The 57671-nt window shown below is 55.3% G+C and carries 53 protein-coding genes (1 of these 53 running past the window's edge); 33 read left to right on the forward strand and 20 right to left on the reverse strand.

Features of this window, described 5'->3' with window-relative positions:
- The 3 genes from ACRBB0_RS13200 to ACRBB0_RS13210 all read left to right on the forward strand — a co-directional run.
- Positions 1-1784: Hint domain-containing protein (locus tag ACRBB0_RS13200; protein ID WP_431374907.1), on the forward strand; the 1784-nt coding region annotated here is incomplete at its 5' end.
- 224 nt (positions 1785-2008) lie between these two features.
- A complete protein-coding gene (locus ACRBB0_RS13205) occupies positions 2009-6073 on the forward strand; it encodes a Hint domain-containing protein (protein ID WP_431374908.1) in 4065 nt (1354 codons plus the stop codon).
- Between the two features lie 242 nt (positions 6074-6315).
- Entirely contained in the window at positions 6316-6666 is a 351-nt protein-coding gene (locus ACRBB0_RS13210) for a hypothetical protein (RefSeq protein WP_431374909.1), read from the forward strand.
- Between the two features lie 47 nt (positions 6667-6713).
- On the opposite strand, the gene ACRBB0_RS13215 is transcribed toward ACRBB0_RS13210, so the two are convergent.
- The 3 genes from ACRBB0_RS13215 to ACRBB0_RS13225 all read right to left on the reverse strand — a co-directional run bounded on the left by ACRBB0_RS13215 (position 6714) and on the right by ACRBB0_RS13225 (position 11531).
- Complete coding sequence (locus ACRBB0_RS13215; protein ID WP_431374910.1) at positions 6714-7322, reverse strand: nucleotidyltransferase family protein; 609 nt, start codon at positions 7320-7322, stop codon at positions 6714-6716.
- A gap of 69 nt (positions 7323-7391) precedes the next feature.
- A complete protein-coding gene (locus ACRBB0_RS13220) occupies positions 7392-9800 on the reverse strand; it encodes a GcvT family protein (RefSeq protein WP_431374911.1) in 2409 nt (802 codons plus the stop codon).
- A 399-nt stretch (positions 9801-10199) separates the two neighbouring features.
- Positions 10200-11531 (reverse strand): HlyC/CorC family transporter, encoded by a 1332-nt coding sequence (locus ACRBB0_RS13225; protein WP_431374912.1) that lies wholly within the window; start codon positions 11529-11531, stop codon positions 10200-10202.
- A 70-nt stretch (positions 11532-11601) separates the two neighbouring features.
- Between ACRBB0_RS13225 and ACRBB0_RS13230 the strand changes: the two genes are divergently transcribed.
- A complete protein-coding gene (locus ACRBB0_RS13230; RefSeq protein WP_431374913.1) occupies positions 11602-12450 on the forward strand; it encodes a metallophosphoesterase family protein in 849 nt (282 codons plus the stop codon).
- A gap of 30 nt (positions 12451-12480) precedes the next feature.
- Here the strand turns inward: ACRBB0_RS13230 and ACRBB0_RS13235 are convergent, their stop codons facing one another.
- The 3 genes from ACRBB0_RS13235 to ACRBB0_RS13245 are packed head-to-tail and all read right to left on the reverse strand — an operon-like array spanning position 12481 to position 15036.
- Positions 12481-13407: a site-specific tyrosine recombinase XerD gene (locus ACRBB0_RS13235; RefSeq protein ID WP_431374914.1), complete on the reverse strand. Its 927-nt coding sequence runs from the start codon at positions 13405-13407 to the stop codon at positions 12481-12483.
- Complete coding sequence (locus ACRBB0_RS13240) at positions 13404-14897, reverse strand: hypothetical protein (protein WP_431374915.1); 1494 nt, start codon at positions 14895-14897, stop codon at positions 13404-13406. Before ACRBB0_RS13240 ends, ACRBB0_RS13235 begins: the two co-directional genes overlap by 4 nt.
- Positions 14887-15036, reverse strand: a complete 150-nt coding sequence (locus tag ACRBB0_RS13245) for a hypothetical protein (protein ID WP_431374916.1) — start codon at positions 15034-15036, stop codon at positions 14887-14889. The genes ACRBB0_RS13240 and ACRBB0_RS13245 overlap by 11 nt, the downstream gene beginning before the upstream one ends.
- A 98-nt stretch (positions 15037-15134) precedes the next feature.
- Here ACRBB0_RS13245 and ACRBB0_RS13250 point away from each other — a divergent pair, with 98 nt between their 5' ends.
- On the forward strand, positions 15135-15707 hold the full coding sequence (locus tag ACRBB0_RS13250; RefSeq protein ID WP_431374917.1) for a shikimate kinase: 573 nt from the start codon (positions 15135-15137) through the stop codon (positions 15705-15707).
- On the forward strand, positions 15704-16810 hold the full coding sequence (aroB, locus tag ACRBB0_RS13255; protein WP_431374918.1) for a 3-dehydroquinate synthase: 1107 nt from the start codon (positions 15704-15706) through the stop codon (positions 16808-16810). Before ACRBB0_RS13250 ends, aroB begins: the two co-directional genes overlap by 4 nt.
- A gap of 68 nt (positions 16811-16878) precedes the next feature.
- Here aroB and ssb read toward each other — a convergent pair whose 3' ends face one another.
- A complete protein-coding gene (gene ssb / locus ACRBB0_RS13260) occupies positions 16879-17412 on the reverse strand; it encodes a single-stranded DNA-binding protein (RefSeq protein WP_431374919.1) in 534 nt (177 codons plus the stop codon).
- Positions 17413-17570: 158 nt separating this feature from the next.
- Between ssb and ACRBB0_RS13265 the strand changes: the two genes are divergently transcribed.
- From ACRBB0_RS13265 to ACRBB0_RS13275, 3 genes are all read left to right on the forward strand, one after another.
- Complete coding sequence (locus ACRBB0_RS13265; protein WP_431374920.1) at positions 17571-18212, forward strand: lytic transglycosylase domain-containing protein; 642 nt, start codon at positions 17571-17573, stop codon at positions 18210-18212.
- A 66-nt stretch (positions 18213-18278) separates the two neighbouring features.
- Positions 18279-19241, forward strand: a complete 963-nt coding sequence (locus tag ACRBB0_RS13270) for a hypothetical protein (protein ID WP_431374921.1) — start codon at positions 18279-18281, stop codon at positions 19239-19241.
- Between the two features lie 156 nt (positions 19242-19397).
- Positions 19398-20489, forward strand: a complete 1092-nt coding sequence (locus ACRBB0_RS13275; protein ID WP_431375281.1) for a cytochrome-c peroxidase — start codon at positions 19398-19400, stop codon at positions 20487-20489.
- 7 nt (positions 20490-20496) lie between these two features.
- Here ACRBB0_RS13275 and ACRBB0_RS13280 read toward each other — a convergent pair whose 3' ends face one another.
- From ACRBB0_RS13280 to miaA, 6 genes are all read right to left on the reverse strand, one after another.
- On the reverse strand, positions 20497-22578 hold the full coding sequence (locus tag ACRBB0_RS13280; RefSeq protein ID WP_431374922.1) for a dipeptide ABC transporter ATP-binding protein: 2082 nt from the start codon (positions 22576-22578) through the stop codon (positions 20497-20499).
- A gap of 89 nt (positions 22579-22667) precedes the next feature.
- Positions 22668-23858 (reverse strand): ABC transporter permease, encoded by a 1191-nt coding sequence (locus ACRBB0_RS13285; RefSeq protein WP_431374923.1) that lies wholly within the window; start codon positions 23856-23858, stop codon positions 22668-22670.
- 10 nt (positions 23859-23868) lie between these two features.
- The gene (locus ACRBB0_RS13290) at positions 23869-24954 is read right to left on the reverse strand and encodes an ABC transporter permease (protein ID WP_431374924.1); all 1086 of its coding nucleotides are present in this window, start codon (positions 24952-24954) and stop codon (positions 23869-23871) included.
- 114 nt (positions 24955-25068) lie between these two features.
- On the reverse strand, positions 25069-26739 hold the full coding sequence (locus ACRBB0_RS13295; RefSeq protein WP_431374925.1) for an ABC transporter substrate-binding protein: 1671 nt from the start codon (positions 26737-26739) through the stop codon (positions 25069-25071).
- A 238-nt stretch (positions 26740-26977) separates the two neighbouring features.
- Positions 26978-27871, reverse strand: a complete 894-nt coding sequence (locus ACRBB0_RS13300; protein WP_431374926.1) for a helix-turn-helix domain-containing protein — start codon at positions 27869-27871, stop codon at positions 26978-26980.
- Positions 27868-28761: a tRNA (adenosine(37)-N6)-dimethylallyltransferase MiaA gene (miaA, locus tag ACRBB0_RS13305; protein ID WP_431375282.1), complete on the reverse strand. Its 894-nt coding sequence runs from the start codon at positions 28759-28761 to the stop codon at positions 27868-27870. Before miaA ends, ACRBB0_RS13300 begins: the two co-directional genes overlap by 4 nt.
- A 127-nt stretch (positions 28762-28888) precedes the next feature.
- Between miaA and pyrH the strand changes: the two genes are divergently transcribed.
- Positions 28889-29623, forward strand: a complete 735-nt coding sequence (gene pyrH, locus ACRBB0_RS13310; protein WP_431374927.1) for a UMP kinase — start codon at positions 28889-28891, stop codon at positions 29621-29623.
- Here pyrH and ACRBB0_RS13315 read toward each other — a convergent pair.
- Positions 29620-30543, reverse strand: a complete 924-nt coding sequence (locus tag ACRBB0_RS13315) for a GlxA family transcriptional regulator (RefSeq protein ID WP_431374928.1) — start codon at positions 30541-30543, stop codon at positions 29620-29622. The genes pyrH and ACRBB0_RS13315 overlap by 4 nt on opposite strands.
- 202 nt (positions 30544-30745) lie before the next feature.
- Between ACRBB0_RS13315 and frr the strand changes: the two genes are divergently transcribed.
- The 12 genes from frr to lpxB all read left to right on the forward strand — a co-directional run bounded on the left by frr (position 30746) and on the right by lpxB (position 42038).
- Positions 30746-31309: a ribosome recycling factor gene (gene frr, locus ACRBB0_RS13320; protein WP_431374929.1), complete on the forward strand. Its 564-nt coding sequence runs from the start codon at positions 30746-30748 to the stop codon at positions 31307-31309.
- A 120-nt stretch (positions 31310-31429) separates the two neighbouring features.
- The gene (locus ACRBB0_RS13325; protein WP_431374930.1) at positions 31430-32155 is read left to right on the forward strand and encodes an isoprenyl transferase; all 726 of its coding nucleotides are present in this window, start codon (positions 31430-31432) and stop codon (positions 32153-32155) included.
- Positions 32152-32922 (forward strand): phosphatidate cytidylyltransferase, encoded by a 771-nt coding sequence (locus tag ACRBB0_RS13330; RefSeq protein ID WP_431374931.1) that lies wholly within the window; start codon positions 32152-32154, stop codon positions 32920-32922. Before ACRBB0_RS13325 ends, ACRBB0_RS13330 begins: the two co-directional genes overlap by 4 nt.
- A gap of 5 nt (positions 32923-32927) precedes the next feature.
- On the forward strand, positions 32928-34094 hold the full coding sequence (gene dxr, locus ACRBB0_RS13335) for a 1-deoxy-D-xylulose-5-phosphate reductoisomerase (protein ID WP_431374932.1): 1167 nt from the start codon (positions 32928-32930) through the stop codon (positions 34092-34094).
- Positions 34095-34122: 28 nt separating this feature from the next.
- Positions 34123-35463 carry an RIP metalloprotease RseP gene (gene rseP, locus ACRBB0_RS13340; protein ID WP_431374933.1) on the forward strand — a complete coding sequence of 447 codons (1341 nt, stop codon included), beginning with the start codon at positions 34123-34125 and terminating at the stop codon, positions 35461-35463.
- An 82-nt stretch (positions 35464-35545) separates the two neighbouring features.
- Positions 35546-35677, forward strand: coding sequence for a hypothetical protein (locus ACRBB0_RS13345; protein ID WP_431374934.1), 132 nt, complete (start codon positions 35546-35548; stop codon positions 35675-35677).
- A gap of 118 nt (positions 35678-35795) precedes the next feature.
- Positions 35796-38198 (forward strand): outer membrane protein assembly factor BamA, encoded by a 2403-nt coding sequence (gene bamA / locus ACRBB0_RS13350; RefSeq protein WP_431374935.1) that lies wholly within the window; start codon positions 35796-35798, stop codon positions 38196-38198.
- Between the two features lie 4 nt (positions 38199-38202).
- A complete protein-coding gene (locus ACRBB0_RS13355; RefSeq protein WP_431374936.1) occupies positions 38203-38775 on the forward strand; it encodes an OmpH family outer membrane protein in 573 nt (190 codons plus the stop codon).
- Between the two features lie 75 nt (positions 38776-38850).
- Positions 38851-39312, forward strand: a complete 462-nt coding sequence (gene fabZ, locus ACRBB0_RS13360) for a 3-hydroxyacyl-ACP dehydratase FabZ (protein WP_431374937.1) — start codon at positions 38851-38853, stop codon at positions 39310-39312.
- Positions 39309-40094, forward strand: coding sequence for an acyl-ACP--UDP-N-acetylglucosamine O-acyltransferase (gene lpxA / locus ACRBB0_RS13365; protein ID WP_431374938.1), 786 nt, complete (start codon positions 39309-39311; stop codon positions 40092-40094). The genes fabZ and lpxA overlap by 4 nt, the downstream gene beginning before the upstream one ends.
- Positions 40095-40100: 6 nt before the next feature.
- Positions 40101-40889 carry an LpxI family protein gene (locus ACRBB0_RS13370; protein ID WP_431374939.1) on the forward strand — a complete coding sequence of 263 codons (789 nt, stop codon included), beginning with the start codon at positions 40101-40103 and terminating at the stop codon, positions 40887-40889.
- Entirely contained in the window at positions 40890-42038 is a 1149-nt protein-coding gene (gene lpxB, locus ACRBB0_RS13375; RefSeq protein ID WP_431374940.1) for a lipid-A-disaccharide synthase, read from the forward strand.
- Between the two features lie 83 nt (positions 42039-42121).
- Here the strand turns inward: lpxB and tkt are convergent, their stop codons facing one another.
- Positions 42122-44140 carry a transketolase gene (gene tkt, locus ACRBB0_RS13380; protein ID WP_431374941.1) on the reverse strand — a complete coding sequence of 673 codons (2019 nt, stop codon included), beginning with the start codon at positions 44138-44140 and terminating at the stop codon, positions 42122-42124.
- Positions 44141-44367: 227 nt separating this feature from the next.
- Between tkt and ACRBB0_RS13385 the strand changes: the two genes are divergently transcribed.
- Both ACRBB0_RS13385 and ACRBB0_RS13390 read left to right on the forward strand, forming a co-directional pair.
- On the forward strand, positions 44368-45171 hold the full coding sequence (locus ACRBB0_RS13385) for a hypothetical protein (RefSeq protein WP_431374942.1): 804 nt from the start codon (positions 44368-44370) through the stop codon (positions 45169-45171).
- Complete coding sequence (locus ACRBB0_RS13390; RefSeq protein WP_431374943.1) at positions 45171-45569, forward strand: cell division protein ZapA; 399 nt, start codon at positions 45171-45173, stop codon at positions 45567-45569. Before ACRBB0_RS13385 ends, ACRBB0_RS13390 begins: the two co-directional genes overlap by 1 nt.
- A gap of 73 nt (positions 45570-45642) precedes the next feature.
- Here the strand turns inward: ACRBB0_RS13390 and grxD are convergent, their stop codons facing one another.
- The 4 genes from grxD to xth form a co-directional block, all read right to left on the reverse strand.
- Positions 45643-46005 carry a Grx4 family monothiol glutaredoxin gene (gene grxD / locus ACRBB0_RS13395; RefSeq protein ID WP_431374944.1) on the reverse strand — a complete coding sequence of 121 codons (363 nt, stop codon included), beginning with the start codon at positions 46003-46005 and terminating at the stop codon, positions 45643-45645.
- Positions 45998-46144, reverse strand: coding sequence for a hypothetical protein (locus tag ACRBB0_RS13400; RefSeq protein WP_431374945.1), 147 nt, complete (start codon positions 46142-46144; stop codon positions 45998-46000). Before ACRBB0_RS13400 ends, grxD begins: the two co-directional genes overlap by 8 nt.
- A 4-nt stretch (positions 46145-46148) precedes the next feature.
- Positions 46149-46385: a BolA/IbaG family iron-sulfur metabolism protein gene (locus ACRBB0_RS13405; protein WP_431374946.1), complete on the reverse strand. Its 237-nt coding sequence runs from the start codon at positions 46383-46385 to the stop codon at positions 46149-46151.
- Positions 46386-46494: 109 nt separating this feature from the next.
- Positions 46495-47289, reverse strand: coding sequence for an exodeoxyribonuclease III (xth, locus tag ACRBB0_RS13410; protein ID WP_431374947.1), 795 nt, complete (start codon positions 47287-47289; stop codon positions 46495-46497).
- Positions 47290-47590: 301 nt separating this feature from the next.
- Between xth and ACRBB0_RS13415 the strand changes: the two genes are divergently transcribed.
- The 3 genes from ACRBB0_RS13415 to ACRBB0_RS13425 all read left to right on the forward strand — a co-directional run bounded on the left by ACRBB0_RS13415 (position 47591) and on the right by ACRBB0_RS13425 (position 50193).
- A complete protein-coding gene (locus tag ACRBB0_RS13415; RefSeq protein WP_431374948.1) occupies positions 47591-48130 on the forward strand; it encodes a hypothetical protein in 540 nt (179 codons plus the stop codon).
- A gap of 72 nt (positions 48131-48202) precedes the next feature.
- A complete protein-coding gene (locus ACRBB0_RS13420; RefSeq protein ID WP_431374949.1) occupies positions 48203-49261 on the forward strand; it encodes a DUF6902 family protein in 1059 nt (352 codons plus the stop codon).
- Positions 49258-50193, forward strand: a complete 936-nt coding sequence (locus ACRBB0_RS13425; RefSeq protein WP_431374950.1) for a DMT family transporter — start codon at positions 49258-49260, stop codon at positions 50191-50193. Before ACRBB0_RS13420 ends, ACRBB0_RS13425 begins: the two co-directional genes overlap by 4 nt.
- 24 nt (positions 50194-50217) lie before the next feature.
- Here ACRBB0_RS13425 and ACRBB0_RS13430 read toward each other — a convergent pair whose 3' ends face one another.
- Positions 50218-50541: a HesB/IscA family protein gene (locus ACRBB0_RS13430; protein ID WP_431374951.1), complete on the reverse strand. Its 324-nt coding sequence runs from the start codon at positions 50539-50541 to the stop codon at positions 50218-50220.
- 76 nt (positions 50542-50617) lie between these two features.
- Between ACRBB0_RS13430 and ACRBB0_RS13435 the strand changes: the two genes are divergently transcribed.
- The 6 genes from ACRBB0_RS13435 to ACRBB0_RS13460 form a co-directional block, all read left to right on the forward strand.
- The gene (locus ACRBB0_RS13435) at positions 50618-51799 is read left to right on the forward strand and encodes a deoxyguanosinetriphosphate triphosphohydrolase (protein ID WP_431374952.1); all 1182 of its coding nucleotides are present in this window, start codon (positions 50618-50620) and stop codon (positions 51797-51799) included.
- 51 nt (positions 51800-51850) lie between these two features.
- A complete protein-coding gene (locus ACRBB0_RS13440; RefSeq protein ID WP_431374953.1) occupies positions 51851-52471 on the forward strand; it encodes a hypothetical protein in 621 nt (206 codons plus the stop codon).
- Positions 52472-52501: 30 nt separating this feature from the next.
- Positions 52502-54325: a cation:proton antiporter gene (locus ACRBB0_RS13445; protein ID WP_431374954.1), complete on the forward strand. Its 1824-nt coding sequence runs from the start codon at positions 52502-52504 to the stop codon at positions 54323-54325.
- Between the two features lie 68 nt (positions 54326-54393).
- Positions 54394-56133: an arginine--tRNA ligase gene (argS, locus tag ACRBB0_RS13450; protein WP_431374955.1), complete on the forward strand. Its 1740-nt coding sequence runs from the start codon at positions 54394-54396 to the stop codon at positions 56131-56133.
- A 118-nt stretch (positions 56134-56251) separates the two neighbouring features.
- Positions 56252-57280, forward strand: coding sequence for an SPOR domain-containing protein (locus ACRBB0_RS13455; RefSeq protein WP_431374956.1), 1029 nt, complete (start codon positions 56252-56254; stop codon positions 57278-57280).
- Positions 57277-57671: the 5' end (the start) of a glycoside hydrolase family 3 N-terminal domain-containing protein gene (locus ACRBB0_RS13460; protein WP_431374957.1), read on the forward strand. It continues 598 nt past the right edge of the window; 395 of the gene's 993 nt are visible here — the first part of the coding sequence; it begins with the start codon at positions 57277-57279; the stop codon falls past the right edge of the window. Before ACRBB0_RS13455 ends, ACRBB0_RS13460 begins: the two co-directional genes overlap by 4 nt.

A 57671-nucleotide genomic window follows, 5' to 3' on the forward strand; every position in this document is an offset into this window, starting at 1 on the left:
CCTATACCGTTGATGACGGTAACGGTGGTACGGACACCGGCGAGATCGTTGTTTCTGTGACGCCTGATGAAGGTCTGATTGATACCGATGTCTTCCCAGTTGCTCCAGAAGATCAGCTTCTTGATCCGCTGAACGGCTTTGACCAAGACCCGGATCCGTCGGATGACCTTGATAGCGTTGTTGGTACAGCGGGCAATGACACCATCGAAACCGGTGACGACGCGGATACCATCAGTGCCGGTGGCGGTGATGACAGCATTGCGCCTGGCATTGACAATGACCTTGTCGATCTTGGTGCTGGCGATGACTACGTCAACGATATTCAAGGTGCTGACACTATTCTGGGTGGTCAGGGTGATGATACTATCCTTGCGGGTATCGACACCTTCTCGGATTACGAGAACGATGATCCTTCCTTTGCGGATGGCACGCCTCTGAATGGTCTTGGTTTTGATCGTGATCCAAACACAGAAGACGGTCGCGACAGCATTCAGGGCAACCTGGGCAACGACCTGATCTTTACCGGTGACGACGCCGATACAATTGACGGCGGTGGTGACAACGACACCATCGACGCCGGTATCGACGACGATGAGGTCATGGGTGGTCAGGGCGATGACTCGATCATTGGTGGTCACGGTTCCGATACGCTGGATGGCGGTCAGGGCGATGACTATATCAACGGTTCAAACACACCTGGTTTGACGCAGACCGATGACATTGACGTCAACACCGAGAACGACCGTGACTATATCGACGGCGCGCTGGGCAATGACTCACTCTATGGTGGGGATGACGACGATACGCTGGTTGGTGGATCGGGCGATGACCGTCTCTTGGGTGGTATCGACGAAGACATCCTCTTGGGTGGCGGCGACGATGACACGCTCTTGGGAGGTCAGGGCGCTGATACTCTGGACGGTGGCGACGGAGATGACCTCATTCGCGGTGAAGCGGATCGTGATGTTATCGAAGTCAACAGCCCAACGGCGGGTATCAATGATACCGTAGACGGTGGTTCCGAAGGCGACGACTGGGACATCCTTGATATGGGTGGCGCAGGTGAACGTGATGTCGATTGGCGCATCACGGAAACATCGCCAGACAGCAATGGCAACGGTATCGACGGGACCATTGAATATCTCAACGGCGACGGTGAAGTCACCGGCACCATGGAATTCTTTGAGATCGAAGAAATCGTCTGCTTCACACCGGGGACGCTGATTGCAACCCCATCGGGTGAGCGTCTGGTCGAAGATCTGGTCGAAGGTGATCGTGTTATCACACGGGACAACGGCATTCAGGAAATCAAATGGCTGGGTCGCAAAGACCTGACCGGGCATGATTTGGCGCGCAAGCCTCACTTCAAGCCGATCCTGATCCAGAAGGGTGCGCTGGGCAACAACCTGCCTGAGCATGATCTGCTGGTCTCGCCAAACCACCGTGTGTTGGTCGCCAATGACAAGACCGCTCTGTACTTTGAAGAGCGCGAAGTTCTGGTCGCAGCCAAGCATCTGACCGGTCTGGACGGTGTGGACGAAGTTGAAAGCCTCGGCGTCAGCTACATCCACGTCATGTTCGAGAACCACGAGGTGATCTTGTCGAACGGTGCCTGGACCGAAAGCTTCCAGCCTGGCGATTATAGCCTCAAAGGCATCGGCAACGCCCAGCGTCAGGAAATCTTTGAATTGTTCCCAGAATTGGAACATGCCGAAGGGATCAAGGCTTATGGCTCTGCCCGTCGCTCGCTCAAGAAGCACGAAGCTGCGCTTCTGACTAAGTAACTCGCTGAATATGCAGCTCGATCCGGCTTTATAGCTGGATCGGACCGGGGCGGCCCTTTGGGCTGCCCCGTTTTTGTATGAACGGGACGTTAATGGTGGCACTCAAATCCCGGCTAAATGCCTCTGTTCTGCCGCATTTCGTTATCTGAATGCAAAACCCCCACCAGATAGGATCAATCCGGGTGCCATCTTTCCCAAGGTGGTGAAGATCTCGGGTGGGTTCCATGGCTGTCTACACTGTCACAACGTCGAACTGGAATTCTGCGGCTTTTTGGTCGGGGATCCACGAAACTGCGTCTGGTCATACCTTGGACCTGAATGCATTGACGGCCAGTTATACGGTGACCTTGGATAAAGCGTCTGGTGTGCTCACGATCTCCGATGGCGGCAGCAGTTTTACAATTGGTGAGAGCGGACATTCAGGCCCTGCGGATGCCACATTGGGCGGGGCGACCGATTGGAGCCTGTTCACCAGTCTTGATCTTGAGCACAGCGTCAACTCCGTAACAGGCGACGGTCAGGCTGAAACCATAGACGTCGGTGATGCTGATAACGTCATTGATGCGGGGGCGGGCAACGATACGATCACCACCGGATCGGGCAATAATACGGTCCATTCAGGGGATGGGGAAGATTTGATCACGTCGCAAGGCGGCGATGATTACCTCTCTGGGGACGGCGGCTCTGATACGATTTATGCCAATGATGGCGCTGACATTGTCGATGGTGGTCTGGGGGCAGATTCACTGTTTGGCGGCGCTGGCGCAGACACCCTTGCCGGAGGTTGGAGCGACGCGGGAGCCGATACGATCTTTGGCGGAACGGGTGATGATCTGGTCCTTGCCGGGGATGGTCTTGATGATCTGTATGGTGACGAAGGCGATGATTGGCTCGATGGTGGTGCAGGGGCCGATTCCATAGTGGGAGGTATCGGCTATGACCGAATGGTCGGTGCCGATGGAGATGACACCATTTTTGGCGGTGATGAGGGCGATACCCTCACCGGCGGCGCTGGTTCTGACAGCCTTTCAGGCGGCGGCGGAGAAGACCACATTTGGGGCTATGCCGGTGACACTGTTGATGGGGGCGAAGCCGGGTCCGACAACGATTTTCTCTATGTGGGAGATGTCAGTCACGTAGACTATACAACACCCGAAAGCGGAACGGTCCACTTCCTGTCTACGGGCGACACACTGAGTTTCACAAATATTGAAAACGTTGTTTTCCTAGCGAGCGATGGCATTGTCACGGGTACGTCTGGCAACGATGACATTGGCCAGTTCTATTTTGATGCGGGCGGCGACTGGGTCGATAACAATGATGCGTCGGGTGCCTTTGGCATGACCGGACAGCAAGACAGCATCAACGCAGGGGCCGGCAACGACAATGTCTGGGCGATGGAGGGGGCCGACAGCGTCGATGGTGGCACCGGCAACGACATGCTTGACGGTGGGAGTGGTGCAGACACCTTGCTTGGGGGAGAGGGCGCTGACACCCTTTATGGGGATGGCGATAACGACAGTCTTGATGGCGGCACAGGCGCAGACAGCCTGCTTGGCCAATGGGGGGAAGATACGGTCTTTGGCGGGGGCGGGGATGACACCATTATCGGCGGAACCGAGGCCGATGTGTTATACGGCGGCGATGGATCAGATGTGTTTTCCTTCAGCTATGGGTTTGGCAATGACCTGATCCAAGGCGGGGAAGGAGGCGTTGACAACGATACGCTTGATTTCTCGTCCATGTCGCAAGGTTTGGCCGTTTGGATCACGACCAATGAAACGGGTACGGTGACCAATGGAGACAATGGCGATCTGATCAACTTTTCAGAGATCGAGAGCTTTGCGCTCACCAGTGGGAATGACACGGTCTGGGGGGCCGGAGCTGACGACAACATGATTGTCGATGGTGGTGCCGGTAACGATGACATCAATGCCGGCTCAGGGGATGATACGCTCTATACCGGCGACGGGAACGACAGCATCAGCGGTGGTGCGGGTGACGATAGTCTCGTTGGTAACTCCGCCGGTGGGTCTACGTATTCCTTGCTGGAAGGGGGGGGAGGGGCCGACACGATTGATGGCACATTGGGCAATTGGGATGTGGCGGCCTATTGGAGCTCTGGTTCCGGTATCAATATTGACCTGACCGATGGATCCCCCGAAAGCGGTGGCGAAGCGGCGGGTGACGTTCTTATCGGGATCGAGCAAATAGATGCCTCGGCTTTTGATGATACGATCAAAGCTGACGACAGTATCAGAGAGGTCAAAGGCAACGCGGGCAATGACTGGATCGAAACCGGGGATACGGGCGCGCGGGTCTTTGGCGGCGACGGGGCGGATACAGTCCTTGGTGGCGATGGCGACGATTACCTAGACGCTGAAGATGCTGTTGCAGGCAATGACTTTATTCAGGCCGGGGATGGTCACGATACATTGTTGGCCGATGCCGGTGACGATACGCTCTATGATCAGGGCGGCGACGATGTGGTATATGCCGGGTCCGGGGACGATGTCATTAGTCTCGGTACTGGGGATGACACCGTCTATGGGCAAGACGGCTCCGATTTCTTTAGCCTGTGGGCCGGAACCGGCAATGATGTGATTGTCGGGGGAGAAGGTGGCACCGACGAAGACCTGGTCCAAGTGTATACCGCCACCACGGGTATCGAAGTCACCTATGCTGGGACCGAAACCGGTACGATGTCCTTTGGGGCTGACACCGTTGGTTTCTCTGAGATTGAACAGTTTAACCTCACCGACTCCGACGACACGCTGGATGCGTCTGCATCGACCGTTGGCGTATACGTAAAAGCCGGTGAGGGTGCAGATAGCATGCTTGGTGGCAGCGGTTCAGATACGCTTGTAGGAGAGGAGGGAGATGACACTCTTGCGGGAGGGGGCGGCGATGACAGCCTAAGCGGTGGTGCGGGCTCTGACACCTTTGTTCTATCTGACGGGTTTGGTTCGGACACCGTCACCGGGGGCGAAACCATTACGCTTGTGTCCGACAACGATGCGCTTGATCTTCAGAACCTGACGGCCGGTGTGAACATTGATCTCAGCCAGAACGGGGCCGCTGATACTGAATCCGGTGTCATCATCCAGGGAGCCGACACTCTTAGCTTTACTGAGATCGAAGAGACCTCGGGGACAGACCATGCCGATACAGTGACCGGGTCAAGCGGAGGTGATCATCTCCACGTCAACGGGGGGGCTGATAGTGTCGATGCCGGGGATGGTGCTGACACCATTCATGGCGATGCGGGGGCAGACACGATCCACGGTGGTGACGGCGAGGATTCGCTTTTGGGTGACGCTGATGCGGATTCCCTGACCGGGGGTGCCGGGGCCGATACGCTGTTGGGTGGCACCGGTGACGATACTCTTGAGGGGGGCGCTGGTGCCGACTCCCTCGAAGGGGGCGCTGGGGAGGATTTCTTTTCCATTGGCGTTGGCGATACAGCCCAAGGCGACGATGGAGACGACACCTTCACAACAACCGCCGCGTCGATGGCAACAGGGAACGCCACGATCACCGGTGGCGAAGGTGGGGAAACGGGGGGCGATACGCTCAATATCACCGGGCCAGCCACGATTGATATGCTTGGGACTGAGTCTGGCACAGTTACATGGCTTGACGGATCGGTGCTGACGTTTTCGGAAATCGAACAAATCAATTACACGCCCTGTTTTACACCTGGCACCCGGATCAAGATGGACAAAGGACAAAAACGTGCCGAACATGTTCGGGTTGGTGATCTGGTTCAGACCCGCGACAGTGGAGTGAAGCCGGTGCGCTGGATTGGGTCGAAAATCTTGACCAAAGATGAGCTTTTGGCCGAGCGCAATCTGCAACCTATCCGTATCAAGCAGGGTGCGCTGGGCGCTGGGGTTCCAAAGCGCGACATGATGGTGTCTCCTCAGCACCGGATCGCGCTGGGCAATGCTCAAGTGCAGCTGTGGACAGGCGAAGACGACGTGCTGGTCGCGGCTCAGGATCTGCTTCATCTGCCGGGGGTAAGGCGCGCTGTGCCACAGCAGGGGGTGCGTTATATTCATCTGATGTTTGACCGGCACGAATTGGTCAAATCAGATGGGTGTTGGACCGAAAGCTTTCAGCCCGGCGATTTGTTCTTAGCGGGATTGGACGGCGCACAGCGTCGCGAACTGTTGTCACTGTTCCCCGATCTGGCGCAACCCGACTGTCGCAATCTTAGGTTTGCAGCCGCCCGGCCAGCTTTGAAATCCTATCAGGCGCAGGTTGTGTTGTCTCACCTCTGCGCGTGAAACGTTGCATGTGATGCTCCTACGGGCTTGCATGGATATCTCAAGCAGAGGTTGGTGACAAAGCACGCAACGGTGCAGGCCACTGCCACGCATTTTCTATTTATTAACATTCGAACAATCGGTTGTTGTCGGTGGCGTCGGCAACAGGGATGCTGGATTGGCAATGTCTTGATGTGGATCGAGAGAGATCTTTCGAACCAAGATCTCAGCGCAAGGCCTTTCGCATCAGACGAAAAAACGCTGTGTCAGTTTTGGCTGGCGGGCTGCGTTTGATCTGTCTTGGGGATTTTACCCATTCAGTGTCTGAAGGCATGACCCATGTGACCTTGCAACACGTGCGGCAAGTCGCCTTGGTCCAGACCCTAAGCCTTTGCATCCGCACGGGGCAATATGCGCCTCTTGTGGCGGGGGTTGAGGTCATAGCAATCCATTTGGTGCCCTTATCAACCCGCCGCAATGTGCCGCCGAAGTCGCTGTTTCGACCCGACAGCTTGAACGTGTGTTCGGCGAAGGTTTTGCTCAGAGCCAAAAACGCGATGACATGCTTTTGCGACTTAGCCGCGCTTATTGCCTGCTTGGCCAGACCAAAATGACGGTGATAGACGCCCCCATCGCGCCGGAATGAACCGCCTAGCCGCGCCTATACCAAAGCGGCCTGCCGGGCATACCAGCTGTCCCAAGCCTCAGGCGTGTCCAAGTCAGTCAGCGCGCGATCGCCCGGTAAGGCGACATGGCGCAACCGATGTTTGTTGTCACGCAGCACCTGCCGCGCGCCTTGATCGCCAGACACAGACATCAACGCCATAAAACAATCAGACGGGAACAAGACCGGATGTCCGGGCTTGCCATCTGCACTGGTAGCTTGTTGCAAGGTTGGATGGGCCTCGTTGCAAAACCCCTGATACACAGCCAGCAGATCTTCTGTTTCGAGGTCCGGCATGTCGGCGGGTAGAATGATCACTGCGCGGAGATTGCGCGGCAGCAGGCCGACGCCGCGCCGCAGGGAGGCAGACATGCCAAGCGCAGCATCCGGCACGGCAACGATTTGAACCGGCAAGCCCTGAAGCGCCGCCGCGCGCGGGTGGTCATGATCGGGCAGGGTGACGCAAACATGCGCCCCTGTCGCCAAAGCGATCTGAACCTGGCGGCGCAACAAGGGCACGCCGTCGATTTCCTGCAGCAATTTGTCTTGGCCCCGCATCCGTCGGCTTGCCCCGGCGGCGGGAATCACAATAGCAATATCTAGCATGGCCGCACCATAGACCAGAATGGCGCAAACGCGCAGAGGTTTCTTTGCGAAAGTACCGCTTAGGTTGTGCTATCCGCGCATCCTCGCGCCATCTGCGTCAAATGGTATTTCTTGAATAAGAGTGGAATTGCGCATCTTTCCAAGGAGTTCTATCTGCACCTTCAAGTTGTCCTTGTAGAGCTTTCGTGGAATCAGAGCCAGCGCAATTGATTTGTTTAAGTGGTGCGAATACCCGCCCGAAGTGCAAAAACCCTGTACTTTCCCATCAATCCAAACAGGCTCATAGGCGTTGACGTCGGTATCTTCGGCGTCGACTTCAAAGGCGACAAGCATGCGATCAGGCGGTGTGTCACGTTCCGCCTCGGCTGCGGTCCGACCAATGAACTCCGCCGGTTTCTTCCACGCGATAAAGCGATCAAGGCCGGTTTCTGCTGGCGTATAATCGGGTGAATAGTCACGTCCCCATGAACCGAAATGCTTGTCCAACCGCAGGCTCATCATCGCGCGCATGCCAAAAGGTTTCATCCCAAAGGCGCTACCTGCATCCCAGAGCGTCTGCCACAGCTGACGCTGTGCCATGGGATCGCAGAATATTTCATAGCCCAAGTCGCCAGTGTAGCTTACACGCTGGACAAGACACTCAGTCATTCCCACGACCATTTTTCGCAGGTCCATAAACCGGATCTCGGCGAGGTCATCATGTGTACAGGCGGCCAGAACATCGCGTGCGTGCGGGCCAGCAATCTGGAATCCGGTGACGCGGTCGCTGATATTTTCTATCTGAACGTCACCGTCCAAATGCTGTAAGAACCAGCGCATGTGATAGGACTGTGCCCCGTAAGAGGCTGTCAATCGAAACTCAGTTTCAGACAGGCACGATACGGTAAAATCGCCAATGATGCGCCCCGACGGAGCAAGCATCGGCGATAGTGACAAACGGCCGGGATTGGGAATCCGACCGGCCATGATCCGATCAAGCCAATTGCGCGCATCTGCACCGGTGACCACATACTTGCCGAAATTATGGGTTTCATTGATGCCGACGGCGTTGCGGACGGCGTGAACTTCGCGCGCGGTGGCCGCAAACGCGTTGGACCGGCGGAAACTTGGAGTTTCAAATCGTGGTTCGTCGCCCGTTGCGAAATAATTCACCACTTCAAGCCCGTTTTGCTGGCCCCAGACGGCCCCCATCTTGTCGTAGATGTCATACATGGGAGTGGTGCGGTTGGGCCGGGCAGCGGGCAGCTCTTCGTTTGGATAGGAGACTGAGAAGCGGGTTTGATAGTTTTCGATCACCTTGGGCAGAGTGTAACCGGGGGACACCCAGTCGCCAAACCGCGCCACATCCATGGCACTTGTATCGCGTTCGCATTCGCCGTGGACCATCCACTGCGCCAGCATCAAACCGACGCCGCCGCCCTGACTAAATCCCGCCATCACGCCACAGGCGCTCCAATATCCGCGCAGACCGGGAATGGGGCCGACCAGTGGGTTGCCGTCAGGGGCGAAGGTAAACGGCCCATGAATGACCGATTTGACGCCTGCGGTTTCCAAAACCGGAAACCGTTTGTAAGCAAAGGCGATACTGTCTTCGATCTTGTCAAAATCATCTGGCAAAAGCTCGTGCCCAAAGCTCCAGGGCGTGCCTTTCACGGCCCATGGACGGCAGGGTTGTTCGTAAAACCCGATACAAAGACCGCGCCCTTCTTGGCGCAGATAACTCTCACCGGCGGGGTCCATCACATGGGGATGTTCGGTGTCGCGGCTGTAAATGTCAGCGATGTCATCGGTGACAATATACTGATGCTCCATCGGATGAAGGGGAAGATACACCCCCGCCATCGCGCCAACTTCACGCGCCCAAAGCCCCGCAGCGTTGACCACATGTTCTGTGTGAATCGTGCCTTTATCTGTCACAACGTCCCAGGTTCCATCCAGGCGTTGGGTGGTTTCCTTGACCATCGTATGGGTTACAATGTCAGCCCCGCCCAGACGCGCGGCTTTGGCATAAGCGTGGGTGGTGCCGGAGGGGTCCAAATGCCCATCCAACGGATCATAAAGCGCACCAATAAGCCCATCAGTATTGATGATCGGCGCAAATGTCTTGATCTCTTCAGGTCCGAAAATCTCGGTCTCGAGCCCCATGTAGCGGTGCTTGGCGCGTTCTGCCAACAGCATGTCAAAGCGGTCTTGATTGTCGGCAAGCGTGAGCCCCCCAACATGATGCAATCCGCAAGACATGCCGGTGATCTCTTCGAGCTCTTTGTACAGGCCGATTGTGTAGCCCTGCAGCGCCGCCATATTGGTGTCGCCGTTCAACGTATGAAACCCACCAGCCGCGTGCCAGGTTGACCCGGATGTGAGCTCTGATCGCTCTAGCAACATGACATCTGACCATCCTAATTTGGTCAAATGGTACAAAACCGAGGCCCCGACAACGCCCCCTCCGATCACGACAACACGGGTGCTGGTCTTCATGGCAGTCTCCTCGGGCGAAATGCGGTGGGCGAAATTTATCGGGTGATGCCCAAGTGTAGGAAGCGAATGTCGCAACCGCTTTTCCCAAACGCGACACATCTTGTCGGTTTTGCTCTCCAAGTTGGGGAAATTCGGCGCTTGGCTGTTTTACAATAAACCGCTGAGGACACCATTACCGTTAAGCCCTCGGCAAAACGAAGTGTCCCAAAGGTCGGCCAACATGAGTAACAGGCAGCCAAAACAAACCCAATATGCAGGCGGTGATGATGCACCTGTCAAGTGCGTGGAAGTGATGCACAAACTGCGGGTTAGAAACGGTGGTCTAAGTGCAAAGAGCGGGAGAGCGGCTCAGATAGATACGGCGAAATGCGGCTCACGCCTTAACCCGCCTCAGGCCGCCTAGTCGGCCTGAGTGGATTTGCTGATCAAAGGGCGCATTTTGAGCAAAGTGATCCGGTTGTTTTCCCGTTCAACGACCTGGAAACGGAAGTTGTGAAAGGAAAACACCTGTCCAACGACCGGAATCATCTGGGCCTCGTGGATGACAAGACCAGCCACGGTGTTAGCCTCGTCGTCGGGCAAGGTCCAATCGGTGGCTCTGACGAAATCCCGGATCGTCATTGCGCCTTCAATCAGGTAATCGCCATCGTCGGCCTTGCGGATTTCTTGTTCGGCATCTGGATCGAACTCATCGGTGATCTCACCGACGATCTCTTCAAGGATGTCTTCCAGTGTTATGAGACCTTGCAACGATCCATATTCATCGACCACCAGCGCAAAATGTGTACGCCGGCGTAAAAACTGTCGCATTTGGTCATCCAAGGACGAGGTGTCCGGAACAAAATAGGGGCGCATGGCGACGTCCGTTACCTTGAACCCTTTCAAGGCATCAGCCGCAGTTTCGGCCCCGTCCAAAAGGCTATACATCGCCCGAAGAAGGTCTTTGGCATGGATGACACCGATGATGTTTTCCGGGTCATCGCGGAAAACAGGCAGGCGGGTGTGACTGCTTTGAAGACATTGCTCCAGAATGTCTTGTGGGGCGTCATCGGCGTTGATCATTTCAATGCCGGACCTGTGCAACATGATTTCTTCGACGGTGCGTTCCGCCAAATCCAAGGCACCCAAAATACGATCGCGGTCTTCCTTTTCGACAACACCTTCGGAATGCCCCAACTGAAGAGCTCCGGCGATTTCCTCACGCACAGCGAGAATGTGGCTGTCAGGATCGGTTTTAACCCCGAATAATCGCAAAACTCCGCGAACCAATAGCCGTACAGCAGACACCATTGGGGCGAACATCCGCACGACAATGCTGATCGGCCCGGCAACATTTGCAGCGGCCGTTTCGGGGTTGGTGATCGCGTAGGTTTTCGGCAGCACCTCGGCAAAGATCAGGACCAACAAGGTCATCACCAAAGTCGCCAGCGCGACGCCGCTTTCGCCAAAGGCCCGCGTGAACAATGCCGTCGCCAGTGACGTGGCGAGAATATTCACCAGGTTATTGCCCAAAAGAACGGACCCGATGAGACGCTCATTGTCTTCGGTGATTTCAAGGGCCTTGGACGCCCCGAGCGACCCTTTGTCATGGGCAGCCCGCAGCTTGCCACGCGATGCAGCCGTCAGCGCCGTTTCGGAGCCGGAGAAAAAGGCGGACAGGGTCAAAAGTGCCAAAATTGACAAGGATGTGATCCAAAACGCGGAGTCAATTAGGCTGGTCTCGGCTTCCATATGTATGGCTTTCCTCTAGAGTTACGCAGGTTATGGGGCCGGGGCGGCGCGCAATCAAGAGGAGCTAGCCATGGATATGTTCTGCATTGAGCATCTTTTTGTTCATGACGGGCCAGTTTTGATTTTTGGCGGCCCATATTCCAATTTACAGGCGACACAGGCGATGCGCTCTGAGGCTGAGCGATTGGGCATTCCGCCACAGCGCTGCATTTGTACGGGGGATGTTGTGGCCTATTGCGGTCATCCTGCCGAAACTGTCGCAGAAATCCGGGATTGGGGCTGTGCTGTTGTCGCGGGAAATTGTGAGAAACAACTCGCGGCGCAGGCGCTTGACTGCGGATGCGGCTTTGAAGAGGGCACAGCCTGTGATCGATTGTCAGCAGCCTGGTTTACCTTTGCCGGCAGCCGGTTAGACCAAGACGCGCGGGATTGGATGGCGTCTCTTCCGGATGCCGTGAGCTTTGGGCCCGACAACCGGGAGCGTTCCAGTTTGTGCATCCATGGCGGTTTTACCGATGTCAGTCGGTTTCTCTGGTCGACGTCTCCTCAAGCGGATTTTGACGAGGAGCTGAATGCGCTGATCGGCCTGGACCAAGGCACAAGCTGTGGAACGCGATTTGTGTTTTCCGGCCATAGTGGCATTCCTTTCGAACGCCAAATAGGAGATGTTCGCTGGGTCAACGCCGGTGTTATTGGCATGCCGCCAAATGACGGGGGGCGTGCAACGCGCTATGCGGTGTTTGACGCGGGAACAATCACATTTCACCGACTAAGCTATGATGCACAGGCCGCTCGGGCACAGATGGAGAGGGTTGGTTTGATCCAAGGCTATCACCAAGGCCTCACATCAGGGTTTTGGCCATCTGAGGATGTGCTCCCCTTGGAGCTGCGCAAACAACGTGCGGGATCCGAGGTTTAGCTATTGGTCAAAAGTCGTCCGAGGTCGGCGTTAGTCATCCGCCAGCGGGTGATGTTCCAAAACCAGCTCTTTGAGCCGCTCTTCCAGCACATGGGTATAAATCTCAGTGGTCGCCACATCTGCATGGCCCAAAAGCGTTTGAATGGCCCGTAAATCCGCGCCATTGGCGAGAAGATGGGTCGCAAAGGCATGGCGTAATGTATGCGGCGTGACCTTTTCAGGTGATACACCAGCTTCGAGCGCGAACTCTTTGATAAGCATGTAAAAAGCGTGACGCGTTAGATAGCCTGACTTGCCACGAGATGGGAAGAGAAAGGTCGAGGCAGCCTTGCCTTTTTCTTGCGCCAGAGCGTCTTGCGCATCCCGCGCCTGCAACCAGTCGGCCAAAGACTGCCGGGCGGGCGGCGAGAGCGGGACCATCCGTTCTTTGCCGCCTTTGCCGCGCACCAAAAGCATTCTGGGATCGCCCCGCGCTGCCGATACTGGCAAGGACACCAATTCTGTTACACGCATGCCTGTGGCATAGAGCACTTGCATCAAACAGGTGTTTCGAAGCCGATCTTGTTGCGTGCGGCCATGGTTGCTGGCAGCGTCCAAAAGCCTGTCAACTTCTTCGGTCGACAGTGTCTTGGGAAGACGTTTGTCGCGGCCCGGTCCGGTGATTTGCACAGCTGGGTTGTCTTTGCGCAGCCCTTCTTCAAAAGCGAACCGATACAGTTGTTTGATCGCCGAGAGGCGTCGGGCCCGCGTTGCACGCGACAGCCCCACAACATCGCAATGTACCAAATACCCTTCGATGTCAGAGCGCTCCGCCCCGGCAAAATCCTGGTCCTGCTCCGACAGCCAGGCGGCGACATGATCGAGATCGCGCTCATAGGCTGACAAAGTATTCGCCGCCGCCCCGCGTTCTGCCGCGATTGCTTCAAGGAAAACACTGATCCACCGGTTCGACGTCATCTGCGTGCTCTTTCCGCATCTAAAATAACCAATTGCAATGCGGATCGACGAGCGGTGCTTTCAAGCCCCAGAGCCCTGAATGTGGCCAAGGCATCGGTCAAATCCTGACCGTTCCCCTGTGCGCCGCTGGTAAAAAGAGACATAGCGCGCAAGATGACTTCGCCCAAACGGCCCTGTTCGACCTGTTCTTGCAGGGCGCGTGGAATCTGTGCCGCGCCGAACCCCAAAGCCACCGCTGCGACATGATCCAGATCTGGTAGATTGTCGGATTCCGGTGCCTCGCCGCGTGCAATCGCGGTCAAGAAACGGGTTTCGACATCGTTTTGGGCCAATTGCACTGACAATTCTTCGAATTGGGGGGATAAAAAGACCGCACGTGTGGTGATGTCAGTGGCGCGGCCCGTCAGTTTGTATTTTGCAAGTTCAGCGGCAAATAATTCCGCAAAGGGGTCTAGTAATCGGGCGCTCCGCATTTGGGGCCAGACTTTTTCTAAGGCGCGCCCGATGGCGTCAGGTCTGCCGTTTGAGAGCTCTTGCTCAAAGTCCTGAAGGGCGCTGACGCGATCCCAGACACCTCCAGAAGCTGCGGCCCGACGTTGGGTATACAAGCCAAGCAATTGATTTGCCGGGAGACTGCCTATGCGCGCCAGCCGTTCAGCGGCTTCGAGCTGAGCGCGCCAGCCATTGTCGCCCCCCAAGTCCAAAACCGAAAATTGTAATGGCAGCGGGGCTGTTGGCAAGGGTTCGCCCAAGGCCTCAAAGAGACGGAATTCCAACGGTGTTGGCCGGACAGGGGGCAGCAATGTCTGGCTGTCTTCGTGCAGTTCATGGTCCAAGAAACGGGCCAGCAAATCTGCGTTTCGGCTATCCAGTTCCCCCAGGGTTTCGGCGCTGCGCAGGATCAGGGCTGCGCGGTTCCAATCGCCGCCGCGGGCCGTGCAATAGATTCGCAGAGCAAAGTCGTTCGACAGACGGGGGCGCACCATCAAGGTTCGGCAGACCGGTTCAGGACGTCCGACCAATAGGTTTAAGTCGGCCCACCGCGAAAAGAGCTGTGGATCATCAACGCCGACAATATCAAGCATCGCCAAAGCTTCATCCACAGCACCATGATCCAGCAGCCAATCCAGACGAAGCCCCAAATGGGCAACTGAATTCGCGCCGGTTTGGGGCGGGTCTGCCTCGGCCAGCATCAGCGTTCGCATCAGCCCGCGCAGTGCCGGAACAGGTTGCTCAACGGCACGGATCAGGTTTGACAGTGTTTTGGGATCAGACCCCAGCCACAAAGTGCCGGGAAGCCCGGTCTTGGAACTGGGAAGCAAACCAACCGCGCCTGGGCCTTGGGCCTGCAGCGGTGTCGATTCGATTTTTGGCGGCAGGGCGCTTTGCGCAACGGGTGCGTTTTGGGCCGCCGGGCTGGATTGGCCTGCGGCAAATGTTGGCAGGACTGCCAGGGCCAGTTGCGCCCAAAGAATCGGTTTAATTTGCATCCAGCTCAACAGGTAAATGAATTTCTGTTTGTGGAGGGCTGAAATCTGCCCCAAAAAACGGGCCGATATAGGCATATGCCACCAGCGCCAAAGCGCCAAGCAGAGCCAATATAAACAGCCATTTCAAAATGCGCCCCATGCGGATGTTTTCCCTGCCACGTCGATTTTTCGAACTTATACCTAGCCTTTTTGGCGCGATCACGTCATTCACGCAACGAAATAACGAATGAGCGAGAGATGGCCGAGGAGCAACCCCACAAAAGGGTGAAATTGCACAAGACTGTGGTTCTTGTTGGCATGATGGGGGCCGGCAAGACGGCGGTGGGTCGCACATTGGCGGCTCAGCTGGGTGTTGAGTTCCTCGATTCTGATCATGAAATCGAGGAAGCCGCGAATATGAGCATCGCTGAAATATTCGCCCGCGACGGTGAGGCGTTTTTTCGGGACAAGGAAAGCCAGGTCATTGAACGTCTTTTGGCTGGAACACCTTGTGTGTTGTCGACAGGTGGCGGGGCGTTTCTTGCGCAACGCAATCGTGAGGTTATAACCGAAAAAGGCGTTTCGATCTGGCTGGATGCTGATCTTGAGGTGTTGTGGGAACGTGTGCGCCACAGAAACACCCGTCCGCTTTTGCAGACCGAAGATCCAAAGGCGACATTGGCAGAGATTTTTAAAGCGCGGGTGCCGATCTATGCGACCGCAGATTTGTCGGTTCGCTCCGTTGGGAGTGCCTCGCTTGAGGATATGGGGCGGAGTGTTCAGCAAGCGCTTTTGGACAAGCGCCCAGATGTTTTGGAGTCAGTGACATGATTGAGGTTGTGGACGTCCCCCTTGAGGGCCGCGAATACGAAGTGCGGATCGGGCAGGGGCTTGTCACCCAAGCGGGCGCGCATATTGCGCCACTGCTGAAACGGCCGCGCGTGGCTATTGTCAGCGACGAAAACGTGGCGGCGCTTCACCTCAAAACGTTGACGGATGCCTTGGAGGCGCAAGGGATCGAGCATGTGTCGATGAGCCTGCCAGCTGGCGAGGCCACCAAAAGCTGGACGCATTTTACCCGTACGGTTGAGTGGCTCTTGGAACAAAAAGTTGAGCGGCGCGATGTGGTTATCGCTTTTGGCGGTGGTGTGATCGGAGACTTGGTCGGCTTTGCAGCGGCCGTCCTGCGTCGCGGTGTGCGGTTTGTGCAAATTCCAACATCGCTGTTGGCTCAGGTCGACAGCTCGGTTGGGGGCAAAACCGGCATAAACGCCCCGCAAGGCAAGAACCTGATAGGGGCGTTTCATCAACCGTCTTTGGTTTTGGCCGATATTGATGTGCTTGGAACCTTGACCAAGCGCGACTATCTGGCTGGCTATGGCGAGGTTGCCAAATATGGTTTGCTTGGGGACGCCGGTTTTTTCGAATGGCTCGAAGAAAACGGTCAACGGGCTGCTGATGGCGACGTCGCGGCGCGTATTCATGCGGTCAAACGATCTGTGGAAATGAAGGCTGAAATTGTTCTGCGCGATGAGACCGAGCAGGGCGACCGCGCTTTGCTCAATTTGGGCCACACATTTTGCCATGCCTTAGAAGCCGCTACGGGGTTTTCGGATCGGCTTTTGCATGGTGAAGGTGTCGCGATCGGCTGCGCTTTGGCGTTTGAGCTCTCGTCGCGGCTGGGGCTGTGCAGCCAAGAGGACCCGAGCCGGGTGCGTATGCATCTCAAAGCGATGGGTATGAAATGTGACCTGTCTGATATTCCGGGCGACTTGCCATCGGCTGATGTCTTGCTCGACCTGATGGGGCAGGACAAAAAAGTTGTTGATGGTCAGTTGCGGTTTATCTTGGCCCGCGGCATCGGAGACAGTTTTGTGACTTCAGATGTGCCATCGGACAAGGTTCTGACCCTACTCAAAGACCAGCTTATTTAACTGTCTTTTGGCTCCGTTTTAGGGACTGTCGAAAGAGCAAAGGCCGGCGATTACGCCGGCCTTTGTTTTTAGAATGGAATTTCGTCGTCGATGTCGCGGGCTGGTGGGCGCGATTGGCCTTGTCCACCGCCGCCTCCGCCGCCGCTTGGGCCACCGCCGTAACCGGGATCGTCATAGCCGCCATCGCTTGGGCCGCCATAGCCGCCGCCACCTTGACCGCCACCACCGTATCCGCCGCCGCCATCGCCACCGCGCGGATCAAGCATCACGAGCGTGCCGCCAAACCCTTGAAGGACAACTTCGGTTGAATAGCGATCTTGACCGGACTGGTCTTGCCATTTGCGCGTCTGCAACTGGCCTTCGATATACACCTTGGAGCCTTTGCGCAGGTATTGTTCGGCGACCCGTACCAGACCTTCTTGGAAAATCGCCACCGAATGCCATTCGGTTTTCTCGCGGCGTTCGCCAGTGCTGCGGTCTTTCCAATTCTCAGAGGTGGCAATGCGCAGGTTACAGACCTTGCCGCCGTTTTGAAAACTGCGGACCTCGGGATCACGTCCCAGATTTCCCACCAGGATCACCTTGTTCACGGAACCGGCCATACTCTCTCCTTGCGCTTTTGTGCGAATCTTTCGGCAAATGTTTGCCGAACCTATACCAGCGGTGGGGCGGAAACAAAGGGGGGGAAGACGAGACCCTAGCGGAAACTCAAAATTCACGTATATTGCCCGCAATGAAAATGGTGGACGGGTGGCCTATCATGTTGCGATTACAGGCTAGCGTTAGAACAACGCGGCAATTTGGTATTGGGTTTGGCTTGGTTTTGGGCCTTGCCGGGCAGGCGGCGTTGGCCGATGTTTTGTCAACCAAGAGTCGGGCGCGTCTTTTCTCGAGCCAGACAAGCGTTCTCGATGACCGGGCCTCGCAGCAATATAATAACTCGGTTCGGCTCAAGCCGAAATCTGTCGTGACGCCCACCAAATACGGCGCTCTACCGGCTGGCCCCGAAGGCGCGGTTCCAAAATATCGTGGCGGATACAACGGCCCCTACGCGGTTATGGCGCGCGAAGCCGCGCGGCGTCATGGCATTCCAGAAGACCTGTTCTTGCGTTTGGTAAAACAAGAATCAAATTTTAACCCCAATGCGCTCTCGCATGCGGGTGCCATTGGGTTGGCGCAATTGATGCCTGGGACCGCAAAATCGCTGGGTGTTGATCCCAAAGACCCCAAACAAAACCTTGACGGTGGCGCCCGCTATCTCAAGACGCAGTATAAGAAATTTAAGTCCTGGCGATTGGCCTTGGCCGCCTATAACGCCGGACCTGGTGCTGTGATCAAACATGGCGGTGTTCCGCCGTACCGGGAAACCAAAAACTACGTCAAAAAGATCTGGGGCAGTTGAGCCTTTAGGCGATATTATCTGTTTTGTGTAACCGTGTGACCTGTTGTGTAACACGCGGATTTGGCCATGCCACGTCAGATAGAAAATTCTGTTTTGTTTTTGCGGGCTATGGGTTTTGCAATCCTCGCGGTCTGTGGCCTTGCTACCACCGTCTCGGCGCAAAGCTGTCAAATTCCCCCTAAACTGGCCCAGCTTTCCGATACTTTGTTGGGCTTCCCAGAGCAGGATGGCCCAATTTCGGTCCGGCGGGCCTCACATTTAAGTGCACTGCTGAGTGAGATAGATGACCAATATCTCGTCGTTCAATTGCGTCAAAACGGTCTTCAAAGCTTGTCTATGATTGTGGCCGATCTCGTCAACGAAGCGGATCGCGTGGCATCCGATGCAGAGATCAGTGACGCGCGCCGAATGAAAAGGTTGCTGTATGATTTCAACCAACAAGCGTTAATTGCCTGTGCGGATTCAGACGGAACAATCTTCCAGAACATCCAAGATGAGCGAGAGGGCGGAATTTTTTCCAAGGGTGAGATTGATTGGCGGGCTGTCGACCGGATTTTGTCTGAAAACCGTGCCGTCAGCATGGGGGTGCTGTTGGGTCTGATTGGCCTTTTTGTCGGTGTTCTGGTTCTAGTCGATTCCACTTATCGTTTGCTTATGGCAATGCTGTACAACCGAAAGGCATGCCGTATTCCTGTGGTTCTTAGACTAGGAACAGACAGTGTTTCTGCAGTCGCAACAACACTTGGACGGGGCGGGTGCCGCATCATGCCGGATGAGCCTGTCATGTTCGACACCCATTTGACCAAACTTCGCCAATCGGTTGTGGTGTTGGATTTTGGTGAGCAAATGATTGAAGCGCGCATCAGTGCGATTTACGAAGATGTTTCGGACTTCCGTTTCGTTCACAATATCACACTAGGAATGCAAAAAGACCTGTTGAGGCAGTCAACGATTTCACCTTTTTACGTCAAAAAGGCGCGTCGCGGACGCGTGACGCCATCTGCATCACAGCCAGAAGACGCGGTTTAATGTCGCTCGACCTTGCGTCTTTGTGTTGAAGGCTGTTGAAAGGGCACGACATAGGTTTGGACTTTTGTTTCCAAAAAATTGGAAACACCATAGGAGACAGCTGTGAAATCTCTCAATGCAATCGGGTTCTTGGCAGGTCTTTTTGTCTGCACAAGCTTGGCGAATGAAGGTGTTTCTGAACAGGCTTTTGACAAGATCAACAGCTTGGAAACTCTCGGAGAGGCTCTGTTTTTCGATGTAAATCTGTCCAAGAATCGTACTCAAAGCTGTGCGAGTTGCCACAATCCTGATGTTGGCTTCTCAGATCCAAGCGGGCCAGCTTCACTTGGGGATGATGGCGTGTCCATCGGTGATCGCAACGCTCCTACGGCTGGTTACGCTAGTTTTTCACCGGCGTTTCATCAGCGCGATGATGGGCTTTGGGTCGGTGGTCAGTTCTTGGATGGGCGCGCCGCTGATTTGATGGCTCAGGCAGGTGGCCCCCCCCTTAATCCGATGGAAATGGGGCTTAAAGATGCTGCCGAAGTTGTTGAACGTTTGTCCGAAAACCCGGCCTACCAACAGGCTTTTGACACGCTGTTTGACCCCGGAATTCTAAAACGTCCAGACGAAGCTTTTTCAGCGATGACGCAGGCCATTGCCATGTTCGAGCGCACAGATCAGTTCGCGCCGTTCGACAGCAAATATGATCGTTTTCTGAAAGGCGAAGCCGAGCTGTCGAAAGAGGAAGAGCTGGGCAGGATATTGTTCTTTTCCGAACAGTTCACCAATTGCAATCAATGCCATCAGCTGCAGCGTAGCCAGATCCACCCACAAGAGACCTTTAGCAACTACGAGTTCCACAATATTGGCGTGCCGGTGAATGAAAGCCTGAGGGCAGAAAACGGTGTTGTGACTAAGGATTTGGGACTGCTGGCAAATCCGCAGGTTACAAACAAAGCTGAAGCCGGAAAGTTCAAGGTTTCAACCCTACGCAACGTCGCCGTCACGGGGCCGTATATGCATAACGGTGTCTTTGACGATCTGCGAACAGTTGTCCTATTCTACAATCGTTATAACACGATCGCAAAGGCGCGTCAGATCAACCCGGAAACCGGTAAAGTCTTCGGAATGCCGGAAGTGCCGCAAACGATTGCCGTCAAAGAGTTGACACATGGGCCCGCTCTCAAAGACCGTGAGATTGATGCGCTTGTGGCGTTTATGAAAACCCTGACCGACGCCCGATATGAACATCTGCTTGAGAAATGATCACTTCTTATTCGGCGGCGATCTTGATGACCGGTTCCATGCTCTGCAACTTGGCATCGCTGAGATGACATTTGACCTGATGGCCGTGGGCCAACGTTTTGATCGGCGGTAGCTCCTGTTCGCAAAGCCCCCCCGGGACTTGTGATTTCCAGCGGCAGCGGGTTTGGAACGGGCAACCGGACGGCGGATTCATTGCCGAAGGTATGTCGCCTTCAAGGACGATATGCTGTTTTTCGATACTGGTGTCGGCGATTGGCACCGCGGACAAAAGAGCTTCTGTATATGGGTGATAGGGCGGGGCAAAGACCTGATCCGTGGTTCCAAGTTCAACCACATGCCCCAGATACATCACCATAACCCGGTCGCTCAGATAGCGCACAATCGACAGGTCATGGCTGATAAATAGCAGGGTGGTTTTATGCTCGCGTTGGATCTCCATTAGCAAATCGGTCACAGCCGCCTGCACCGAGACGTCGAGCGCCGAAACGGGTTCATCCGCAACGACAATGCGCGCATCTCCTGCAAAGGCCCGAGCAATGCCGACCCGTTGTTTTTGCCCACCTGACAATTGCCGCGGCATTCGGTCAGCAAATGCGCGCGGGAGTTTGACCAAGTCCAAAAGCTTGAGCATCCGTTCACGGCGATCCCCATCGCTGTCGCCGATACCAAAGACTTCAAGCGCACGAATGATTTGGCGGCCAACGCTCATGGAGGGGTTGAGCGTATCAAACGGGTTTTGAAAGACCATCTGCACATCGGCAATTGTACCGGTGTCGCGCGCGTCGATCGGGATGTCTTGAATTTCTCGATTGTCGAGCAAAATCTGACCATCTGTGGCTGTTTCAAGCCCCATCAGAACCTTGGCGAAAGTGGATTTCCCGCAGCCGGATTCCCCAACAATCGCCAAAGTTTCACTTTCGCGGGCTTCAAAACTTAGGCTCTCATTTGCTTTGACAACTTTCGTTTCACCGGTACTTCCAAACAAGGCGTTGGCCGCGACTTCGTAATACTTGCGTAAATTCTCCATCTTGAGAACAACGCGGCCGGGCTGCGGTTTTTCGGTCACCCCACCATGCGCAATCGGGGCATTCCAATCGATCTCAGTGAATTTCAAACAGCGGGAAGCGTGGCGATCCCCGATGGCTTCGGCCATTGGAATGGCAGCAGCATCACAGCGACCCTCTTCGAAATAATCGCAACGCGGACCAAAGTTACACCCTTGGGGACGTTCATGGGGCAGCGGGAAATTCCCGGGGATCGCAACCAAGGGACGGGCGTTTTTATCTGCCCCCGGCAAAGGAATGGAGCGAAACAATGCCTGAGTATAGGGGTGTTGCATCTGATCAAACACGGCGTCGATTGATCCGGTTTCAACCGCTTCCCCGCTATACATCACGCAAAGCCTGTCGCAGGTTTCGAGCACAAGGCCAAGATTGTGCGAGATGAACAGCATCGATGTGCCGTATTTTTCGCCCAACTCTTTGACCAATTCGACGACCGCGGCCTCGACCGTCACATCAAGCGCGGTTGTCGGCTCATCCAAAATCAACAGGGACGGCTCTGCCATCAGTGCCATGGCAATGACGATCCGCTGTTGCTGACCGCCAGAAAGCTGATGTGGATAGCTGTCTAACATGCGTTTGGGATCGGGCAGTTTCACATCCGTGACCACCTGCAGCGCGCGGGCATAGGCCTCGTCTTTGGAAACCCCTTTGTGGACAATCGGAACTTCCATGAGCTGTTTGCCAATTTTCATCGCGGGGTTAAGACTTGCCATTGGTTCTTGGTAGATCATCGCGATTTCGGAACCGCGAATGTCACGCAGTTCTTCGGCGCTCATGGTTCCTAAATCGCGACCTTTGAACTTGATATTCCCGCCGACGATGCGGCCGTTTTTGCCCAAATCCTGCATGACACCAAGGGCAACCGTCGATTTCCCGCAACCGGATTCGCCCACGAGACCGACCGCTTCTCCCGGCATCACTGTGACAGAAAAATCCATCACTGCAGGGATTTCACGCAACCGTGTGAAAAAGGAAATCGAGAGGTTTTCGATCTCCAGAATGGGCCCGTCGTAATCGTTGTTCATGTCTTTCTCCTGTTCGGAGGACCAAGTTGATATTGTGTCTTGGTCAAAATATCTGGGGGCCGGGGGCACGCCCCCGATCCGACATCTCATCAATCGCGCAAAGATTCTTCGCGCAGACCATCAGCCAAAAGGTTCAGTCCTAAGACCAAGCTTAGCAACGCCATCGCCGGTGGTAGGGCAGGGTGCAGATAAACCGCCAGCAGTTTACGACCTTCGTTGATCGTCGAGCCCCAATCGGGGCTTTCGGGTGGAAGACCCAGCCCAAAGAACCCCAGGGTTCCAAGCAAGATCGTTGTATAGCCAATGCGCAGGCAAAAATCGACGATCAGTGGGCCACGGGCATTGGGTAAGATTTCCCAAAGCATTATATACCAAGCCCTTTCGCCACGGGTTTGGGCGGCAGCGACGTAATCGCGGGTTTTGATGTCCAAGGTCAGGCCGCGCACGATCCGAAATACGGTGGGGGAATTCACAAAGACAACCGAAACAAAGACAACCAGCGTGCCACCGGGCACGTCAAACAGATCAAGTGGCCAGAAATCAATCTTGGAACCGCTTTCATTTATTAATGAAAGATAGAGCAACACCAGGGGCACCAGAACAACGCTCAGCCACAGGGCGTTTTTGTTTGGCTGGGTCTGGAAACGTGAGTGGATCAAGACCGCAAAAAACACGACCGGGCAGATGAACAAGACCACAGCCATAAATTGCGGCAGGCCGGTCGCGACGATTTCGGGCGTGACCAGCAAGTAAAACAGCAGGATTACCGGAAAAGCTAAGATCAGGTTCGCCAAGAAGCTCAGTCCTGTATCGAGTTTGCCACCGTAATAGCCCGCCGGCAATCCAAGGGTGATCCCCACCATAAAGGCGAACAGCGTGGCCAATGGCGCAATTGCGATCACCACGGTGCTGCCCATAACCATGCGGGTGAAGACATCGCGTGCGAGCTTGTCTCCCCCAAAAAGGTAATGGGCAAACTCGCCCTCTTCGGCCCCACGCACCGGTGTTCCGGGCACTTTGTTCTTCATTCCTGAGATCTGTGCAAGCGGATCATGGGTGCTGATCAGGTCAAAAATGCCGGCGAATATCGCGGTAAAGACCCAGAACATCACCAGCGCAAAGCCAATCATGCCAACCAGGCTGTCAAACAGTTTGCCATAAAGCCCAAGCCGCCGTTTGTAGCGGATCGAGACTGTGAAAAGAACGATCAAAGCCACCCAGACTGGGGTGAATTGGATCAAGATTTGCGTGACAATGGCGCCCCAGCTTAACGGATCCATGAGCGCCTCCCTATGTTACGCTGATGCGCGGATTGAGATAGACATAGCCGATGTCGGAAATCAGCTGGGTGAGAAGCACCACAACAACCGACACGACCGAAATGCCGAGCAGCATTTCGATGTCATTGTTGCCAGCGGCGCGCACAAGTTCCCATCCCAAGCCTTTGTATTGGAACAGAGTTTCTACGATTACGACACCATTCAATAGCCACGGTATTTGCAACATAATCACCGTGAACGGTGCGATCAGCGCGTTGCGCAAGGCGTGTTTGATCACCACATTGGCAAAGCTAACCCCTTTAAGGCGCGCGGTTCGAATATATTGCGCGGTCATCACTTCGGCCATCGATGCGCGTGTCATTCGGGCGATATAGCCCATGCCATAAAGTGCAATTGTGAAAACGGGCAGCGCAAAGTTCTCAAAACTCGGGCTTTCCATCGCCTTGGCGGCAGAGCCCTTGAACAAGGATTTGCCATCTATCCAATCGTTGGCGACAAGCCATTTGTTCAATGGTGATTTCGTCGATGCTAAAAGGGCGATGAAGATAACACCGGATACATATTCCGGCGTTGCGGTTGATAAAATTGAGACGCTCGACAGGCTGCGATCGGTGACAGATCCTTCGCGCATGCCCGCCAAGACACCGATGATCAACGCGCTTGGCACCATGACGATCATCACCCACAGCATCAGGTAACCGGTATTGATAAGCCGAGGGGTGAGCACTTTTACAACCGGCTCTTTGGAGACCGCGGACCAGCCCCATTCTCCCTGCAAAATCCCGCAATAATTCGGCGCCTCTTCGGCAGACATGCCGGGTTTTATACAGCGTCCGATGACGCTGCCATCCTCGGTGGTATGGCGAAATGATGGTACGACGCCGATCCATTCGGCGTATTTCTTGGGGGTGGATTGCAGATACCCGCGATCTGTAAGCCAACTGGCGACGGCCTCATCTGACATCCGAAAGTTGCCTTGGGTTTTGGCAAGCTTTTCGAGGTTCGGATACAGGTTGGTCAAAAAGAAGACGATGTAGGTTAGACATAAGGCTGTCAGGATCATGACCCCAACCCGCCTAAGGATAAATAGTCCCATGGGTGCCCCTGTTGGTGGCTGGACATCAACCACCCGTGGCAAGGCGGTTATGTCTCTTGTTCTGGCTCAGGACGAAAAAGGGCGCACCGAGTGGCGCGCCCTTTTGATTTTAAATCAGGCTTCTAGCGCCCATTTGTAAAGCTGCGGAAGATCGGAAATGTGCTTGTCCACTCCGATAATCCCTTCGCGCGTATGGCGAATTGCCGTGCGCCAGTATGGCTGCAGTGTCACACCTTCGTCGATCATGATGGCTTGGATTTTGGCCATCACCTCGCGGCGGGCATCTGCATCGGCGATCGAATTGGCCTCAGCCAAAAGCGCGTCAAACTCAGCATTGGCAAAACCGGCTTCGTTCCAAGCTTCACCTGAGCGGTAAGCAAGCGCCAAAACCTGCGTGCCCAAAGGACGGTGGTTCCAATTGGTTGAGCTGAAGGGGTATTTTACCCAGTCGTTCCAGAAGGTTGAGCCGGGAAGAACAGTCCGTTTTACGCTTATGCCAGCATCGCGCAACTGTGCCGCCACCGCATCGGTTGTGTTTTTGCGCCAGTCGTCGTCGATTGAATGCAGCTCGTGCTCGTAGTCGCCCATACCGGCCTCGTCCATCAGGGCTTTGGCCTTGGCCGGGTCATGCGGCAAGCGGGTGACATCAGCGGCGTGTTCGGGGTGCATCGGCCCAACGTGGCAGTTGTCGGCAACAATCCCATAGCCGGACATGCCAAGTTCAAGACAGATCGCATTGTCGACCGCCATGGCCAATGCCTGACGCACACGTTTATCGCCATAGATTTTGTTGCCATCGGCATCTTCGGCCAATTGGTTGGGGCGGATCACGATGGTAAAGCCAGAGGCCACTTCGGAGCGTGTCAGGCCAAGACCGTCAAACACGTCGACGAATTCACCAACAGATTCCCAGTTCAGATCAATCTCTTCGGCGTCAAATGCAGCAACAAAAGCCGCCGGATCAGTGCCATAATCAATGAATTCGATCCGGTCGATATGCCCGCCTTTTCCAGCGGCATATCCCCACCATTCGTGGTCTTCGTTGCGCACCAAGACACCTTTGACCCCAACTTCGAGGCTCTCTGGTTTCATAAAGCCGGTGCCAATTGGGTTTGCCAGCATAGTGGCCGGGTCATGACTTGCGTGTACAATTGCGGCTGGGTAATCGGCCATGCCTGGGATGATTGTGATGTCTGGGGCGTTGGTTTTCAAAACGACCGTGTGGCTGTCGACAATTGCAATTGCGCCTTCGCTGGCTTTGTTGGTTGAGGCGTCGATCAGGCTCGACATCCGGCCGGCCATCGAATTGCCTTCAACGTCTTTGTCACACCACATGGCGACATTGCGTGCCACGTCTTCGGCGGTAAAATCGTCGCCATTGTTCCATTTCACACCTTTGCGGACGTTCAAAGTGTACTCGGTGGCGTCATCATTGACGGACCAGCTTTCCAGCAGCATGCCGTTGAAGGATCCGTCATTGTTGTATTCGATCAGATACTCGAGCCAACCCGAGGTGAAGGTCGCAATCTGGGTCCAGTCAAATGTACGTGGGTCTTTTAACGCCCGGACTTCCATTTGCATGCGCACAGTCCCGCCCTTTTGGGCATGACCGTCGGCCGCGACGGGGCTGGTTAAACCGCCCAAAGTATACGCTGCCGTTGCCGTCACCCCCAAAGCCGTGCTTCGTGCCAGAAATTCACGTCGGTCCATGTCGCCGTTTTTGAATTCACGGGCGTACATTTCGGCGACCGGGTGGACCCGGTTGGCTTTCGAGTGGAACGTCATCGTCTTCTCCCTGAGACATAGTGTTCATTTAGGGCACCGCTTATTTTTGGTCACGAGTTTGCACGGTGTTCCCGTATCTGTCGCAGCTTTCGGATAGCCCTTGCCCCCATAGCGCCCGAGATACCGCCGAAGGTCAATGACAGATTTCGACACTTAGGGTCGCAAAAGCGACATCTCGGACGGTCGAACGCGACATTTTCGGTGTTTGAAAGTCACCAATTTCACAACCAGATCCCGATTACCGGCGATGAGATTGCACAGATACCCGGCGAAGTTCGGATGGTGACATGCCCGATTGCGTTTGAATAAATCGGGTGAAATAGGCCGCAGACGTAAATCCCAATCCCGCAGCGATGTCCTTGATTGGCTGTTTGGTTGTGCTCAAGGCAATGCGCGCTGCAAACAGGCGACGTTCCGCCAAAAAGTCAGCCGCGGTTTTGCCGCATGATTTGCGGCACACGCGGGTCAAATGGGTCGGGGTGACATCCAACCGCTCGGCATAATCGCTCACGCCCAACGACAAATGGTAGTCGCGAACAAGGCTTTGTGCGAATTTTTGGGCCAGTCGGCAGGCGGCATTGTCTTGAAAAAGTTCGCTGGCTCCGGATTGGATTTGGCGATGCAGCCAAACCGCGATCAGACGCACATGCGCCTCCAACGCTTCGTCTTTCAAAGGACGGTTGTGCATTAACTCCCGTCCCATCGTGTCGATTTCCGAGATGATTTCCGCTTGGGCGAGACTGTCGCGCACCCGCAAATGAACGCATTCGCGCGGCATCCGATTGGTGAGACCTGCAGGGCTCTGCATCATCAAACCTTGGACCGTTTTTGGCATGTCAAAGGCAAAAAGCGTTCCGGCTGGTAAATACATCGCTTGATTGGTCGAAAGCCCGCGCCGCACCCCGTTGACAATAACGACCCCTTGACCGCGCGTCAGGTAGATCAGAACGTTGTCAGCGCGGTCATGCAAAAGGTCATACTTCCACGGCGCGGTTTGCGTCACAAGCGACAGCGATCCGGCCTTGACTGGATCTTTTGCAATTTCTGGTCGCGGTGGCGCGCTTAAGCTTTGTTTCGGAGCTTGCACCGGGGCGGGTGGCATTGGTTTCGTCAAAAAGCCCGGTGGTTTCATGAGCTTAACTCCTGCGGTGAAATCCGTGACCAAGACTTCATTCGCGCATTAAACCATGTCCGTTGCCGTTTTGCGAATTGCCGGGTCAGGATTGTTGCGCGCTCACACGCAGCATCCAGCGATATGTCGCCCCGCAAATGGGCGATCAATTCAGTTGCGCCAATCGCTTTTGCAGAGGGCAGGCCGGGATGCCACGTCTCGAGGTTGGCGCGCGCTTCGTCAAGCGCGCCTTGCTCAACCATCTGTCCAAACCGCCGGGCGATACGCGGGGTTAACCATTCCTTCGGGGCGTCAAAGACGATTGGTGTGGTTTGGTGCAGCGGCAGGATAGGTGGCGGTGTATTGTCCTGCCATTCTGCGATGCCGCGGCCGGTGTTTTGCAACACTTCCCACGCGCGGCTGACGCGAGCCGGGTTTTTTAGATCAATGCGAGAACGGGATTTTTCGTCAAGATCCGAGACAAGAGCGGATAACCCATTCTCTGCCAAACGCGCTTCACAGGAGTTGCGAACCGATGTCGGGGTGACGGGAATGTCTGCTAGCCCTTCGGTCAGAGCCGTGAAATAAAGCCCTGTTCCTCCAACGATGATAAGTCGGTCAGGCCCTGCCAATAGCGGGGTGACATCGCGGAGCCAGTGGCCAACGGAATAGTCCTGTGTGCCGGGAATATGGCCATATAGCAGATGCTGCGCGCGCGCTTCGTCTTCGGCCGGCGGACGGGCGGTTAAAACCCGCCAGTCGTCAAAGACCTGAATAGCGTCGGCATTTACGATGACGCCACCTTGCGCTTCGGCGATGGCCAGAGCCAGCGCAGACTTCCCGCTTGCTGTCGGCCCGGCGATCAAGACCGGTTTGTCGGGGTCAAACTGCGCGATAAGATCGCTGCGCATCGCGCCCATAAAATATGCTCCGTTTGCCTCGTTGTTTGGCGTTTTTACGCCACTGACCATTGCGGCCCCGGCGGTTTTGCGCCAAATATGCGCCCGATCATATCCCCCAGTCATGACGGAGCGCAACATGACCGCGAGCGACACAGCTGAAACCACCTTTAATCGTGTAATGCTGAAGATTTCCGGCGAAGCCTTGATGGGGGACCAAGGGTTTGGTCTACACCCTCCCACCGTTGAACGAATTGCCAGAGAAGTGAAATCGGTTCACGACCTTGGGGTTGAGATTTGCATGGTCATCGGCGGCGGCAATGTTTTTCGCGGCTTGTCAGGGAGCGCCCAAGGAATGGAGCGGACCACCGCCGATTATATGGGCATGATGGCGACCGTCATGAACGCGTTGGCGATGCAGTCGGCATTGGAGAAAATGGGGGTGTTTTGCCGGGTAATCAGCGCGATCCGCATGGATGAAGTTGCAGAGCCTTATATCCGCCGTCGTGCTGTCCGCCACCTTGAGAAGAAACGGGTTTGTATTTTTGCAGCCGGGACCGGCAACCCGTATTTCACCACTGATACTGCCGCAGCTTTGCGGGCCAATGAGATGACCTGCGAAGCGATCTTTATGGGTAAAAATGGTGTCGACGGGATTTACGACAAGGATCCGCAAAAGCACGATGATGCCAAGCGTTATGATACCGTGACATTTGATGAAGTGCTGACCAAGAATTTGAAGGTGATGGACGCCTCTGCCATTGCTTTGGCACGCGACAACAACCTGCCGATTATTGTTTTCCCCTTGGATGAACCCGGTGGCTTCCGCGGTATCTTGGCGGGCAAGGGGACGTATACACGTGTGACTGGCTAGATCATTTGGCGCAGCTGTCGGGGCGGTGCGCCAAATCTAGATTTGAAACTACGCGTGAACGAGGACGGTGATGCAAAGCCGGTTGCTTGCGCCACGTCCTCTACGCTGAGCACTGTATCTCTCACAAGTTGTTCTGCACGCTCGAGCCTTAGTTTGAGGTAGACCTGTGTTGGTGTTTGCCCAAGCCCCTTGCGGCATCGCAATCGCAATTGTTTTGGGCTCAGCTCAAGATCAGATGCGATCTGGTCCATAGGGCGTGGATCGCCCAAATGGGTGACCATGATGGATTGCATCCGCGCCAGAACAGGGTCTTCGGCACGAGGTAAATGACGCGCGTCGCCGTCACTTCGAAAATGGCCCAGTGACAATTTGTCAGACACTTGGCGCGCAATTTCAGGGTCATGCACACGCGCAACCCAAGCCAAAAGAGCATCGCCAGCAGCGAGCCCAGTTGCCGCAGTGAGGCGGCCACGATCAAAGCAAAACAACTGATCAGATGGGGCGATGCGGGATAATATCTCAGTTTCTTCTTCGCTTGCCTCGGAGGGGAGGACAGCTTGGAAGCCGTCCAGAAGGTTAAGGGCCGCCAGTATTGTGACCCCGCCATCAAATCCTGCAAGGGTTCCACCGGCCGTTTGGGCGCGCATCAAAAAGCCACGCAACCCCATCGGGAGACGCCCAAGCGGTGAGGAGCCCGCGCATAAAATCACCAAATCCCAGCCTGGCGGATCTTCCCAATCCGTGCGGTCCGGGCTGATTTCGATTCCGTCCAATGATGACACCGGCGTGCCGGTTACTGTCCGCAATTCTATCGAAAACAATGCTCGGCCAGCCAAGGTATTGGCGCGGCTGATCACTTCACGCAGCAAAACGTAAGTGAGGATCGGAAAGCCCGGTGCGAGGATCAAGCAGATATGCATTTTGCGGTTTCAGTTTCAACTTCTGTGGGGATCAGTGATGCCGGAATTTGGTAAACGAACCCTTTCGCACAAGAGTTTTTAACCCACAAAAACCGATCCAACCCCGCACAAGTGCAAATGATATGCCTTCCCGCCTATACATTCACGGCGCGAGCGCATAGAACCGGACCAATCGGAAACAAGAAGAAGACCGAGGGCCTCAATGTCCGAAGATTTCGAACTCGACACAGATGATATTTCACGCCGCATGGACGGTGCCATGGCGAACCTGCGCACGGAGTTCGCATCATTGCGGACCGGGCGGGCGTCGGCCTCAATGCTTGAGCCAGTGATGGTGGATGCCTATGGCTCCATGACACCGATCAATCAGGTGGGGACCGTAAACGTGCCAGAGCCACGCATGGTGACCATCAACGTTTGGGACAAGGGGCTGGTTGGCAAAGTCGAAAAAGCCATCCGCGAATCTGGTCTTGGGATCAACCCGCAGCTTAATGGAACAATCATTATGCTGCCGATTCCTGAACTCAACGAAGAGCGCCGCCGCGAGCTGACCAAAGTTGCAGGCGGCTACGCAGAGCATGCGCGGGTTGCAGTGCGCAATGTGCGGCGCGACGGAATGGATCAGATCAAGAAAGCCAAAAACAATGGGATGTCGGAAGACGACCAGAAGCTTTGGGAATCTGAAGTGCAGGAAATGACCGATGAATACATCAAGAAGGTCGACGAAGCGCTTGAGAACAAACAAGAAGAGATCATGCAGATCTAATTGAAGGGCGGCCTCAGTGGCCGCCTTTTGGCGTCGGGCAGCGCTAGGCTGCCTTTTCGCGTTTTTTGGTCGGATTAGCCTTTGGTTGAAACGAATTTGGAACTGACAAAGGACGATTTGATGGCTGAACCGCTCCGTGACGGCACTGGCCCGCGCCATGTGGCCATTATCATGGACGGCAATGGCCGTTGGGCGACGAACCGAGGACGTCCGCGACTGTTTGGCCACCACGCCGGGGCCAAGCGCGTGCGCGAGGTTGTTGAGGCATGTCCAGATGTCGGCGTGAAGTATCTGACGATATTTGCGTTTTCGACTGAAAACTGGAAACGGACACAGGTTGAAGTCGCAGGATTGATGAGCCTGTTTCGACGCTACATCGCCAAAGAAACCCGTGCGCTGCGCGATCGGAATGTCCGCGTTCGCTTTATCGGAGATCGTGTGCGTTTGGACGCCAAGTTGATCCAGTTGATGGATGACCTGGAGCGTATTACTGAGGATTGCACCGGAACTAATCTCACCATCGCGCTTAATTACGGTGGTCGAGATGAGGTGACACGCGCAACGCGCAGGCTAGCTCAGGACGTACATGAGGGGAAAATTGATCCAAAGGATGTGGATGAAGAAACCCTTCCTAAGTATCTGGACACGCATGTTTTGCCGGATCCTGATTTGGTTGTGCGTACCAGCGGAGAGGCGCGAATTTCTAACTTCCTTCTTTGGCAATCAGCCTATGCGGAATATGAATTCATCGACACCTTGTGGCCCGATTTCACTGCCGAGGAATTTGCCCGGCTTGTAGGGGGCTATGGCCGCAGAGATCGCCGTTTTGGAGGCGTTAAAGCATGACCGATAAATGGCGCGACCTTGGGCCTAGGTTGATTTCTGCAGTGGTGTTATTGGCAGTGGCCATCGGCGCGGCCTGGGCGGGTCCGTTTTACTTTGCTATCCTCGTTTGCATCGCCACCGGTTTGATGGTCTGGGAGTTGGCGCGGATGCACGAGCCTCGCTTCCAGATGCTCCCGGAAATCATGGCGGCCGCGACCACCGCGGTAGTCTTTACGACCTACCCATTGTTTTTGGGGATCTTGGTGCAATTCGCGTTTTTGGCGACGTTGGTCTTTGTGGCTTTGCTCACGATTGCAGTAAAGCGCGATATGCGTTTGTTCGCTCCCTATGTTTTTGCGATTTTGATAACTGGTAATCTCTTGGCGGGAATGTTTATGGCATCGCCGCGACATGTGTTCTTCCTCCTGATCATCGTGATTGTTACTGACGTCGCAGGCTACTTCGCAGGTAAGTCTATAGGGGGGCGAAAATTCTGGCCGCGTGTCAGCCCCAAGAAAACCTGGTCGGGTGTGATCGCTGGTTGGATTGCATCGGGGTGCGTTGGAATTATCGCAGTTGCGATGGGGCATTACGGTATCTTGTTCATCGGGGTTGCCATGCTGATGAGCTTTGCGAGCCAGCTTGGAGATATCGCTGAAAGCGCGCTCAAACGTCGGGCAGGGGTTAAGGACAGTTCCAACTTGATTCCGGGTCATGGCGGTTTTCTGGATCGTTTTGATGGGGTTGTCGGGGCGTCGATGGTTTTGTTCCTGTACATGGTTCTGTGAACAGGATGGCGCGGCGGATTTCCATTTTTGGCGCGACCGGCTCTATTGGTCAGAGCACAATTGACCTGATCGCCCGAGACTTGAACGCTTATGATGTCGTTGCGGTGACGGGGGGGCAAAACGTTTCCCGGCTTGCTGCGGATGCCATCAAAGTCAACGCGCAAGTTGCTGTGACCGCTGATGAATCGCGCTTTTCAGACCTCAAGGATGCATTGTCGGGAACCGATATCGAAGTAGCTGCGGGGCGCGAGGCATTGATTGAGGCTGCGTGCCGACCTGCGGATTGGGTCATGTCTGCGATCGTTGGGGCGGCCGGTCTAGAACCTGGCCTGAAAGCCTTGGAAACCGGGGCGGTGTTGGCTTTGGCGAACAAGGAAAGCCTTGTGTGCGCCGGGCCTTTGATAATGCGCACGGCACAGGCCCACGGAACCGAAATCCTGCCGGTTGATAGTGAACATTCTGCGGTGTTTCAGGCGATGATTGGCGAAGATCTGTCGGCTGTGGAGCGGGTCATAATCACTGCCAGCGGTGGCGCTTTTCGGGATTGGCCAATCGAAGATCTGGCGAAAGCAACACCAGCTCAGGCCGCGACCCATCCCAATTGGGACATGGGGCAGCGTATCACAATCGACAGCGCATCGATGTTCAACAAAGCCTTGGAATTGATTGAAACAAAAGAGTACTTTGGCATTTCGCCCGACAAGATTGAGACCGTGGTTCACCCGGAATCAATGATCCACGCGCTTGTCGGTTTTAATGATGGCGCGCTGATGGCACATGTCGGTGCACCAGATATGCGCCACGCTATTGGGTTTGCCTTGCATTACCCGACCCGCAAACCTCTTCCGGTCGAGCGGCTCGATCTGGTGAAGCTGGGGCAGATGACATTTCGCAATCCGTGTGAAACCCGCTGGCCAGCGCTTCGGCTGGCCCGTGAGGTCATGATGGCAGGCGGATTGATGGGGGCGGTGTTTAACGCCGCCAAGGAACGCGCGCTGGATGCGTTTATCCAAGAACGTATCACTTTCCCGCGCATGGCAGGTGTTGTTGAGGATGTACTTAGTGACCTTTCAACCTATGAAGGTCATAATCCTGCCGAGATTACCCTTGATAAGGTCGCCGAGGCAGACCATCTCGCTCGGATACGGGCGGATGAAATCATGGCGCGATAACAATAAAACAACCTAAGAGGCAGATGCTTTGGACCTGACGACTTTGATCCCGCAGTTTGGCGGCTTGCTTTGGACTTTGTTGTTCTTTGTTGTGGCGTTGTCGATCATCGTGGCGATCCACGAATACGGCCACTACATCATCGGCAAAAAGACCGGTATCTACCCTGAAGTGTTCAGCCTCGGATTTGGGCCGGTTCTTTGGTCTCGGTATGATGATTATGGCACCAAGTGGCAGATCGCGGCGATCCCGTTTGGAGGATTCGTAAAATTCCGCGGTGACGCAAATGCGTCAGGCGGAATTGACGGGGAAACCTTGCACGGGATGGATGAAACCGCGATGCGATCGACCATGCATGGCGCACCGCTTTGGGCACGGACGGCGACCGTCGCCGCCGGACCGATCTTCAACTTCATATTGTCGATTGTCTTGTTCACTGCTGTCATCATGGCACGCGGTGTCGTGACCGAACCGCTAACTGTTGGCGAATTGCGGGTTCTGCCGGTCGAGCAGGAATTGCAAATTGGTGATGTGATTCTTGAAATCGAAGGCGACGCACCGCCGGCATTTGACGACGCCGCTTCGTATGAAGCTTTCATGAAAGCCCTGCCGCACAAGCCAATGCTTGACTATACAGTCTTGCGCGATGGGTTTGAAACGGTGGTGTCTGGCCCGTATGTGTACCCCCCGATTGTGACCCAGGTGGCGCCGCGCTCTGCGGCCGGGGATTCGGGTTTGCGTCAGGGCGATGTAATTGTCGCGATTGACGGTGAGCCTGTCTTTGCCTTTGACCAACTCAAAGAAAAGGTCGAAGGATCAGAAGGCGCGTCATTGGCATTGACCATTTGGCGCGATGGGGAAGAGGTCCAGACGGATTTAACCCCTCGTCGCGTGGATGAACCCCAAGCCGACAACACGTTCAAAACGTTTTACCGCATTGGTGTTATTGGCGGAATTTTGTTTGAACCGGCCACCACCACACCCGGCTTTGGAGAGTCGTTTATGGCGGGGATTGATCAGGTCGGACGCATCATTTCGGGCTCATTGTCGGGAATGTGGCACATGATCACCGGGGCGATCAGCACCTGTAACCTGTCTGGTCCCATCGGGATCGCAGAGGCATCGGGCGACATGGCGAGCCAAGGCACCTCGAACTTCATCTGGTTCGTGGCGGTCTTGTCGACGGCGGTCGGTTTGATCAACCTTTTTCCAATTCCGGTTTTGGACGGTGGGCATCTGGTGTTTTACGCCTATGAAGCCGTGACCGGGCGTCAGCCCAGCGAAAAAGCGCTCGATATTCTGATGCGTGTTGGTCTGACTGTCGTTTTGGCGGTGATGATCCTCGGCGTTTCAAGCGATTTGTTCTGCTAAAGGACACAATAGGTCAGGCGGGTGCCGTAATCCTGCCTGATTCACCATGTATTCAGAGTCCAGTAACGAAAGGACCGAATCCATGAGCACCCTTCAAGCAGGTTATCGCAGCATGAGCTTGCTGGTTTCCATCAATTGGGACCGGTTGCTTTATGTCTGCACCATCGTATTCGCACTGTTCTTTGGCGCATATCTTGGGACTTTGGCCCAATAATCCCCAATCCATGGGGATCAAAGATCAAATTCACCGGCAAATGACCGCCATGGCCTTTTGACAAGGGGCCGCATTCCCGATACTCACTCTTTGAGGGATGTCGGAGTGGATTGTGAAAATGGCAAAAGTCATTTCGGTGTGTAAAGCGCCGCTGAGTTCTAAGCAGGAAAACCAAGTTTCGCGGGCTGCCAAAGCGGTGGCAATTGCGATTGCATTGGCCGGAGGCGTCGGGGCTGCTACCCTTCCGCAACAGGCTTTTGCGCAAAGCTTTGTTTTTACGAGTGTGGCAATCGAAGGTAATGAACGGATTGAGGGATCGACGATCCTCTCCTACGCCGGGATTGCACGCGGACAAACAGTGTCTGCAGGTGAGTTGAACGACGCCTACCAGCGCATCCTGGGCTCTGGTTTGTTCGAAACCGTTGATATCATTCCTCAGGGCTCGAAACTTGTCATCAAGGTTGTCGAATACCCGACCGTTAACAAAATCACCTTTGAAGGCAATCGGCGTCTCAAGGATGAGGTTCTCGGAAATATCGTTCAAACGCAGCTGCGCCGCGTCTTTAGCCCACGGGTCGCTGAAGAAGACGCTCAGCGCATCTCCGAAGCCTATAACCAACAGGGCCGTATCGCCGCACGAGTCACACCAAAGGTGATCAAGCGCCGCGACAACCGTGTTGATCTGGTGTTTGAGGTTTTTGAAGGTGGTGTTTCTGAGATCGAACGTATCGGTTTCACGGGGAACTCCAACTATTCTGACCGTCGTTTGCGCCGTATTATGGCGACCAAACAAGCCGGGCTTTTGCGCTCGGTCGTCCAAAAAGACACGTTCATCGAAGACCGTATTGAGTTCGACAAGCAGCTGTTGCGCGATTTCTATTCCTCACGCGGCTATGTCGACTTCCGCATCACCGGCGTGAACTCTGAGCTTGCTCAGGAACGTGACGGATATTTTGTATCCTTCAGTGTTGAAGAAGGTCAGCAGTTCAAGTTTGGCGAGGTATCGGTGACGTCTGATTTGACGGATGTCGACGTCGAACTGTTTGATAAAAAGGTCAAACTACGGTCGGGGCGGGTGTACTCACCAGCATTGATCGAAAATGAGATTGCGCGTTTGGAAAGCCTGGCGGTCCGCGAAGGGCTTAATTTCCTGCGTGTTGAACCTCGGATCACGCGCAATGATCGTGATCTGACTTTGGATGTTGAGTTGCAACTGACCAACGGCCCCAAGGTCTTTATTGAGCGTATCGACATTGAAGGTAACACCACAACCTTGGACCGGGTTGTTCGCGAACAGTTCATTCTTGCCGAAGGCGATCCGTTTAACCCTCGGGCGATCCGCGAAAGTGCGGAACGTATTCGCGCCCTAGGCTTCTTTGAATCCGCAGACGTTCAAGCGCGCGAGGGCTCGACGCCACAACAAGTGATCGTTGACGTTGATGTCACTGAAAAACCAACCGGATCTATCGGTTTTGGCGGATCGTACTCAACGAATAGCGGTGTTGGCGTCAATCTGTCGTTCAGTGAGCGAAACTTCTTGGGGCGCGGACAGAATTTTGGGCTTTCGTTTGATACATCGTCCTCCACAAAGAGCACGTCGCTGTCGTTTAGTGAGCCAAATTTCTTGGGCCGCGATTTAGAATTCGGTTTCCTGGCCAACTATTCGGAATCTGACAACGAAAACTCGGCCTATGATACGGCGAATGGTGTATTCCGCCCGTTCTTTGAGTTCCCGGTTTCCGAGAACGGTCGCCTGCAGTTGCGCTATACCTTGGACTATTCCGACATTGCTGCGCCGGAAGTCGAGGATGATGAAGATGAAGAAGTCGGCGCGGTCATTCTGCACGAAGCTGACTTTGGCCCGCGCTATGACAGCTCCTTGGGGTACACATACACCTTTGATACGATCCGCGCAGGGCTGAGCCCAACAAGCCGTTTCCGCTTCGTTTTCGGGCAAGATTTTTCCGGCGTCGGTGGCAACTCTGCCTTCGTTCGGTCAAAAGTGCATGCGATCGCGCAAACCAAAGTCTTTAACGAAGAGCTTACCTTGCGGGCATCGTTCCAGGGGGGGGCCATCAGCTACTCCAAAAACGAAAGCCGCGCGACAGATCGTTTCCGTATTGGTCCAAACATCATGCGGGGATTTGAGACAAACGGCATTGGCCCACGTGAAGTGCGCGATGCGGATGGGATCGACGATCCATTGGGCGGCAATTTCTACGCCGTTGCCCGTTTCGAAGCCGACTTCTCCTTGGGACTTCCAGAAGAATACGGCCTGACGGGTGGTCTTTTCTACGATGTCGGATCGGTATGGGGCGTGAATGACGGATACGACGATCTGGCGACTGCCGCCGGTGGTGAAATCGTATCGAGTGATTTCGAACTGCGTCATGTTGTCGGTGTGTCGGTGTTCTGGAACAGTGCTTTGGGTCCGTTGCGGCTCGATTTCTCGGAAGCTGTCAAAAAGAACAAACATGACAAACCGCTCAACTTTAATATCTCGGTTTCCCGGCAGTTCTAAGGACGTGCTGCGTACATGGGGTTTTGCGTTGATTTGCGCGATTGCCGCTGCTGGCGTGAATGCAGGGGCAATGGCGCAAACAATACCGGGGAGTTTTGACACAGGGTCCGTCCAGAGCCCGATCCTTGTGATTGATTTTGACCGGGCTTTTGGTCAAAGCGCACTTGGTAAGAAACTGGCTTTGGAACTTGAAGAGATTGGAGCGGAGATCGCTGCAGATAATCGGCAAATCGAGGCCGAGCTTCGAGAGGAAGAGCTTCTTCTGACCGAGCAGAGAAAAGCCATGGACCCGGCTGCTTTTCGGGAATTGGCAGATGCCTTTGACCAAAAAGTTCAAAAGCTTCGCCGGGAACAAGACACCAAAGCACGCGAATTAGGCGAGCGCGGTGACAGCGCGCGGCGTGATTTTCTCACGACTGCGGGACCAATTTTGAATCAGATCATGCGAGACAGCAACGCAGTTGTTGTGTTGGAAAAGCGCAGTGTTTTTGCCTCTGTGACAGCGGTTGATATTACCGACAAAGTCGTGGACGAAGTGAACGCTTTGATTGAGACAACCCCGACTGATCCCGACTGACCCCTGACGCCGCCTTGCCCCGCATCGCGTCGGTTGGTAAGGGAGTGAACAGCAATAAAAACAAAGGTAAGCCTCATGACTGACATGCTAAAGAGTGCTGACATCCAGTTGATTCAACGTATTTTGCCACATCGGTATCCCTTTTTACTGGTGGACCGTGTCGAAGATATTGATGGATATATATCCGGTGTCGGCATCAAAAATGTCACCATGAACGAGCCGCATTTTCAGGGGCACTTCCCCGGTCTGCCGATCATGCCGGGTGTCACCATTGTCGAAGCGATGGCGCAAACCTCGGCCGTTATGGTTGGCGTTGCGATGGATATGGCCGACAAGGACATGAAAGTTTACTTCATGTCGATCGACAAATGTAAATTCCGCCGCAAGGTTGTGCCTGGTGATCAGCTGCGCTTGAACCTTCAAACTGTGCGCGGCAAGCCCGGCGGCAAAGTCTGGAGATTTGCAGGTGTTGCGATGGTCGACGGCGAAATGGCGGCCGAATGCGAATTTACGGCCATGATGGATCTGCCTGCATGAGCGCCCAAATCCACCCGTCAGCTGTCATAGAAGAGGGCGCACAGATCGGGGCCGATTGTATGATCGGTCCGTTTTGTCACGTCGGACCTCATGTTGTGCTTGGTGATGGGGTTGTTCTCAAATCCCATGTGGTTGTCACGGGTGACACCTCGATCGGCGACGAAACCGTTATTTTTCCGTTCGCTGTGATTGGTGAAATCCCGCAGGACCTGAAATTCGGCGGAGAAGAGACCCGTCTCGAAATTGGCAAACGCAATCGCATCCGTGAACATGTGACAATGAATACGGGCACGGCCGGCGGCGGCGGCTTGACCAAGGTTGGCGATGATGGGTTGTTTATGGCTTCGAGCCACGTTGCGCATGATGTTCTCGTCGGCAACAACGTGATCCTTGCCAATAATGTCGCGCTTGCCGGGCATTGCGTGCTGGAAGACCAAGTCATCGTGGGTGGCTTGTCCGGGGTGCATCAGTTCGTCCGCATTGGGCGTGGGGCGATTATTGGGGCCGTAACCATGGTGACCAACGATGTGATCCCGCATGGTTTGGTCCAAGGGCCGCGTGGCAAACTGGACGGTCTTAACTTGATCGGTCTTAAGCGCCGCGGTGTTGATCGCAGTGACATCACCGCGTTGCGTGCTGCCTTCCAGATGCTTGCCCAAGGCGAGGGGGCCTTTCAGGATCGTGCCCGCCGATTGGGTGAGGAAACAGAAAGCGATTACGTTTCGGAGATTGTGGCCTTTATCTTGGGTGACAGCGACCGTTCATTTTTGACACCGGGCTAAAATTCTATGTTGGCACTGATTGCGGGACGGGGGGAATTGCCGACGGTGGTCGCCGAGGCGCTGCCGACCCGGCCTTTGGTGTGTGCGTTGGAGCATGTGGCTCCGACGACGCTGGTGCCTGATTATGTGTTTCGTCTAGAAAAAATCGGCGGGCTGATGCGCTGGCTCAAGGTGCAGGGGGTTACTCAAATTTGCCTGTGCGGAGCCGTTCGTCGCCCGAGCTTTGACTGGCGAGAGTTAGATGTCCCCACGTTGCTTATGGTCCCACGTATTTTGCGGGCGCTGAGGCGGGGCGATGATGGCGCGTTGCGCATTGCCATTGATATGTTCGAAGAGGCTGGATTTGCCGTGTTGGCGGCACATGATGCCGTTCCAAGCCTGTTGCCGGATGCCGGTACGCCGACGTTGTCTCAGCCTTCTGTGGATGCGGAACGCTTGGCGCGGATCGGCGATGACGTGAGTGCTGAGCAAGCGCGCGATGATTTGGGGCAGGCCTGTATTGTGGCCCGAAGTGGCATTGCGGCGCGTGAGACCGAGGCTGGCACGGATGCCATGCTACTGGCTGCTGGACATGAGGCCACGGGCGGTGTGTTGTACAAAGCGCCCAAGCTTGGCCAAGAGCGTCGTGCTGACCTACCCGCAATCGGCCCCGAAACCGCTCTCAAAGCCGCCGAGGCTGGTCTGGCGGGAATTGTGATTGAGGCGGGTGGGGTGATGGTCTTGAACTTAGAGGAAACCCTCCGCCGATTGGACGCTGAAGGGCTGTTCCTTTGGATCCGCGAAAGGCCCGAATAGATGCGTGTTTTTATCACAGCGGGCGAAGCCTCGGGTGACAAATTGGGGGCAGCCTTGATGCAGGGTCTGCGCCAACTGGTGCCAGACGTCGAATTTCGCGGCATTGGCGGCACGCTGATGGCCAGAGAAGGCTTGGATAGCCTGTTTCCCATGGATGAAATTAGCGTCATGGGGGTGTCTGAAATCCTTAAGGAATACAGACACCTAAAGGCCCGCATTCGTCAAACAGCCGAAACGGTTATCGCCGAACAGCCGGATGTTTTGATCACAATTGACCTGCCAGAGTTTTCGCTGCGGGTGAATAAACTGGTCAAAGCGGTCAGCGACGTGCGGATTGTCCATTACGTTGCCCCTACGGTTTGGGCTTGGCGTCCCAAACGGGCCGGGAAAATGGCTGATCATGTTGATCAGGTTTTGGCGCTGTTGCCGTTTGAACCGCCCTATATGCAGGCCGCCGGGATGGAGTGCGATTTTGTCGGGCATCCTGTTGTCACCGATCCGATTGCGACCGATCAAGACGCCCAAGAATTTCGCAAGGCCCATAACATCGACGGACCATTGGCATTGCTATTGCCGGGATCGCGACGCTCTGAAATATCGCGGCTGTTGCCGGTGTTCGAACAGGTCGTCGCCAAACTTCATGCCGCGCGCCCTGAGATGAAACTGGTTCTGCCTGCGGCGGGGAATGTGGTCGAAACCGTGCGCGCAGCGGTGCAGCATTGGCCGGGCAGCCCTTTGGTTATCGATCCGCGTGACGATGACGGGTCGCAAAAGAGAGCGGCCTTTAAGGCTGCTGATGTGGCTTTGGCGGCGTCAGGGACGGTGTCCCTAGAGTTGGCGGCGGCAGGCACGCCGATGGTCATCGCCTATGACATGAGCTGGCTCAGCCGTCAGATTATCGGTCGGATGATGTTGGTCGACACTGTGACCTTGGTCAATCTGGTCTCTGAAACCCGTGCTGTCCCTGAGTTTATCGGTAAGGACTGTTTGCCAGGGCCCATCGCTGATGCGGTCTTGCATGAGTTGACCCAACCCCAAGCGCAATCAGAGGCAATGGAGCTGACGATGCAACGGCTTGGGCATGGGGGAGAACATCCCGGATTGCGCGCCGCGAAAGCCGTTTTAAGAGGGTTAGGGCAGGGGACATAGCCCGCGCGCCTACGTGATTTAGAACCCAGATGCAAAAAAGGCCGCGGTGATCCGCGGCCTTTTGGTTTGCTTCGATACGGTGATCAGAGCAGAGATTTGACTTGCTCGGCAACGTTTTCAGCGGTGATGCCGAATTTCTCATAGAGCGTGCCAGCCGGAGCCGAGGCCCCAAAGCCGTCCATGCCAACAAAGGCAGCTTTTTTGGCGTTGCCACGCTCGCCGCACAGCCAGCGATCCCAACCCATCCGGTTGGCTGCTTCGACAGCAACACGCACAGGGCCCGACGGTGGCAATACACGACGACGATAGCTTTCGTCTTGCTGTTCGAACAGTTCCCAGCACGGCATGGAGACCACGCGGGTGCCAATGCCCTCAGCTTGCAACAAGTCCCGCGCAGCCAGAGCAATTTCAACTTCCGAGCCGGTGGCCATAATGATCGCCTGACGCTTGCCTTCAGACTCGGCAAGCACATAGGCCCCTTTTTCCACCAGGTTGGCGTTCTTATGCTCGGTCCGCACGGTCGGCAGACCCTGACGGGTCAGTGACAAAACCGATGGCGTGCTGGTCTGGCGCATGGCGATTTCCCAAGCTTCGGCCGTTTCAACGGTATCCGCCGGACGGAAAACCAAAGTGTTGGGCGTTGCACGCGAAATAGCGAGATGTTCAACCGGTTGGTGGGTTGGACCATCTTCGCCAAGGCCAATGCTGTCATGGGTCATGACAAACACGGTTGGGGTTTTCATCAGAGCCGCCAGACGCATCGCAGGGCGGGCGTAATCGGTAAAGGCCATGAACGTGCCGGAATAGGGACGGATGCCGCCATGCAACGCCATCCCGTTCATTGCCGACGACATGCCGTGCTCACGGATGCCCCAATACACATAACGCCCTTTGCGATTATCGGTGTCAAATACACCCAAATCAGCGGTCAATGTGTTGTTGGAGCCAGTCAGATCCGCCGACCCGCCACAGGTTTCGGGCATGATCGGGTTGATCACGCTCAGCGCCATTTCAGACGATTTCCGGGTCGCGACCTTTGGTTTCTCTTCCGAGATCTGCTTTTTCAGCTGTTTAACAACTGCGGACAGACGCTTGGGGGCACCGCCGGTCATCACGCGCTCAAACTCAGCCTGACGTGCAGCAGAGCTTTCGGACAAACGCGCTTCCCAGGCTTCGCGTTCGGCAGCGCCGCGCGAACCGACCTCATCCCACCAGGATTTGATCTCGGCGGGCACTTCAAAAGCACCCGAAGTCCAACCCCAGTTGGCTTTGGCGGCAACGTTTTGCTCTTCGTTGGTGAGCGCGCCGTGACCTTTTGAGGTATCTTGAGCTGCATGGCCCAAGGCGATGTGCGTTTTGCACGCGATCATCGAGGGGCGGTCATCTGCCTTAGCAGCGGTAATGGCAGCGTCGATTTCGTCGGCATTGTGACCGTCAATTTCCTGCACATGCCAGCCAGAGGCTTTGAAGCGAGCCACCTGATCGGTGCGATCCGACAGAGAGACTTTACCGTCGATGGTGATGTCATTGTTGTCCCAGAAAACAATGAGATTGCTCAGCTCATAACGACCGGCAAGACCGATGGCCTCTTGGCTCACACCTTCCATCAAACATCCATCGCCAGCGATGACATATGTATGGTGGTTCACCAGCTTTTTGCCGAAACGACCGCGCAGCATTTCCTCGGCCATGGCAAAGCCAACCGAATTTGCAATGCCCTGACCCAAAGGACCAGTGGTTGTCTCAACCGCTTTGAGCAGGAAGTTTTCCGGGTGGCCGGCGGTTTTCGCGCCCCACTGACGGAAGTTTTTGACTTCTTCCAAAGTGACCTCGGGATCACCACAGAGATAGAGCAGCGAATAGATCAGCATCGAGCCATGGCCCGCCGAAAGGATAAACCGGTCACGGTCATGCCATTCAGGGTTTTTTGCGTCAAACTTCATGTGTTTGGAAAACAGCACGGTCGCCACATCGGCCATGCCAATCGGCATGCCTGTGTGACCGGAGTTGGCAGCAGCAACTCCGTCCAGTGCCAAAGCACGAATAGCAGTTGCGCGCATCCAATGATCGGGATTGCGTGTACGGAGCTCTTGGATATCCACCGGGTTCGATCCTTCAGCCAGAATGGGGATTGGGCGCTCAATAACAGCGTTACGCCAAAGTGCAAGCGTACCCTTGTGGACAAAAGGGCCCATTTCCGCCTAAGACATTGGAATTAATAGGGGCGCTTTTTCCGTAAGCGCTTGTTAAACTTTCTGCCAAGCGGGCCAACGCGCGATTCGCAAGTGATAGCGCCAACAATGGGTCCGAAGCAGGCTAGGGGGGCAGGATGACCCAAATCGATGAATTGCACGGCCGTATTACCCGTGCGTTGGACCGGATTTCGCAGAGCGTAGAAGGCTATACACCGCCCGAAGCCAGCGAAAACCCGGAGGCGGCAGCCAAACTGGCCGAGCTTGAGGCCGCATTGGTTGCGGCGCAGGACGATGCCAAGGCGGCACAGATTGAGGCCAATGTCTCACGCGAAGCCGCAGCCGCCGAAGCGGAGAAAACGCGGGCCGCCGAAGACAATGCGGCGCGATTGACCGAACAGTTGGCCGCAGCAAGCGAAGCTGCGGAAGCGCTTCAAGCCGCGGCTGAAGCGGCACCAGAACCTGAGGTCGCGCCACAAGCAGACACAGAAGAACCAGCACCCGAACAGGTCGACGCGCCCGTTGTGGATACGGCGGAACTTGATGCTTTGCGTGAAGAGCTTGAGGACGAGAAGATGGCCAATGCGCAGCTTCAGGAACGTTTAAACGTTCTGACAGCGCGCGAAGCTACGGGTGGTGGCCAAAGCGAAGGGGACGCTGAGCTTCAAGCCCAGCTTGCCGCACAACGCGACAGCATGACCCAGCTCGATACCGAGTTGCAACGTTTGCGCGCCGCCAATACCAGCCTTGAGGAAACGGTCACCGCGCTGCGCGAAGCCAACGCCCAAGGTGTCGGCGAACCACATTTGATCAACAAAGCCATGTTGGCCGAGTTAGAAAACCTGCGGGCCACACAGGCCGCAGATGCCGCAGAAACCAATGCGATTTTGACGGCGATGGAGCCTCTATTGGCCGATGCAGCCGGTGAAGGGAGCGCCTGATGTCTCAGATCGAAGTCGAAATTGTCATTGGGGGCCGGTCGTTTGAGGTGGCTTGCCAAGAAGGCGAACAGCAATATTTGCAGTCGGCGGCCAAGCTCTTGGATGCCGAAGCGGCTGTTTTGGTCGGCCAGATTGGTCGGATGCCAGAACCGCGTATGTTGTTGATGTCGGGCTTGATGTTGGCAGATAAAACCGCCGGGCTAGAGGAAAAACTGCGTGAGGCCGAAGATAAGATGGCTGGGATACAGGCGGAATTGGATGAGCTGAAAAACGCGCCCCCCCCCATGCCTGAAAAAATTGAGGTTCCGGTGATCCCGTCCAATGTCTCGGATGGTCTGGCGGAACTTGCAGCTCAGGCCGAAGCGCTGGCTGGATCTGTTGAAGAAAAGCTGGCTTAGACCACATCTGCATAAGACAAACAAAAAGCGCCCCAGACAACAGGGCGCTTTTTTAATGTGAACCTAGAGCGTCTTAGGCGTTGGCTTCGCGGATTTTGTCGGCCGCTTCTTTGTTATACGCCAGCCCGTTTTCATCCAGCAATGTGTCCAATTCACCGGACAGGGTCATCTCTGTGATGATGTCGCAGCCACCAACAAATTCACCTTTGACGTAGAGCTGTGGGATTGTTGGCCAGTCGGAATAGTCTTTGATGCCCTGACGGATGTCTTCATCGGCCAACACGTTCACATCGGTATAATCCAACCCCATGTAGTTCAGCACACCAGCAACGCGGCTGGAAAAGCCACATTGCGGCATGTCTTTGGTGCCCTTCATATATAGGACAACGTCATTGGCTTTGACGGTCTCGTCGATCTTGGCTTTTGCATCAGTCATCTTGGTTTTCCTCTTCAAGTCGCCTTTGGCGATCCTTGCGAACATAGGGCATGACGGAACCGTAGGTTATCGTCCCGAAAATGGCGAGGCAGGCCAGAACCGGCCAGACACTTGATAGATAAGCAACCACGCCATCCATGCGATTAATCCGGGGCCTTGGTGGTCAGGGCCAGTGCGTGCAGTTCACCGGTGGAGCCATCCATCTTGCCCTTGAGGGCGGCATAGACGGCACGCTGTTGCTGCACTCGGTTTTTCCCGCGAAAGCTTTCGTCGACGACCATGGCAGACATGTGAACACCGTCCTCGCCAGCGACCTGAATCTCCGCATCTGGAAATGTCTCGCGCAGCAGGTCTTCGATTTGTTGGGCATGCATCGGCATTGAGCATGGGCCTCCGGGTTGTTTCGCTTTCCTGACAGAAGTAGTGCGATGCCTCCCCATGCGCAAGGCGCTGCGGTCGTTGAATGGGCCAACATTTGGTCGCGGGGGGTTAGATATTCAGGTCAATCCAAACCGGAACGTGATCCGATGGTTTTTCACGACCACGAATAGAGCTGTCGATCTGGCAATCGGTCATCAGGTCGGCTGCCTGCGGCGTCAGCAGGAAATGATCGATGCGAATGCCGTTATTTCGCTGCCAGGCACCGGCTTGGTAATCCCAAAAGCTATAGTGCTCGGGGCCTTGGGTGCGGGCGCGAAACGCTTCGGTGAACCCAAGGTTCAGAATTTTGCGATACGCGGCACGGGTTTCTGGCCGAAACAATGCATCTTCGGTCCAATCCTGCGGACGGGCCGCATCCTCGGCTTGGGGGATGACATTATAGTCGCCAGCCATCAGCGCGGGCATTTCATCATTCATCAACTGCTTGGCCCGCGCTTCGAGCCGCTTCATCCAGGCCAGTTTGTAGTCATATTTGGGGCCAGGGCAGGGGTTGCCGTTGGGAAGATACAACCCACACAGCCGCAAGGCCTGATGTTCGCCCATGACGGTGGCCTCGATCCAACGGGCCTGATCATCTGATTCGTCGGTGTCCTTAAGAAGGGGGAGTCCACGTGTGACGTCTTCGAGCGGCAGTTTGGACAGAATCGCAACACCGTTGAAGCCCTTTTGACCATGCGTTTCCACATTATAGCCGCGATCTTCGAATTCCTGACGCGGATAGGCTTCGTCGACCGATTTGATTTCCTGCAGCAGCGCCACATCTGGTTGTGCTTCGTCCAACCATGCAAGCAGCGCGGGAAGCCGTGCTTTGATACCATTGATGTTGAATGTGGCGATTTTCATGCGCGCTCTCCCTTTGTCTTTTCTATCGCTGAAAGCGGGGGGGCGGTGCAAGGAATCAATGCGATTCGCGGTCGCAAAAATTTGCAATAAAGTGTTGCATTGCAAAGTTACGAGTTATCCACAGAAAAAGTCAATCTGTGGATAAAGTTTATATTTGTTTACAAAGAATTAGCTCAGAGGAGAAGCTAATGTGGATAACTTAAAATGAACACAACCTTAACGGGAATTAACTATTATGCAAACGCGTTAAGGTGGCAGATTTGGGGGGCAACAACAGCAACTCTCAAACTGGAGAATTCCAATGTCAGCTCAACACAAGCACATCATTTCTGAACAAACTGTTTCCAACGGCGAAACAAGCGCACTGACAGGCGACGCAACTGAAATGTTCACGTCTTGGTCCGGCCCGGCGGATGGTCATTTGGATGCAGGCGACGCCGTCGAGATGTTCACATCCTGGTCGGGTCCTGCGGTCGGCAACACCGATGCCGGTGATGCGGTTGAAATGTTCACCTCATGGTCTGGCCCATCGGCAGGCAACACAGACGCAGGTGACGCTGTAGAAATGTTCACGTCTTGGAGCGGACCTGCAAGCGGAAACACAGATGCCGGAGACAACGTAGAGATGTTTACCTCTTGGTCTGGTCCAGCAGCAGGCAACACCGATGCGGGTGACAATGTTGAAATGTTCACATCTTGGTCTGGCCCTGCAGCAGGCAACACCGATGCGGGTGACAATGTTGAAATGTTCACATCCTGGTCTGGTCCAGCAGCAGGTAACACCGATGCAGGTGACAATGTTGAAGCGTTCACGTCCTGGTCCGGCCCGGTCACAGCCTAAACCAGCCTAAGGCTTCAGAATCCGGGTAGGGCGATGGCCGCTCTGCCTCACCGAACTAGAGGAGTTCTTTAAATGACAAATGTCGTCGCGCTCAACGTACCGACCCGGATTCTGCCTCTGGAGGCGCGGATTGCCGCGCTTCTGGGCTGCTTTTCTCAATCACGTCGCATCGGGGATGACGTGTTTTGGCTCAAAGAAAATGCAGAATTGTTGAATATTCTGGAGTGTACAGGACAGCCTGTGCCCGCAGAGGCCCTTCAGGTTTACGAAGGATTTTATGAACAAGCCGAAAAACGGCTGCAATTCTTTCCACAATACTACCGCTTTTTGTTGTCCCTTGCTTTGGATCTAGAGGATCTTGGAATGCCGGGTGACACAGCACAGCGTATGGTCGATTTCGCCAAATCAGAAGGTTTGGCGCAGGCGGAATTGTCGGATTTGCAACGCGCCGAGGCGCGGCGGTTGATGATTCGGCGCGGAGTTGAGCCGATCAAGGACGACGGACTCGATGACAGATTGCGTAATTTTTCAGCAAGAACGCGTACGTTTACGCTTCCAAACAAGAAAGCTGCGTATGAATTGACACATATTTCATTCTACCTGAGCGAGTATGGTCGACGTGATCCGAACCTTAGCGTAGAAGGGAAGCTGAGCTTGCATTTTGCCGGATTGACCGCTTTCTTGGATCAGAACGCTGATTTGCTCGCTGAGATTTGTATCGCTTTACGATTTTCTGGTGTCATTCCGCCGGCGATTTGGACGGATTGGTTGGAAGGCGAAACACTAGGGTTTGCGATCGAAGAGGGGGACACTGTGCCGCTGAACGATGACTATCATGAGTTTTTCGTCTGCAACTGGCATCAGGCCGTTGCGGGGGGACCTGTGTTTCGCAAAGCATTCGGAGCCGGGAGGATGCGTTTTGAGCGTCACCAACGCCCAACCGCCTTGCGTGAAATAAGCCAAGTCATGCTGTCTTTGGATGATGCCCGTTGCACAGATTGGGAAGTGATGCGCAATCGCATGACACCTCAACTGTCCCCAGAGGCGCGGGATGTTCTGAATATCGCCGCCGAAAGCAGCACCGAATTTGATGCATTTTTCGAAGGGTTCGCCCGGGCAGGCTCGGCATGAAGGCGACAACACTCGGCGCGCTGCTCGTCATTATATATACAGGTATGATGGCTGGGGCAGATGGGATTACCAAATTCATTGCTGGCGGCTATGAAGCCCCACAGCTGTTCGCTCTGTCCTCGGCCTTGGTTGTCTTGATGGCAGCAGGCGCGGCGCGCGTGACGGGAGGTGGCACACTAAAAGTCATCTCAAGGAAAGCCATGATTGCGCGGTCTGTTTTGACGGTCATTGCTGCGTTGGCGTTTTTCAAAGCCTTTATGCTTCTGCCTTTCGCTGATGTGTTTTTGTTCATCGGCTTGATGCCGTTGATTGCGGCGGCCATGTCAGGTCCGCTTCTTGGCGAAAGCCCACGCCCTTTGGCATGGATTGCTCTGAGTGGAGGGGCCTTTGGTGTGTTCTTTCTGCTTCCGGGTGGTGTCAGTGGCGCGCAAACCGGGCATCTTTGGGCCTTGGTGGCGGCCGTGACAGGGACCGGTTCGATGCTCTTGGCTCGGGTCATTGCCCGTGTTGAGCGCGCACCGCTGGCACAGGTCTTTTGGCCGAATCTGGCATTGATGCTCGCAATGGGCGTGGCCTTGCCCTTTGTGTGGCGGCCGATGACGATGGTCGATGCGGGATGGGTCGTGGGATATGCGGTGTGTTTGTTTGGTGCCCGGTACGTTGTGGCCGAAGCGTTAAGACTGCTGCCAGCCTATGTGGCGACACCTTTGATGAACCTGCAATTTGTCTGGATGGTTGCGATCGGTATGGTCGCGTTCAACGAATTTCCCGAAATGGGAACAATTTTGGGTGTGATGCTGGTGATCGCATCGGGGCTTTGGCTTGTGGTTGAAGAGAGCCTTGCTCGCAAGAAACAAATCCAGCTTGCTAGGGAAGAACAATCCCGCGTGTCAACGGCCTTTGGGAAAACCAACGTGTACCCTGCTGAATGAAGATGGCAGGGTAGCGTATTGAAGTTACATCGAAAATGATGTTCCGCAGCCACATGAACTACTGGCGTTGGGGTTGTCTATTGTGAAACGTGCCCCAATCAATTCATCGCTGAAATCAATGGTTGCTCCGGCCAAGAAGGGCAATGAAACCGGGTCAACAATGACCTTTTCGCCATCCACTTCGAGAACCAAATCATCTCCTGCGGGTGCATCAAGCTTGATCTCATATTGAAATCCGCTACAGCCCCCACCTTCGACTGCGACCCGCAAGGCCATGCCGTCATCCGCGGCACCGATCTCAGACAGGCGTTCATAGGCGCGGGGGGTCACTATTGGGGGCAATTGCATTGCGATCCTCGTGGTTTATCTTGTCCTTGGAATGCAATATATGGCGGCTTGGGACAAGCGACAAGGAGCGCACGCCATGCGCGCAACATATGCCTGCGATCCGAACACGGCGCGGGGACGGCTCTATGCAGAAGAAGAGAGCGCTCATCGCTCGTGTTTTCAAAGGGATCGCGACCGGATCATTCACTGTTCGGCCTTCCGGCGCCTCAAACATAAGACGCAAGTTTTTGTTGAACATGAGGGTGATTTTTACCGAACCCGACTGACACATTCGATCGAAGTGGCCCAAGTCGCGCGCACCATTGCCAATGCGCTGGACTTGAATACCGACCTGACAGAAGCCGTGGCGCTGGCGCATGATTTGGGGCACACGCCGTTTGGTCATACGGGCGAAGATGCTTTGGCGCTCTTGATGCAGCCCTATGGCGGGTTCGATCACAATGCCCAAACACTGCGGATCGTTACTTGGCTTGAACGTCATTATGCTGAGTTTGATGGGCTCAACTTGACTTGGGACACGCTTGAAGGGATTGCCAAGCACAATGGTCCTGTTGAGGGGGATATTCCCTATGCGCTGACGGAATATAACGCCAAACACGATCTGGAATTGCACACCCATGCCAGCGCCGAAGCGCAGGTGGCGGCTTTGTCGGACGACGTTGCCTACAACAATCATGATTTGCATGACGGGTTGCGAGCAGGATTGTTTTCCGAAGCGCAAATTATGGAGCTGCCGATTGTCGGGGCCGCCTATGCTGAGGTCGACAAGGCTTACCCAGATATTGACGCCTATCGCCGTCGCCACGAGGCGCTCCGCCGGGTGTTCGGAGTTATGGTCACGGATGTTTTGACCGAATCGCGGCAGCGTCTTGAGGGGGCAGGATGCGCGACAGCCCAAGACATAAGGGAACTGGGCCGTCCGGTCATTGCGTTTTCCGACGCCTGTTGGACGGACCTAAAAGAGATCCGCAATTTCTTGTTTACCAATATGTACCGCGCCCCATCGGTAATGGAACAGCGCCGCCGTGTGACGGTTGCTCTGAATGATTTGTTTCCGGCCTACATGGCCGATCCGTCGCGACTGCCCAATCGTTGGCTCATTGATCAAAGTGCGCTCGAGGATGAGACAACAAAGGCACGGCTGGTGGCCGATTATATCGCCGGAATGACCGATAGGTTTGCTCTTCAACAGCATGCCGAGCTCACTGGGACGGATGTTCTTGATCCAAATGGCCACAGCGGCCTTTCACCTGTTTAACCTTTGTGCCACACACATCAAAATCAATTTGGGGTAGAGTGGGTGCTCGGTGTGTCGCGCTTTCAAAACAAAGTCGCTGTTGTTGTCGGGGCCGAGCATCCTTTGGGGGCTGCGCTGTGCAAACGTTTGGCGGGGTTTGGGGCGACCGTCGTTGCTATTGGGCACGATGACACCGGCCTGCGTGGCGTAGCAAAGCACGATCCGGCCCGCATTGAACCCTTGGCTCTCCATTCTGGTTGGCGAGATATTTTGCGGCTTCTGAGCGAGGCTTGGGCTGATCAGCCGATCCACATTTACATAGATGTGATGGCGCTGTCCTCAGATGTGTCTTCCGGGGTTTTGTCCGAAGCCTTCGCCTGTAGCACTGGGCTAACTGCCGCTTTGAGAAGCGGTTTGGAAGCCGGCAAAGCCTTGGGGGTTGTGGCCGTTCCGACCGATGTTGACACCACGAAAGTGCATGGCCCTAAATCAAGCTATCGCGCTTTGTTGAAACGCTTTTCCAATGGTGCAGACCCAATTCGAATGCTTGGTGTTGGGCTGCCGGGGCGTGACCATCACTGGGCCCCGCAAGGCCTTGTTTCGGCGACCGACACTGTTTTGATGCTGTGCCATCCGGTGTCTCGCGGAGTGAAATCAGGTATGGTGATCGACTGGACCCCTGACCTGCGCTAAGACTAGGTGCGAACAAGGGCAGGGTACGACATGGCGGTTTCCACAGGTGCGGGTTTGGACCCGGTTTTAGCGTTTGCATTGGTTGGTGTGCTGGGGGTCGGAAGCCAATGGTTGGCCTGGCGTCTGAGACTGCCCGCGATTGTTTTGATGCTGGCCGCTGGCTTGGCAGTTGGGCCCGGTTTGGGTCTGTTGAACCCATCCCAGCATTTTGGCGACCTTTTGCAGCCTATGGTGGCCATTGCCGTTGCGATTATTCTGTTCGAAGGTGGGATGGTTTTGAATCTGCACAGCCTGTCGGACGCCGCCAAGGGCGTGCGCCGGTTGGTGATTGTCGGCGCACCATTGGGTTGGCTCGCGTCGACACTGGTTTTGCATTATGTTGCGGGGTTGGGATGGGCGTCATCGGCGGTGTTTGGTGGCATCATGATTGTGACCGGCCCAACGGTCATAGCCCCACTTTTGCGCCAAGCTCGGCTACAAAAACGCCCCGCAGCGTTGCTGCAATGGGAGGCGATCGTCAACGATCCTGTAGGGGCTTTGGCGGCGGTCCTTGCCTTTGAAGTTGTTGTGGTGCTCAACAGTACCGAAAGCGCCGGTCACGCCGCGCAGCAATTGGTGTTGGGTATTGGCTGCGCCAGCGTGCTGGGTGTCTTGGGCGGATGGGGCATTGCCAAATCTTTCCGTCAAGGATGGGTGCCGGAATACATGAAGATCCCAGTCTTGTTTGTTGTTTTGATTGCCGTTTTCGCGGCGTCCGACGCGGTGCTGCATGAAAGTGGATTGTTGGCCGTGACCCTTATGGGCCTGTGGGTCGCCAATTCTGACTTGCCTAGTTACGTTGAACTGCGCCGCTTTAAGGAACATGCGACCGTGTTGTTGGTTTCGGGAGTCTTCATCCTGCTATCGGCGAATATGAGCGCCGAGACCTTGGCGGCACTGGATTGGCGCGCGGCCTTGTTTGTGTTGGCGGTCATTTTTATTGCCCGGCCTTTGCCGGTCCTTGGCGCATTGGCGTTTACAAATGTGCCGTGGCGGGAACGTGCGCTGGTGGCGATGACGGGCCCGCGCGGCGTGGTTTTGGTGGCAGTTGCCGGACTGTTTGGAGAACGACTGGCGCAACTTGGTGTCGAAGATGGTGCACGGATCGCCCCTTTGGCTTTTGCCTTGGTGTTGTCGACGGTTGTGTTGCATGGGTTTACCCTGACACCTGTGGCCCGCTGGCTAGGCCTCACGGCGGGCACAACGCCGGGGGTTCTCATTCTTGGCGGCTCGCGCTGGTCTGTGGCCTTGGCCCAGGCGTTGGAAAAGCTGGGACTGCAGGTGCTTCTGGCGGACCCAAACCACGCCCATCTGCGCAATGCCCGCGAGGCCGGGGTGCCCGTGTACTATGGCGATATCCTGTCTGAAGCCGCCGAAGACCGTTTGGATTTGGTCGCCTATGACACCTTGATTAGCGCCACCGATAATGACGCATATAACACGTTGGTTGCCACGGATTTGGCCCCAGAATTCGGGCGTTCGCATGTGTTTCAATTGCGTCGGGTCCGCGAAACCAGCTCACGCCATGCTTTGCCGGTGACACTGGGCGGGCGTCCGATTGGCGGCGATGAGACCTTTTTCGAACTGAACGCTAAACTGGCCGAAGGCTGGGTCTTTCGGACGACCAATCTGACCGAAGAATTCACTGCAGATGATTGGCGTGCCCAGCATCCACAGGCCATTCCTGTCGCTGTTTTGGGCAAAGGTGGCGGTCTGCGGTTGCTTGGGCCAGAGGATACGTTGCGTGATGCAACAGGCGCGCAGGTTCTGGCCTTTGGCCCGCCGCGTGCCGATTTCCCCAATGGGCAAGCGTGAAAACCATTTGCGCCATTTGACCCTGCCGTCAGTCGTGATAGAGCAGCCCCAAGTTTCGGAGCCGACAGATGAACCTCTTTACAGATATCCGCGAGCTGGTGCTCGCTTCGATCAACGCGATGCAGGCCAGTGGTGCCCTGCCAGCTGAGCTCAACCTTGCCCCGGTCACGGTTGAGCCGCCGCGTGATCCTGCCCATGGTGATATGGCCACCAATGCCGCGATGGTCTTGGCCAAACCGGCCAAGCAAAAACCACGAGACATTGCCGAAGCTCTTGCGGCCAAACTGGCCGAAGATGATCGGATCGCCAGTGCCGATGTTGCCGGGCCGGGGTTCTTGAACCTGCGCTTGTCTTCGGACATCTGGCAAGGAATTCCCAAGGCTGTTTTGGATGCCGGACCCGATTTTGGCCGCTCAACGATGGGGGCGGGTAAAAAGGTCAATGTCGAATATGTCAGCGCCAACCCGACGGGCCCGATGCATGTTGGCCATGCACGGGGGGCGATTGTCGGCGATGCGATGGCGTCATTGCTTGATTTCGCAGGCTTCGACGTGACACGCGAATATTACATCAATGATGGGGGCGCTCAGGTGGATGTCTTGGCGCGCTCTGTCTATTTGCGCTACCTCGAAGCACATGGGCAATCCGTTGAATTTGTTGATGGAACCTATCCTGGTGACTATCTTGTACCGGTTGGTGAAGCGCTCAAGGAAAAAGTGGGTGACGCCTATTTGAACCAGCCAGAAGATGTCTGGCTGGCGGATGTTCGGGTTTATGCCACGGATGCGATGATGGATTTGATCCGCGCCGATCTTAAGGCGCTGGGTGTCGAGATGGATCACTTCTTCTCTGAGAAATCCCTCTATGGCTCAGGAAAAATCGAAGCAGCCATTGATAGCCTGCGCGACAAAGACCTGATTTATCGCGGTGTTCTTGAGCCTCCAAAAGGCAAAAAACCCGAAGACTGGGAACCGCGCGAGCAGACACTGTTCAAGTCCACCGAACATGGGGACGATGTTGATCGGCCTATCCAGAAATCTGACGGTGGCTGGACCTATTTTGCCCCTGACATTGCCTATCATTATGACAAAGTAGAACGCGGTTTTGATCTGTTGATTGACATCTTTGGCGCGGATCATGGCGGATATGTCAAACGGATGAAGGCCGCCGTTGCGGCGCTTTCGGGCGGTAATGTGCCATTGGATATCAAGCTGATCCAATTGGTGAAGTTGTTCAAAAATGGTGAACCGTTCAAAATGTCGAAACGGGCAGGGACCTTTATCACCCTGCGTGATCTTGTCGATATGGTGGGGGCCGATGTGGCCAGATTCCATATGCTGACCCGCAAATCCGATGCTGCGTTGGATTTTGATTTTGACAAGGTGGTTGAGCAAAGCTCGGACAATCCGGTGTTTTACGTGCAATACGCGCATTCGCGGATTTGTTCTGTGTTGCGCAATGCTGCTGAGCAGGGTGTGGCCACCGATGATGAGACTCTGGCCAAGGCCGATATGAGCAACCTTCACCCGGCTGAAATTGCCTTGATCGCCAAACTGGCCGATTGGCCACGTCAGGTTGAAATTGCGGCTCGGGCGCATGAGCCGCATCGTATTGCGACCTATCTTCAGGAGCTGGCGTCGGATCTGCACGGGCATTACAACCGGGGCAACAAAGAAAGCGAACTGCGTTTTTTACAAGATGACGCCAATGTCACACTGACCAAAATTGCGCTGGCGCGCTCCGTTGCAGTTGTTATTTCCGCCGGTCTTGGTATCTTGGGCGTAACTCCAGCGACAGAAATGCGCTAAAAGACGCATCCGCCGGACGACACAGGCCGCGCAATCCCGTCTAATTTCGGGGGCGCAAATCAAAATGACAGCAGACCACCGGGGCGGCACGTATCGCCTTGGGGAACACGAGGCATAGATGGCGGATTACACCTATGATGGGGCTGGTTACGCGGCACCTGCTTCTGGCAAAGTAGCAAACATTGCCAATTGGCTCGGCGCGGCGGCTTCGCTTGCGCTCATTGTTGGCGTCGGCGTTTGGGGTTATCGCGTGATGGCGCGCGATGTCAGCGGCGTTCCAATTGTTCAGGCCATGGCAGGCCCGATGCGTGTCGCGCCCGAAGATCCAGGCGGAACTCTGGCCGATCACCAAGGCCTTGCTGTCAACAATGTTGCGGGGCAGGGCGCGGCCGAGGGGCCCGCCGACCGTTTGGTTTTGGCACCGGTTCCCGCCGGGCTTGCCTCAGAAGATGTTGCCGCCGGGGCTTTGGCGGCACAGCCTGACCCAGCTCCGATGCCGATGGCAGCGTCCTTAGCCCGCGAAGCTGAGGTTATGGAAATCGAACCGGCCCCGGCATTGACCCAACCCGCCGCCGAGCTCGACCCGATCCAAGCTCTGGCCAATCAGTTGGCTGCAGATGTTGCCCCATTGAGCAATCTGGCACCGGGTGAAACCGCCCCCGTCGTGGCCACAGTTGCCAAGCAACCGGCAAGCTCAACGATTGAACAAGAACTGGCGGCTGCGGTCAAAAGAGACCTTCCACCTGGCTTGGCGCGGTCTTTGCGCCCGCGCCTGCGTCCGGCAGGTTTGAAAACGGCGGCTCTTGGTGGCGTCGCATTGGCCCCTGTGTCCGCGCCCGCCGCAGCAGCAGCCAATAGCGGAGCAACGCGAGAACTGGCAGCGGCCTCTTTGCCTGCTGGTACCCGGCTTGTTCAAGTCGGTATTTTCAATTCACCAGAAGGGGCCCGCAAAGAATGGGGCCGTTTGGACAGTCGTTTTGGCGACTATCTGGCCGGTAAGGACCGGGTCATTGAAAAGGCCAAACGCGGTGGCCGTGAATTCTATCGCCTGCGCGTCCACGGCTTTGCGGACCTGTCTGATTCACGTCGCTTCTGCGCGGCCTTCATGGCGCAAAACGTCGATTGTATCCCGGTCATGACAAAATGAGCCGCTTCGGCGCGGCTATTTTTGGCTGTGAAGGGCTCCGTCTGACGGCTGACGAAAAGCGGTTCTTCGCAGATGCGTCTCCTTTTGGTTTCATCCTCTTTGCCCGTAACGTGGACAACGCCGATCAAATCCGGTCTCTTACCGGTGAGTTGCGCGATTGCGTTGGCTGGAATGTACCGGTGTTTATCGACCAGGAGGGCGGGCGGGTTCAGCGTCTGCGCGCGCCTTTGGCCAGCGAATGGTTGCCGCCTCTGGACGATGTTATCCGGTTTGGCGATCGCGCCCCGGAGGCCATGAGGCTTCGGTATCACATCATTGGGCATGAACTGCGCAGTTTTGGGATCGACGGCAATTGCGCACCGATGCTGGATGTTGCCCGCCCAAATACGCA

It is taken from the genome of Pelagimonas sp., from assembly GCF_050633425.1.
Classification (GTDB): domain Bacteria; phylum Pseudomonadota; class Alphaproteobacteria; order Rhodobacterales; family Rhodobacteraceae; genus Pelagimonas.

Bases quoted from the DNA above. Each gene is read 5' to 3' on its own strand.
- ACRBB0_RS13205 (WP_431374908.1), top strand. From the start codon at position 2,009: ATGGCTGTCTACACTGTCACAACGTCGAACTGGAATTCTGCGGCTTTT.
- ACRBB0_RS13215 (WP_431374910.1), bottom strand. From the start codon at position 7,322: ATGCTAGATATTGCTATTGTGATTCCCGCCGCCGGGGCAAGCCGACGG.
- ACRBB0_RS13220 (WP_431374911.1), bottom strand. From the start codon at position 9,800: ATGAAGACCAGCACCCGTGTTGTCGTGATCGGAGGGGGCGTTGTCGGG.
- ACRBB0_RS13225 (WP_431374912.1), bottom strand. From the start codon at position 11,531: ATGGAAGCCGAGACCAGCCTAATTGACTCCGCGTTTTGGATCACATCC.
- ACRBB0_RS13230 (WP_431374913.1), top strand. From the start codon at position 11,602: ATGGATATGTTCTGCATTGAGCATCTTTTTGTTCATGACGGGCCAGTT.
- ACRBB0_RS13235 (WP_431374914.1), bottom strand. From the start codon at position 13,407: ATGACGTCGAACCGGTGGATCAGTGTTTTCCTTGAAGCAATCGCGGCA.
- ACRBB0_RS13240 (WP_431374915.1), bottom strand. From the start codon at position 14,897: ATGCAAATTAAACCGATTCTTTGGGCGCAACTGGCCCTGGCAGTCCTG.
- ACRBB0_RS13245 (WP_431374916.1), bottom strand. From the start codon at position 15,036: ATGGGGCGCATTTTGAAATGGCTGTTTATATTGGCTCTGCTTGGCGCT.
- ACRBB0_RS13250 (WP_431374917.1), top strand. From the start codon at position 15,135: ATGGCCGAGGAGCAACCCCACAAAAGGGTGAAATTGCACAAGACTGTG.
- aroB (WP_431374918.1), top strand. From the start codon at position 15,704: ATGATTGAGGTTGTGGACGTCCCCCTTGAGGGCCGCGAATACGAAGTG.
- ssb (WP_431374919.1), bottom strand. From the start codon at position 17,412: ATGGCCGGTTCCGTGAACAAGGTGATCCTGGTGGGAAATCTGGGACGT.
- ACRBB0_RS13265 (WP_431374920.1), top strand. From the start codon at position 17,571: ATGTTGCGATTACAGGCTAGCGTTAGAACAACGCGGCAATTTGGTATT.
- ACRBB0_RS13270 (WP_431374921.1), top strand. From the start codon at position 18,279: ATGCCACGTCAGATAGAAAATTCTGTTTTGTTTTTGCGGGCTATGGGT.
- ACRBB0_RS13280 (WP_431374922.1), bottom strand. From the start codon at position 22,578: ATGAACAACGATTACGACGGGCCCATTCTGGAGATCGAAAACCTCTCG.
- ACRBB0_RS13285 (WP_431374923.1), bottom strand. From the start codon at position 23,858: ATGGATCCGTTAAGCTGGGGCGCCATTGTCACGCAAATCTTGATCCAA.
- ACRBB0_RS13290 (WP_431374924.1), bottom strand. From the start codon at position 24,954: ATGGGACTATTTATCCTTAGGCGGGTTGGGGTCATGATCCTGACAGCC.
- ACRBB0_RS13295 (WP_431374925.1), bottom strand. From the start codon at position 26,739: ATGACGTTCCACTCGAAAGCCAACCGGGTCCACCCGGTCGCCGAAATG.
- ACRBB0_RS13300 (WP_431374926.1), bottom strand. From the start codon at position 27,871: ATGAAACCACCGGGCTTTTTGACGAAACCAATGCCACCCGCCCCGGTG.
- miaA (WP_431375282.1), bottom strand. From the start codon at position 28,761: ATGCGCAGCGATCTTATCGCGCAGTTTGACCCCGACAAACCGGTCTTG.
- pyrH (WP_431374927.1), top strand. From the start codon at position 28,889: ATGACCGCGAGCGACACAGCTGAAACCACCTTTAATCGTGTAATGCTG.
- ACRBB0_RS13315 (WP_431374928.1), bottom strand. From the start codon at position 30,543: ATGCATATCTGCTTGATCCTCGCACCGGGCTTTCCGATCCTCACTTAC.
- frr (WP_431374929.1), top strand. From the start codon at position 30,746: ATGTCCGAAGATTTCGAACTCGACACAGATGATATTTCACGCCGCATG.
- ACRBB0_RS13325 (WP_431374930.1), top strand. From the start codon at position 31,430: ATGGCTGAACCGCTCCGTGACGGCACTGGCCCGCGCCATGTGGCCATT.
- ACRBB0_RS13330 (WP_431374931.1), top strand. From the start codon at position 32,152: ATGACCGATAAATGGCGCGACCTTGGGCCTAGGTTGATTTCTGCAGTG.
- dxr (WP_431374932.1), top strand. From the start codon at position 32,928: ATGGCGCGGCGGATTTCCATTTTTGGCGCGACCGGCTCTATTGGTCAG.
- ACRBB0_RS13345 (WP_431374934.1), top strand. From the start codon at position 35,546: ATGAGCACCCTTCAAGCAGGTTATCGCAGCATGAGCTTGCTGGTTTCC.
- bamA (WP_431374935.1), top strand. From the start codon at position 35,796: ATGGCAAAAGTCATTTCGGTGTGTAAAGCGCCGCTGAGTTCTAAGCAG.
- fabZ (WP_431374937.1), top strand. From the start codon at position 38,851: ATGACTGACATGCTAAAGAGTGCTGACATCCAGTTGATTCAACGTATT.
- lpxA (WP_431374938.1), top strand. From the start codon at position 39,309: ATGAGCGCCCAAATCCACCCGTCAGCTGTCATAGAAGAGGGCGCACAG.
- ACRBB0_RS13370 (WP_431374939.1), top strand. From the start codon at position 40,101: ATGTTGGCACTGATTGCGGGACGGGGGGAATTGCCGACGGTGGTCGCC.
- lpxB (WP_431374940.1), top strand. From the start codon at position 40,890: ATGCGTGTTTTTATCACAGCGGGCGAAGCCTCGGGTGACAAATTGGGG.
- ACRBB0_RS13385 (WP_431374942.1), top strand. From the start codon at position 44,368: ATGACCCAAATCGATGAATTGCACGGCCGTATTACCCGTGCGTTGGAC.
- ACRBB0_RS13390 (WP_431374943.1), top strand. From the start codon at position 45,171: ATGTCTCAGATCGAAGTCGAAATTGTCATTGGGGGCCGGTCGTTTGAG.
- grxD (WP_431374944.1), bottom strand. From the start codon at position 46,005: ATGACTGATGCAAAAGCCAAGATCGACGAGACCGTCAAAGCCAATGAC.
- ACRBB0_RS13400 (WP_431374945.1), bottom strand. From the start codon at position 46,144: ATGGATGGCGTGGTTGCTTATCTATCAAGTGTCTGGCCGGTTCTGGCC.
- ACRBB0_RS13405 (WP_431374946.1), bottom strand. From the start codon at position 46,385: ATGCCGATGCATGCCCAACAAATCGAAGACCTGCTGCGCGAGACATTT.
- xth (WP_431374947.1), bottom strand. From the start codon at position 47,289: ATGAAAATCGCCACATTCAACATCAATGGTATCAAAGCACGGCTTCCC.
- ACRBB0_RS13415 (WP_431374948.1), top strand. From the start codon at position 47,591: ATGTCAGCTCAACACAAGCACATCATTTCTGAACAAACTGTTTCCAAC.
- ACRBB0_RS13420 (WP_431374949.1), top strand. From the start codon at position 48,203: ATGACAAATGTCGTCGCGCTCAACGTACCGACCCGGATTCTGCCTCTG.
- ACRBB0_RS13425 (WP_431374950.1), top strand. From the start codon at position 49,258: ATGAAGGCGACAACACTCGGCGCGCTGCTCGTCATTATATATACAGGT.
- ACRBB0_RS13430 (WP_431374951.1), bottom strand. From the start codon at position 50,541: ATGCAATTGCCCCCAATAGTGACCCCCCGCGCCTATGAACGCCTGTCT.
- ACRBB0_RS13435 (WP_431374952.1), top strand. From the start codon at position 50,618: ATGCGCGCAACATATGCCTGCGATCCGAACACGGCGCGGGGACGGCTC.
- ACRBB0_RS13445 (WP_431374954.1), top strand. From the start codon at position 52,502: ATGGCGGTTTCCACAGGTGCGGGTTTGGACCCGGTTTTAGCGTTTGCA.
- argS (WP_431374955.1), top strand. From the start codon at position 54,394: ATGAACCTCTTTACAGATATCCGCGAGCTGGTGCTCGCTTCGATCAAC.
- ACRBB0_RS13455 (WP_431374956.1), top strand. From the start codon at position 56,252: ATGGCGGATTACACCTATGATGGGGCTGGTTACGCGGCACCTGCTTCT.